The organism is Bacillus sp. TH19, assembly GCF_016651075.1.
GTDB lineage: Bacteria > Bacillota > Bacilli > Bacillales > Bacillaceae_G > Bacillus_A > Bacillus_A mycoides.
In genome coordinates, this window is sequence record NZ_JAEKEO010000007.1 from 468529 (window position 1) to 526199 (window position 57671).

The 57671-nt window shown below is 38.0% G+C and carries 60 protein-coding genes, 1 tRNA gene and 3 pseudogenes (2 of these 64 only partly in view); 50 read left to right on the forward strand and 14 right to left on the reverse strand.

The genetic code is table 11. From position 1 onward, the window contains the following. A protein-coding gene (locus JFU54_RS06010) for a VOC family protein (RefSeq protein WP_307838306.1) crosses the window boundary here: on the reverse strand, positions 1-169 show its start. The gene continues 200 nt to the left of window position 1, outside the view; only the first 169 of its 369 coding nucleotides appear in the window; it begins with the start codon at positions 167-169; its stop codon lies off the left edge, out of view. Between JFU54_RS06010 and JFU54_RS29685 the strand changes: the two are divergent. From JFU54_RS29685 to JFU54_RS06055, 10 genes and pseudogenes are all read left to right on the forward strand, one after another. Beyond that, positions 129-233 (forward strand): annotated as a pseudogene (locus tag JFU54_RS29685) (helix-turn-helix transcriptional regulator); the annotation flags it as partial. The gene JFU54_RS06010 and the pseudogene JFU54_RS29685 overlap by 41 nt on opposite strands. A gap of 254 nt (positions 234-487) precedes the next feature. Next, positions 488-2995 (forward strand): preprotein translocase subunit SecA, encoded by a 2508-nt coding sequence (gene secA / locus JFU54_RS06015; protein WP_201063968.1) that lies wholly within the window; start codon positions 488-490, stop codon positions 2993-2995. A gap of 143 nt (positions 2996-3138) precedes the next feature. Beyond that, positions 3139-4237 (forward strand): peptide chain release factor 2 gene (gene prfB, locus JFU54_RS06020; protein ID WP_100248371.1). Its coding sequence is split into 2 segments (ribosomal slippage): positions 3139-3210 and positions 3212-4237, totalling 1098 coding nucleotides; the frame shifts between segments, so codons are not numbered across the junction. A 456-nt stretch (positions 4238-4693) separates the two neighbouring features. Beyond that, positions 4694-5017 (forward strand): cytochrome c551, encoded by a 324-nt coding sequence (gene cccB / locus JFU54_RS06025; protein WP_002016129.1) that lies wholly within the window; start codon positions 4694-4696, stop codon positions 5015-5017. Between the two features lie 323 nt (positions 5018-5340). After that, the gene (gene ftsE / locus JFU54_RS06030) at positions 5341-6027 is read left to right on the forward strand and encodes a cell division ATP-binding protein FtsE (protein ID WP_003192357.1); all 687 of its coding nucleotides are present in this window, start codon (positions 5341-5343) and stop codon (positions 6025-6027) included. Continuing rightward, positions 6017-6910, forward strand: a complete 894-nt coding sequence (ftsX, locus tag JFU54_RS06035) for a permease-like cell division protein FtsX (RefSeq protein WP_002089596.1) — start codon at positions 6017-6019, stop codon at positions 6908-6910. The genes ftsE and ftsX overlap by 11 nt, the downstream gene beginning before the upstream one ends. 118 nt (positions 6911-7028) lie before the next feature. Continuing rightward, positions 7029-8465, forward strand: coding sequence for a S41 family peptidase (locus tag JFU54_RS06040; protein ID WP_012261984.1), 1437 nt, complete (start codon positions 7029-7031; stop codon positions 8463-8465). Positions 8466-8560: 95 nt separating this feature from the next. Then, positions 8561-9745, forward strand: a complete 1185-nt coding sequence (locus tag JFU54_RS06045; protein WP_172798714.1) for a PDZ domain-containing protein — start codon at positions 8561-8563, stop codon at positions 9743-9745. A 128-nt stretch (positions 9746-9873) separates the two neighbouring features. After that, positions 9874-11589 carry an ABC transporter ATP-binding protein gene (locus JFU54_RS06050; protein WP_201063970.1) on the forward strand — a complete coding sequence of 572 codons (1716 nt, stop codon included), beginning with the start codon at positions 9874-9876 and terminating at the stop codon, positions 11587-11589. 65 nt (positions 11590-11654) lie between these two features. After that, positions 11655-11966 (forward strand): heavy metal-binding domain-containing protein, encoded by a 312-nt coding sequence (locus tag JFU54_RS06055; RefSeq protein ID WP_002068307.1) that lies wholly within the window; start codon positions 11655-11657, stop codon positions 11964-11966. 133 nt (positions 11967-12099) lie between these two features. On the opposite strand, the gene abc-f is transcribed toward JFU54_RS06055, so the two are convergent. From abc-f to JFU54_RS06075, 4 genes are all read right to left on the reverse strand, one after another. Then, positions 12100-13734 (reverse strand): ribosomal protection-like ABC-F family protein, encoded by a 1635-nt coding sequence (abc-f, locus tag JFU54_RS06060; RefSeq protein WP_201063977.1) that lies wholly within the window; start codon positions 13732-13734, stop codon positions 12100-12102. Positions 13735-13998: 264 nt separating this feature from the next. Further along, the gene (locus JFU54_RS06065; RefSeq protein ID WP_002016115.1) at positions 13999-14544 is read right to left on the reverse strand and encodes a flavodoxin family protein; all 546 of its coding nucleotides are present in this window, start codon (positions 14542-14544) and stop codon (positions 13999-14001) included. Positions 14545-14548: 4 nt separating this feature from the next. Then, positions 14549-14917: a MerR family transcriptional regulator gene (locus tag JFU54_RS06070; protein WP_002016114.1), complete on the reverse strand. Its 369-nt coding sequence runs from the start codon at positions 14915-14917 to the stop codon at positions 14549-14551. Positions 14918-14968: 51 nt separating this feature from the next. Next, the gene (locus JFU54_RS06075) at positions 14969-15862 is read right to left on the reverse strand and encodes a LysR family transcriptional regulator (protein WP_044439365.1); all 894 of its coding nucleotides are present in this window, start codon (positions 15860-15862) and stop codon (positions 14969-14971) included. A gap of 152 nt (positions 15863-16014) precedes the next feature. Here JFU54_RS06075 and JFU54_RS06080 point away from each other — a divergent pair, with 152 nt between their 5' ends. The 24 genes and pseudogenes from JFU54_RS06080 to JFU54_RS06195 all read left to right on the forward strand — a co-directional run bounded on the left by JFU54_RS06080 (position 16015) and on the right by JFU54_RS06195 (position 36868). After that, positions 16015-17037, forward strand: a complete 1023-nt coding sequence (locus JFU54_RS06080) for a YeiH family protein (RefSeq protein ID WP_201063979.1) — start codon at positions 16015-16017, stop codon at positions 17035-17037. A gap of 124 nt (positions 17038-17161) precedes the next feature. Then, the gene (locus JFU54_RS06085; protein ID WP_002016109.1) at positions 17162-17359 is read left to right on the forward strand and encodes a helix-turn-helix transcriptional regulator; all 198 of its coding nucleotides are present in this window, start codon (positions 17162-17164) and stop codon (positions 17357-17359) included. Between the two features lie 11 nt (positions 17360-17370). Next, positions 17371-17761, forward strand: a pseudogene (locus JFU54_RS06090) (hypothetical protein). A 17-nt stretch (positions 17762-17778) separates the two neighbouring features. After that, positions 17779-18000 carry a hypothetical protein gene (locus JFU54_RS06095; protein WP_201063983.1) on the forward strand — a complete coding sequence of 74 codons (222 nt, stop codon included), beginning with the start codon at positions 17779-17781 and terminating at the stop codon, positions 17998-18000. 68 nt (positions 18001-18068) lie between these two features. Then, positions 18069-18389, forward strand: coding sequence for an ATPase (locus JFU54_RS06100; protein WP_234816578.1), 321 nt, complete (start codon positions 18069-18071; stop codon positions 18387-18389). A gap of 16 nt (positions 18390-18405) precedes the next feature. Further along, complete coding sequence (locus tag JFU54_RS06105) at positions 18406-18633, forward strand: hypothetical protein (protein ID WP_002034710.1); 228 nt, start codon at positions 18406-18408, stop codon at positions 18631-18633. 100 nt (positions 18634-18733) lie between these two features. Further along, entirely contained in the window at positions 18734-19495 is a 762-nt protein-coding gene (locus JFU54_RS06110) for a MerR family transcriptional regulator (RefSeq protein WP_012261977.1), read from the forward strand. Then, entirely contained in the window at positions 19492-20112 is a 621-nt protein-coding gene (locus JFU54_RS06115) for a hypothetical protein (RefSeq protein ID WP_016102252.1), read from the forward strand. Before JFU54_RS06110 ends, JFU54_RS06115 begins: the two co-directional genes overlap by 4 nt. Positions 20113-20159: 47 nt before the next feature. Further along, positions 20160-20591, forward strand: a complete 432-nt coding sequence (locus JFU54_RS06120) for a DUF4362 domain-containing protein (protein WP_080448042.1) — start codon at positions 20160-20162, stop codon at positions 20589-20591. Between the two features lie 151 nt (positions 20592-20742). Then, entirely contained in the window at positions 20743-22719 is a 1977-nt protein-coding gene (gene uvrB, locus JFU54_RS06125; RefSeq protein WP_002016097.1) for an excinuclease ABC subunit B, read from the forward strand. Between the two features lie 5 nt (positions 22720-22724). Continuing rightward, entirely contained in the window at positions 22725-25595 is a 2871-nt protein-coding gene (uvrA, locus tag JFU54_RS06130) for an excinuclease ABC subunit UvrA (protein WP_002016096.1), read from the forward strand. 186 nt (positions 25596-25781) lie between these two features. Then, positions 25782-26162 (forward strand): phage holin family protein, encoded by a 381-nt coding sequence (locus tag JFU54_RS06135; RefSeq protein WP_002089574.1) that lies wholly within the window; start codon positions 25782-25784, stop codon positions 26160-26162. A gap of 156 nt (positions 26163-26318) precedes the next feature. Continuing rightward, positions 26319-27248, forward strand: a complete 930-nt coding sequence (hprK, locus tag JFU54_RS06140) for an HPr(Ser) kinase/phosphatase (RefSeq protein WP_002016091.1) — start codon at positions 26319-26321, stop codon at positions 27246-27248. Between the two features lie 24 nt (positions 27249-27272). Further along, positions 27273-28085 carry a prolipoprotein diacylglyceryl transferase gene (gene lgt, locus JFU54_RS06145; protein ID WP_002034719.1) on the forward strand — a complete coding sequence of 271 codons (813 nt, stop codon included), beginning with the start codon at positions 27273-27275 and terminating at the stop codon, positions 28083-28085. Positions 28086-28151: 66 nt separating this feature from the next. Next, positions 28152-28799: a pyrophosphatase PpaX gene (gene ppaX, locus JFU54_RS06150; protein ID WP_201063984.1), complete on the forward strand. Its 648-nt coding sequence runs from the start codon at positions 28152-28154 to the stop codon at positions 28797-28799. A 53-nt stretch (positions 28800-28852) separates the two neighbouring features. Further along, entirely contained in the window at positions 28853-29359 is a 507-nt protein-coding gene (locus JFU54_RS06155; RefSeq protein WP_002139159.1) for an acyltransferase, read from the forward strand. 145 nt (positions 29360-29504) lie between these two features. Next, the gene (locus tag JFU54_RS06160) at positions 29505-31016 is read left to right on the forward strand and encodes a tetratricopeptide repeat protein (protein WP_002143728.1); all 1512 of its coding nucleotides are present in this window, start codon (positions 29505-29507) and stop codon (positions 31014-31016) included. An 84-nt stretch (positions 31017-31100) separates the two neighbouring features. Next, the gene (gene trxB / locus JFU54_RS06165; RefSeq protein ID WP_201063985.1) at positions 31101-32057 is read left to right on the forward strand and encodes a thioredoxin-disulfide reductase; all 957 of its coding nucleotides are present in this window, start codon (positions 31101-31103) and stop codon (positions 32055-32057) included. A 160-nt stretch (positions 32058-32217) separates the two neighbouring features. Continuing rightward, positions 32218-33024 (forward strand): DUF368 domain-containing protein, encoded by an 807-nt coding sequence (locus JFU54_RS06170; RefSeq protein WP_002034722.1) that lies wholly within the window; start codon positions 32218-32220, stop codon positions 33022-33024. 215 nt (positions 33025-33239) lie between these two features. Continuing rightward, positions 33240-33698: an NUDIX hydrolase gene (locus tag JFU54_RS06175; RefSeq protein WP_002124062.1), complete on the forward strand. Its 459-nt coding sequence runs from the start codon at positions 33240-33242 to the stop codon at positions 33696-33698. 20 nt (positions 33699-33718) lie between these two features. Beyond that, positions 33719-34600 carry an RNase adapter RapZ gene (rapZ, locus tag JFU54_RS06180; RefSeq protein WP_002016084.1) on the forward strand — a complete coding sequence of 294 codons (882 nt, stop codon included), beginning with the start codon at positions 33719-33721 and terminating at the stop codon, positions 34598-34600. A 3-nt stretch (positions 34601-34603) separates the two neighbouring features. Then, entirely contained in the window at positions 34604-35557 is a 954-nt protein-coding gene (locus tag JFU54_RS06185) for a gluconeogenesis factor YvcK family protein (RefSeq protein ID WP_201063986.1), read from the forward strand. 88 nt (positions 35558-35645) lie between these two features. Then, positions 35646-36596 carry a DNA-binding protein WhiA gene (whiA, locus tag JFU54_RS06190; protein ID WP_201063989.1) on the forward strand — a complete coding sequence of 317 codons (951 nt, stop codon included), beginning with the start codon at positions 35646-35648 and terminating at the stop codon, positions 36594-36596. Between the two features lie 23 nt (positions 36597-36619). Beyond that, on the forward strand, positions 36620-36868 hold the full coding sequence (locus JFU54_RS06195; RefSeq protein WP_002016081.1) for an HPr family phosphocarrier protein: 249 nt from the start codon (positions 36620-36622) through the stop codon (positions 36866-36868). Positions 36869-37515: 647 nt separating this feature from the next. On the opposite strand, the gene clpP is transcribed toward JFU54_RS06195, so the two are convergent. From clpP to JFU54_RS06235, 8 genes are all read right to left on the reverse strand, one after another. Continuing rightward, positions 37516-38097: an ATP-dependent Clp endopeptidase proteolytic subunit ClpP gene (gene clpP, locus JFU54_RS06200; RefSeq protein ID WP_001049163.1), complete on the reverse strand. Its 582-nt coding sequence runs from the start codon at positions 38095-38097 to the stop codon at positions 37516-37518. Positions 38098-38337: 240 nt separating this feature from the next. After that, the gene (locus JFU54_RS06205; RefSeq protein ID WP_201063991.1) at positions 38338-39207 is read right to left on the reverse strand and encodes a DUF421 domain-containing protein; all 870 of its coding nucleotides are present in this window, start codon (positions 39205-39207) and stop codon (positions 38338-38340) included. Positions 39208-39227: 20 nt separating this feature from the next. Continuing rightward, entirely contained in the window at positions 39228-39434 is a 207-nt protein-coding gene (locus tag JFU54_RS06210) for a DUF1657 domain-containing protein (protein ID WP_002034728.1), read from the reverse strand. 9 nt (positions 39435-39443) lie between these two features. Continuing rightward, on the reverse strand, positions 39444-39794 hold the full coding sequence (gene spoVAE / locus JFU54_RS06215; protein WP_000575919.1) for a stage V sporulation protein AE: 351 nt from the start codon (positions 39792-39794) through the stop codon (positions 39444-39446). Continuing rightward, a complete protein-coding gene (gene spoVAD, locus JFU54_RS06220; protein WP_000938981.1) occupies positions 39791-40807 on the reverse strand; it encodes a stage V sporulation protein AD in 1017 nt (338 codons plus the stop codon). The genes spoVAE and spoVAD overlap by 4 nt, the downstream gene beginning before the upstream one ends. After that, a complete protein-coding gene (gene spoVAC, locus JFU54_RS06225; RefSeq protein ID WP_002034730.1) occupies positions 40808-41284 on the reverse strand; it encodes a stage V sporulation protein AC in 477 nt (158 codons plus the stop codon). Positions 41285-41312: 28 nt separating this feature from the next. Continuing rightward, entirely contained in the window at positions 41313-41801 is a 489-nt protein-coding gene (locus tag JFU54_RS06230) for a YhcN/YlaJ family sporulation lipoprotein (RefSeq protein ID WP_201063993.1), read from the reverse strand. 106 nt (positions 41802-41907) lie between these two features. Continuing rightward, positions 41908-42114 carry a DUF1657 domain-containing protein gene (locus tag JFU54_RS06235; protein ID WP_000216167.1) on the reverse strand — a complete coding sequence of 69 codons (207 nt, stop codon included), beginning with the start codon at positions 42112-42114 and terminating at the stop codon, positions 41908-41910. 912 nt (positions 42115-43026) lie between these two features. On the opposite strand from JFU54_RS06235, the gene JFU54_RS06240 reads away from it, so the two are divergent. From JFU54_RS06240 to eno, 11 genes are all read left to right on the forward strand, one after another. Beyond that, positions 43027-43227 carry a hypothetical protein gene (locus JFU54_RS06240; RefSeq protein ID WP_002129884.1) on the forward strand — a complete coding sequence of 67 codons (201 nt, stop codon included), beginning with the start codon at positions 43027-43029 and terminating at the stop codon, positions 43225-43227. Positions 43228-43512: 285 nt separating this feature from the next. After that, positions 43513-43588, forward strand: a tRNA-Arg gene (locus tag JFU54_RS06245). Between the two features lie 400 nt (positions 43589-43988). Continuing rightward, the gene (locus JFU54_RS06250) at positions 43989-44255 is read left to right on the forward strand and encodes a hypothetical protein (RefSeq protein WP_002143723.1); all 267 of its coding nucleotides are present in this window, start codon (positions 43989-43991) and stop codon (positions 44253-44255) included. Positions 44256-44765: 510 nt separating this feature from the next. Continuing rightward, complete coding sequence (rpoN, locus tag JFU54_RS06255) at positions 44766-46073, forward strand: RNA polymerase factor sigma-54 (RefSeq protein ID WP_002016074.1); 1308 nt, start codon at positions 44766-44768, stop codon at positions 46071-46073. Positions 46074-46082: 9 nt separating this feature from the next. Then, positions 46083-46328 carry a glutaredoxin family protein gene (locus JFU54_RS06260; RefSeq protein WP_002144911.1) on the forward strand — a complete coding sequence of 82 codons (246 nt, stop codon included), beginning with the start codon at positions 46083-46085 and terminating at the stop codon, positions 46326-46328. Between the two features lie 135 nt (positions 46329-46463). After that, complete coding sequence (gene cggR, locus JFU54_RS06265; RefSeq protein ID WP_061673724.1) at positions 46464-47492, forward strand: gapA transcriptional regulator CggR; 1029 nt, start codon at positions 46464-46466, stop codon at positions 47490-47492. 26 nt (positions 47493-47518) lie between these two features. Further along, the gene (gap, locus tag JFU54_RS06270; RefSeq protein ID WP_002016071.1) at positions 47519-48523 is read left to right on the forward strand and encodes a type I glyceraldehyde-3-phosphate dehydrogenase; all 1005 of its coding nucleotides are present in this window, start codon (positions 47519-47521) and stop codon (positions 48521-48523) included. A 139-nt stretch (positions 48524-48662) separates the two neighbouring features. Next, positions 48663-49847: a phosphoglycerate kinase gene (locus JFU54_RS06275; RefSeq protein ID WP_002016070.1), complete on the forward strand. Its 1185-nt coding sequence runs from the start codon at positions 48663-48665 to the stop codon at positions 49845-49847. A gap of 32 nt (positions 49848-49879) precedes the next feature. Further along, entirely contained in the window at positions 49880-50635 is a 756-nt protein-coding gene (gene tpiA, locus JFU54_RS06280) for a triose-phosphate isomerase (RefSeq protein WP_201063995.1), read from the forward strand. Beyond that, positions 50632-52161, forward strand: a complete 1530-nt coding sequence (gene gpmI / locus JFU54_RS06285) for a 2,3-bisphosphoglycerate-independent phosphoglycerate mutase (RefSeq protein WP_002129880.1) — start codon at positions 50632-50634, stop codon at positions 52159-52161. Before tpiA ends, gpmI begins: the two co-directional genes overlap by 4 nt. Positions 52162-52191: 30 nt before the next feature. Beyond that, a complete protein-coding gene (eno, locus tag JFU54_RS06290) occupies positions 52192-53487 on the forward strand; it encodes a phosphopyruvate hydratase (protein WP_002034740.1) in 1296 nt (431 codons plus the stop codon). Positions 53488-53537: 50 nt separating this feature from the next. Here eno and JFU54_RS06295 read toward each other — a convergent pair. After that, positions 53538-54487 (reverse strand): annotated as a pseudogene (locus JFU54_RS06295) (nucleoside hydrolase). Between the two features lie 286 nt (positions 54488-54773). Here JFU54_RS06295 and JFU54_RS06300 point away from each other — a divergent pair. The 5 genes from JFU54_RS06300 to rnr form a co-directional block, all read left to right on the forward strand. Then, positions 54774-55151: a CidA/LrgA family holin-like protein gene (locus tag JFU54_RS06300; RefSeq protein WP_201063997.1), complete on the forward strand. Its 378-nt coding sequence runs from the start codon at positions 54774-54776 to the stop codon at positions 55149-55151. Next, positions 55148-55840, forward strand: coding sequence for an LrgB family protein (locus JFU54_RS06305; RefSeq protein ID WP_002129877.1), 693 nt, complete (start codon positions 55148-55150; stop codon positions 55838-55840). The genes JFU54_RS06300 and JFU54_RS06305 overlap by 4 nt, the downstream gene beginning before the upstream one ends. A gap of 94 nt (positions 55841-55934) precedes the next feature. Continuing rightward, a complete protein-coding gene (gene secG / locus JFU54_RS06310; protein WP_002016062.1) occupies positions 55935-56168 on the forward strand; it encodes a preprotein translocase subunit SecG in 234 nt (77 codons plus the stop codon). Between the two features lie 161 nt (positions 56169-56329). Then, positions 56330-57070, forward strand: coding sequence for an alpha/beta hydrolase (locus JFU54_RS06315; RefSeq protein WP_162836430.1), 741 nt, complete (start codon positions 56330-56332; stop codon positions 57068-57070). 221 nt (positions 57071-57291) lie between these two features. Then, on the forward strand, positions 57292-57671 hold the start of the coding sequence (rnr, locus tag JFU54_RS06320) for a ribonuclease R (protein ID WP_374100959.1). Its footprint extends 2059 nt past the window's final position; 380 of the gene's 2439 nt are visible here — the first part of the coding sequence; its start codon is at positions 57292-57294; its stop codon lies off the right edge, out of view.

A 57671-nucleotide genomic window follows, 5' to 3' on the forward strand; every position in this document is an offset into this window, starting at 1 on the left:
GCCAAGGGCGTGTGGAATCCACTGCCTGTTCTGCAATCATAATTTTATTAGTGCCAATTTGTAAAACGGAATGGGTAATATAATGTTCTTGGCTTTCTTTATACGTGAAATTCGGATCTATTTCTTTCATTTCATATCTAGCTAGTTTTGGTAAAACTATAAAAATAATTGAGCCATCTTCTTTAAAAGAGAACTTGAAAGAATACTACTTAGATTTAATACAAAATTTGTAACGAAGAGATAGTAGTTTGTTGGAAGAAATAAAATAAAATAAAAACTTTTTCTGAATCTACGGCTCGACATTTGGACGATTGTTGTCATAGTTATAAGACAAGTGTTACAATTATCATTAGGTTTATACATTTTAGCTTTTTAAATTAGGAGAAAAATTGGCATAACATAAATTTGATTTTTATAACGACTGATTGTAAAGAGAAAAAGAAAGCAATCGGAAGTTTTATTTTAATAAAAGAGGAGCGTATTTCCTATGATCGGTATTTTAAAAAAGGTATTTGATGTCAACCAACGCCAAATTAAACGTATGCAGAAGACAGTGGAGCAAATTGATGCATTAGAATCATCTATTAAGCCGCTAACTGATGAACAATTAAAAGGAAAGACGATTGAATTTAAAGAACGTCTAACAAAAGGTGAGACAGTAGATGATCTACTTCCTGAAGCTTTTGCGGTTGTTCGTGAAGCAGCGAATCGTGTTCTTGGAATGCGTCCATATGGCGTACAGCTAATGGGTGGTATCGCCTTACATGAAGGAAATATCTCTGAGATGAAAACAGGTGAAGGTAAAACGTTAACATCTACTTTACCTGTATATTTAAACGCATTAACAGGAAAAGGTGTTCACGTTGTTACAGTCAATGAATATTTAGCGCAACGTGATGCGAGCGAAATGGGACAACTTCATGAGTTCCTTGGCCTAACTGTAGGGATTAACTTAAATAGTATGTCACGTGAAGAGAAACAAGCTGCTTATGCTGCTGATATTACGTATAGCACAAATAACGAGCTTGGATTCGATTACTTACGTGACAACATGGTGTTATATAGAGAGCAGTGCGTTCAGCGTCCACTTAATTTTGCTATCATCGATGAAGTCGATTCTATTTTAGTCGATGAAGCACGTACGCCGCTTATTATTTCGGGACAAGCTCAAAAATCAGCAGAGCTATACATGTTTGCAAATGCATTCGTTCGTACATTAGAAAATGAAAAAGAATATTCATTTGATGTGAAAACGAAAAATGTAATGTTAACAGAAGATGGTATTACGAAAGCTGAGAAAGCTTTCCATATCGATAACTTATTCGATTTAAAACATGTAGCACTTCTTCACCATATTAATCAGGCGCTTCGTGCACACGTTGTTATGCACCTTGATACAGATTATGTTGTACAAGAAGGCGAAATCGTAATCGTAGACCAATTCACTGGTCGTCTTATGAAAGGTCGTCGTTATAGCGAAGGTTTACATCAAGCTATTGAAGCAAAAGAAGGCGTAGAAATTCAAAATGAAAGTATGACGCTTGCAACAATTACGTTCCAAAACTACTTCCGTATGTACGAAAAATTATCTGGTATGACTGGTACAGCGAAAACGGAAGAAGAAGAATTCCGTAGTATTTACAATATGAATGTTATCGTAATTCCAACGAATAAAGATATTATTCGTGATGATCGTGCTGATTTAATCTTCAAATCAATGGAAGGTAAATTCAATGCAGTTGTTGAGGATATTGTAACTCGTCATAAGCAAGGGCAACCTATTCTTGTTGGTACAGTTGCAATTGAAACGTCAGAGCTTATTTCAAAAATGTTAACACGTAAAGGTGTACGTCATAATATCTTAAATGCAAAAAACCATGCGCGTGAAGCAGATATCATTGCAGAAGCTGGTATGAAAGGCGCTGTAACAATTGCGACGAATATGGCTGGTCGTGGTACGGATATTAAGTTAGGCGAGGATATTAGAAACGTCGGTCTAGCAGTTATCGGTACAGAGCGTCACGAAAGCCGTCGTATTGATAATCAGTTACGTGGTCGTTCTGGTCGTCAAGGGGACCCTGGTGTAACACAGTTCTACTTATCAATGGAAGATGAACTAATGCGCCGCTTTGGTTCTGACAATATGAAAGCGATGATGGATCGTCTTGGTATGGATGATTCACAGCCAATCGAAAGTAAAATGGTTTCTCGTGCTGTAGAATCTGCACAAAAACGTGTGGAAGGAAATAACTATGATGCACGTAAGCAGCTATTGCAATACGACGATGTACTTCGTCAACAACGTGAAGTAATTTATAAACAGCGTCAAGAAGTAATGGATTCAGAGAACTTACGCAGTATTATTGAAGGTATGATGAAATCTACGATAGAACGTGCTGTTGCACTTCATACGCAAGAAGAAATCGAAGAAGATTGGAGCATTAAAGGTCTTGTCGATTACTTAAATACAAACCTTCTTGAAGAAGGAGATGTAAAAGAAGAAGAGTTACGTCGCCTTGCTCCAGAAGAAATGAGCGAATCAATTATCGCGAAATTATTAGAGCGTTATAACGAAAGAGAGAAGCTTCTACCTGAAGAGCAGACGCGTGAATTCGAAAAGGTTGTTGTATTCCGTGTTGTAGATACGAAATGGACAGATCATATCGATGCAATGGATCACCTTCGTGAAGGTATTCATTTACGTGCTTACGGACAAATCGATCCACTTCGTGAATACCAAATGGAAGGATTCGCAATGTTCGAGTCGATGATCGCTTCTATTGAAGAGGAAATCTCTCGTTACATTATGAAAGCTGAAATTGAGCAAAACTTAGAGCGTCAAGAAGTTGTTCAAGGTGAAGCTGTTCATCCATCAAGCGATGGCGAGGACGCGAAGAAAAAACCGGTTGTAAAAGGTGACCAAATGGGACGCAACGATTTATGTAAATGCGGTAGTGGCAAGAAATATAAAAACTGTTGTGGCATTGGGCAGTAATAGGGAACTGTAGTTCAGGCTGCTTTGCAAACTTTTACATCAAAAATGTATAATGAAAAGGTTTAAACTCTCTCCGTAATAAGTGGAGAGAGTTTCCCTTGTTTTCATATGAAAGTAACAGCAATTACATAGAGGTGAAGGAAATGGAATTAGTAGAAATTAGGCAAGAATTAGAAAAAATGGCTAAGAGATTAGCGGCTTTTAGGGGGTCTCTTTGACCTTCCTACTAAGGAAAAACAAATTGCAGAATTAGAAGAAACGATGATGGGCGCAGGATTTTGGGATGACCAACAAGGCGCACAAGCTGTAATTAATGAAGCGAATGCGCTGAAAGATATGGTTGGAAGGTTCCGTCAGTTAGATGAGACGTTCGAAAACTTAGAAATGACGCATGACTTACTTAAAGAAGAGTATGATGAAGATTTACATGAGGAACTAGAATCAGAAGTGAAAACTTTAATTCAAGAAATGAATGAGTACGAGCTGCAGTTACTATTAAGCGATCCTTATGATAAAAATAACGCTATTTTAGAATTACACCCAGGTGCAGGTGGAACAGAGTCACAAGACTGGGGTTCTATGTTATTACGTATGTACACGCGCTGGGCTGAAAAACGTAGGTTTAAAGTAGAGACGGTTGACTACTTACCGGGCGATGAAGCTGGTATTAAGAGTGTTACATTATTAATTAAAGGTCATAACGCTTACGGTTACTTAAAAGCGGAGAAAGGTGTACATCGTCTTGTACGTATTTCACCGTTCGATTCTTCAGGTCGTCGTCATACATCGTTCGTATCTTGTGAAGTTGTACCTGAATTCAATGATGAAGTTGAAATTGAAGTGCGTACAGAAGATTTGAAAATAGATACGTATCGTGCAAGTGGTGCAGGTGGACAGCACGTTAATACGACAGATTCAGCAGTTCGTATAACTCATCTACCGACAAACACGGTTGTAACATGTCAGTCAGAGCGTTCTCAAATTAAAAACCGTGAGCATGCGATGAAAATGCTAAAAGCGAAATTATATCAAAAGAAATTAGAAGAACAACAAGCACAATTAGATGAGATTCGCGGAGAGCAAAAAGAAATTGGATGGGGAAGCCAAATCCGTTCTTACGTATTCCACCCGTATTCTCTTGTGAAAGACCATCGTACAAATACAGAAGTTGGTAACGTACAAGCAGTTATGGATGGAGAAATTAATCCGTTTATTGATGCGTATTTACGTTCTCGTATTTAATAAGAGAAAAAGCCAACAGAATTGTTGGCACATGCTGAGGTCCAAGAGGATATAAAGAGGCTTATCTTATTTATATTGATGAAATAAAGAGGAAGAGAAGTTGGAAACGACAACTTCTCTTTTTGATGAGATTATATGTAGAATACAATGCCGTATATTGTTTTGTAAAAGGTAGAGAATAGTAAAACAAAGTGGTAATAGAGTAGGACTTTATATAGAATTTCTCAGTTTTGATTGGAGAAAAAGGCTCTTTATAGAACTTTCTAAGGTGTTCACAGAATTGAAACAATTTATGAAAGCTTATTTTATTAGGCTTCTCACTATATTTGTGAAAAATATGAAATACACCTTAGTTTTTCTATATAAAGATAATGCTTATAATGAATATTGAATGTGTTATGAAAACTATTGCCTAGTTATGAATGAAAAGAATATCAACAATGGGGAGCGATAGAAGTGAAAAAGAAATTGTTGGCTATTACGCTGGGGACGTCAGTCGTTTTTGCTTTAGGAGCATGTGGAAATAAAGAAGAGAGTAAACCATCAAAACAATCTGCAAGCACAGATAGCGCAGAGCAAATTTACCAAAAAAGTTGTATAGGTTGTCACGCTAAAGATTTATCAGGAGCAACTGGACCAGATTTACGAAAAGTAGGACAGAAATATGATGCAGCAGAGATTGAAAAGATTATTGAAAAAGGCCGCGGTTCAATGTCACCAGGAATTATTCAAGGTGAAGATGCGAAAAAAGTAGCTGAATGGTTAGCGGAGCATAAATAAGAAACGTAATTAATAAACGAGCTGATTGTATAACTTGACCGAAAAGTGCTTCGAGTTAAGTAATTACATGAGCTCGTTTACCTTTTATTAGGATGTAACATAACTGTAACAAAATTGTATCTGAATTGGAAACCGATTGATGTTACAATGGGGTTTGTAGAATTTTGATGAAATATATTACATAGAGTAGCGTTGCTAATAAAAAGCATGTATGGAAGCTACCTTCAACAAGAATGGTCGAATGAAAATAAAGGTTTTTCTTTTATTTTCAAATGTACAGAAAAGTATTTCTAAAAAAATCATTAAGTATTGGGTGATAAATAATGATAAAAATGACGAATGTTTATAAGGAGTACCCAAATGGTATGAAAGCCATTGCTGGTCTCACAGTTAACATTAAACAAGGTGAATTCGTATACGTAGTTGGACCGAGTGGAGCCGGAAAATCTACATTTATTAAAATGATGTATCGTGAAGAGAAGCCATCTACAGGATCAATTAATGTAAATGGACTTGTAATTGAAACATTAGCAGAAAGAGATGTTCCATATTTCCGTCGTCAATTAGGCGTAATTTTCCAAGATTTTAAATTGCTACCTAAATTAACGGTATATGAGAATGTTGCGTTTGCTTTAGAAGTAATTGAAGAAGAGAAGGAAGCGATTCGTGAGCGCGTTACAGAAGTGTTAGGTCTTGTTGGTCTTGAAGAGCGTGCTGATGCACTTCCAAATGAGCTTTCGGGCGGAGAGCAACAACGTGTGGCGATTGCAAGAGCGATTGTAAATAAGCCAAAGGTTGTAATTGCCGATGAGCCAACAGGTAACTTAGATATTGAAACAGCTCTTGATATTATGAAGATTTTTAAACGTATTAATGAGCGTGGTACAACGATTGTTATGGCGACACATAACGCAGATATCGTAAATACAATTCGTCATCGTGTAATTGCAATTGAAGGCGGAAAAATTGTTCGAGACGAGATTGAGGGAGGATACGGATATGAAGGCTAAAACCCTTAGTCGACATTTGCGAGAAGGTGTGAAAAATCTATCCCGTAACGGATGGATGACATTTGCTTCTGTAAGTGCAGTAACAGTTACATTATTACTTGTAGGTGTCTTTTTGACAGCGATTATGAATATGAACCATTTTGCGACGAAAGTAGAGCAAGATGTAGAAATTCGTGTGCATGTTGATCCAGCAGCAAAAGAAGCTGATCAAAAGAAATTAGAAGAAGATATGAGTAAAATTGCGAAAGTAGATTCTATTAAATATTCTTCTAAAGAAGAAGAGCTGAAACGTTTAATTAAAAGCTTAGGCGATAGTGGAAAAACGTTCGAGTTATTTGAGCAAGATAACCCACTGAAAAACGTATTTGTTGTAAAGGCGAAAGAACCAACAGATACGGCAACAATTGCGAAAAAGATTGAGAAAATGCAGTTTGTAAGTAATGTTCAATACGGTAAAGGTCAAGTTGAAAAATTATTTGATACTGTAAAAACTGGTCGTAACATCGGGATTGCGTTAATTGCGGGTCTTCTATTCACAGCGATGTTCTTAATCTCTAACACAATTAAAATTACAATTTATGCTCGTAGTACTGAGATTGAAATTATGAAACTTGTTGGTGCAACAAACTGGTTTATTCGTTGGCCGTTCTTGTTAGAGGGATTATTCCTAGGAGTATTAGGATCAATTATTCCAATTGGCCTAATTTTAGTTATGTATAATTCGTTGCAAGGTGTGTTTAATGAAAAACTTGGCGGAACAATTTTCGAGCTTCTACCATACAACCCATTCGTATTCCAATTAGCTGGTTTATTAATGTTAATCGGTGCATTAATCGGTATGTGGGGAAGTGTAATGTCAATTCGTCGCTTCTTAAAAGTATAAAAAGTTGCAAACATAATTCGTACAAGCTTATCATATAGTAGAAATAGGTAAAGGCATCACACATCGTGTGATGCCTTTTGCTACACCACCTGTGTGTTCTGGAAAGGGGAATTCCGCATTGAAACGTAGAGTTGCAATTATTGGAATGGTTGTTGCATTTTTAATTGGTGCTGGCGGGATGTTTGGTGGTATGTACTGGTTTGGGATAAACCCAGCGTATGTAACGCAAACAGTATCGAATGGTAATGCTGGCACAGCGCAAGGGAATTTGGTAAAGATTAATGAGGCGTATGCACTAATTGATTCACGTTATGTGGAAGACGTGAAAGACGACAAATTAGTCGAAGGTGCGATACAGGGAATGTTGTCTACGCTGAAGGACCCTTATTCCACGTATATGGATAAAGAAACGGCAAAACAGTTTAGTCAGTCATTAGATCCTGAACTTGAAGGGATTGGAGCTGAAGTGAACAAGACGGACGGTAAGCTTATTATCGTATCGCCAATTAAAGGTTCACCAGCAGAAAAGATAGGAATTAAACCGAATGACCAAATTTTATCTGTAGATGGAAATAGTGTGAAAGATTTATCACGTGAAGAAGCAGTATTAAAAATTCGTGGTAAAAAAGGAACGACTGTTGCAATTGAAATTAAGCGCGCAGGAGTGGCTGATCCGATAGAATTTAAAATTAAGCGTGAAAAGATTCCGATTTTCACTGTATTTAGTTCCGTAAAGCAAGATAGCGGAAAAGATATCGGTTATATGCAAATTACTTCTTTCGCTGAAAATACTGCGAAAGAATTTAAGGATCAGTTAAAAGAGCTAGAGAAGAAAAACATAAAAGGCTTAGTTATTGACGTGCGTGGTAATCCTGGCGGTTATTTAAATAGTGTAGAAGATATACTAGGAGACATCATGACAGATAAAAAGCCAATGCTACAAGTAGAACAGCGAAATGGTGAGAAGAAGAAATTCTCTACGGAACTGAAAGAGAGAAAGTCATATCCAATTTCAGTATTAATTGATAATGGAAGTGCTTCTGCTTCAGAGATTTTAGCTGGTGCGCTAAAAGAAGGAGAAGGATACGATTTAATTGGTGAAAAAACGTTTGGTAAAGGTACTGTTCAACAGGCTGTTCCATTTAAAGATGGCAGCAACATTAAATTAACAATGTTTAAATGGTTAACACCAGATGGCAATTGGATTCATAAAAAAGGAATCGCGCCAACTGTAGAAGTGAAGCAACCAGATTATTATCATGCGACACCAATTCAAATTGAAAAGACACTTTCATACAATTCAAATGATGTACAAGTAAAACACGCGCAAGAAATGCTTAAGAGCCTAGGATATGTACCAGGACGTGAAGATGGATACTTTAGCAAAGAGACAGAATCAGCACTAAAAGCATTCCAAAATGCGAATGAGATGGAAGCGACAGGGCAACTTGATAAAAAGACAGCTGAAGCGATTCAAACTAAAATCATTGAAAAAATCCGTTCTGGAGAAAATGATTTACAATTACAGACGGCATTGAAATTAATAGCGAAATAAGAAAGAATACAGGCACTTTGATGCCTGTATTTTTTTATGTGTTAAATATGATAAGATAAAAAGAAAGAATGATATAAATGGTGGTGAATGAATTCGTGGAGGCATGGCTTTTTGAAATACTACGAGCGGTTGGACGTTTTTTCTTACACCCTGCTGTCTATGTATTTTTAATTAGTAGTATCTTCGTTGGATACTTACGTATATTACGAGAACGAAAAGATTTTTCTTTTAAAGTATATGATATTTGGTTTGAACTACGAACAACTCTATTTGCAGGTATTGGGTACGGATTAATCGTATCTATTATTACGATTGGGCTTGGGCTTGTTGTTTCAAAAGCGAGTTTATGGGCAATTTTACTTTGGACGTTATTATTCGGATTAACTGCTATGTATCGATATTTATCTGTAGCTTATACTTTCGGAATCGCGATTGCACTCGTGTTGTTATCGTCTAAGATGCCAGTTTCCTTCTTACAGCTTGGAGAAGGTGAAGAGGGTACGATTGTATCCCTTGCTATTTTACTAGGCGTTATGCTCGTTGTAGAGGGTTTATTAATCTCTAAAAATGCAGTTCGTTATTCTACACCAAAAATTAACAAAGGTAAGCGTGGGCTACGAATTGGACTACATGAATCCAATCGTTTATGGCTTGTACCAGTATTTATTCTTATACCAGGAGACGCGGTGACAGGATTTATTTCTTGGTGGCCTGTCGTTTCAATAGGTTCGACTACATACTCTTTATTCCTCGTTCCATTTTTAATTGGATTTATGAGAAAGGTTAGAAGTTATGAGCCGACGGAAGCTTTATTATTTACAGGAAGACGCGTCTATGGTTTAGCGGGGCTCGTACTCGTTTTAGGTATCGCAAGTTACTGGTGGCACGTACTTGCAATTATCGCGATGGGAGTCGCAATGCTTGGACGCTTTACAATCTCGATGCAAGAGAAAATTGCAGACGAGAAAAGACCAGCATACTTTGCCGCACGTAATGATGGACTTGTTGTGTTAGATACAATTCCTAATACAATTGGGGCAGAGATGAATTTAAAGCCTGGAGAAGTTATTACGAAAGTAAATGGAATCATTCCAAGAAGTACCGAAGAGTTTTATGACGCGCTTCAAACGAAGACGACAGGAGCGTTTTGTAAATTAGAAGTAGTAGATACAAATGGTGAGCTTCGTCTTGCTCAAACGGCATTATACGCCGGGGGACATCATGAATTAGGTGTTGTATTTGTTCAGCAAGAGCACGAGTGGGATTCGGAAGCTATATAAAATAAAATGGAAACCTTCATCAAATATAGATGAAGGTTTTTTTAGTTTCATAGACGGATAACTTGAATAATTATTTGATAATGGTTATCATTTAGAGAGTCTTTTAATTTGGAAAAGGGAGGAAAGATATGCTACGTAAATTTTTTTCTTACTATAAACCGTACAAAGGTTTATTCGTACTCGATTTTTCCTGTGCAGTTATCGCAGGTTTACTCGAACTTGGTTTCCCGCTTATCGTAAATCAATTTATTGATAAGTTATTACCAGGACAAAATTGGACGCTTATTTTATGGGCTTGTTTCGGCTTGTTCGTAGTTTATGTGTTAAATGCAGGTTTGCAATATGTCGTTACATATTGGGGACATATGCTTGGGGTTAACATTGAAACAGATATGAGGCAGAAATTATTTGATCACATTCAAAAGCTATCATTCAGATTTTTTGATAATAATAAAACAGGTCATTTAATTTCACGTCTTACAAACGATTTAATGGAAATTGGGGAAATTGCTCACCATGGACCAGAAGATTTATTCATTGCCATTATGACTTTAGTTGGAGCATTTTCATTTATGATGATGATTAACTGGAAGTTAGCACTTCTAACATTCTTCGTAATCCCGTTCTTATTATGGTTGGCACTTTACTTCAATAAAAAAATGACAGGTACGTTTAGACGTTTATTCTCAGACGTTGCTGATTTCAATGCATGTATCGAGAACAATGTAGGTGGTATCCGCGTTGTACAAGCATTCGGAAATGAAAAGTTTGAGAAAGAGCAATTTGCTGTAAATAATGCTCGTTTCCGTACAACAAAATTAATGGCGTATAAAATTATGGCGTTAAATTCATCGATTAGTTATATGCTGATGCGTCTTGTAACACTCTTTGTATTAATATGTGGTACATGGTTTGTTCTGCAAGGTGAATTAACGTACGGTGGATTTATTGGATTCGTTTTATTAACGAATATTTTCTTCCGCCCAATTGAAAAAATTAATGCGGTTATTGAAAGTTATCCGAAAGGAATCGCTGGTTTTAAAAGATATGTAGAACTTCTGGAAACAGAGCCGGATATTGTAGATTCTAAAGATGCAATAGAAGTTAAACATGTACACGGCGATATTCAATACAATAACATCACGTTCGGATATGAAAATAAAGAGCCGATTTTAAACGATATTAGTTTGAAAATACATGCAGGTGAAACAGTTGCTTTCGTTGGACCATCAGGGGCAGGGAAAACAACACTATGTAGTTTATTACCTCGTTTTTATGAACAATCATCTGGATCAATTCAAATTGATGGCATTGACACCAAAGAGATGACGTTATCGTCACTTCGTAAGCAAATCGGAATTGTACAGCAAGATGTTTTCTTATTCTCAGGAACAATTCGTGAAAATATCGCTTACGGAAACTTAAAAGCTTCAGAATCTGAAATTTGGCAGGCGGTAAAACGTGCTCAGCTAGAGGACTTAATTTACTCGCAATCAGACGGTTTAGATACAGTTATTGGTGAGCGTGGTGTGAAACTTTCAGGAGGACAAAAGCAGCGCTTAGCAATTGCCCGTATGTTCTTGAAGAACCCGCCAATTTTAATTTTAGATGAAGCAACTTCTGCGCTAGATACAGAGACAGAACTTGCTATCCAAAAATCACTTGCAGAACTATCTGTTGGCCGTACAACATTAGTTATCGCTCACAGGCTTGCAACTATTAAAAATGCAGATCGCATCGTCGTTGTAAATAAAGACGGTATTGCAGAACAAGGTTCACATGAGGAACTAATCAAACGAGGCGAGGGTTACAGCCGATTGTATGAGGCGCAGTTTAGTTCGTAAATATAATTTCTGCTGAATTAGTGCACCATAAGTAAGTGGAAATCTTATATGGGAGGCTATAAAGCATGATTGTAACAACAACTTCTACAATTCAAGGGAAAGAAATTATTGAGTATATCGATATCGTTAATGGCGAAGCAATCATGGGTGCGAATATCGTGCGTGACCTTTTCGCTTCTGTCCGTGACGTTGTCGGTGGTCGCGCAGGCGCCTACGAAAGTAAATTAAAAGAAGCGCGCGACATTGCAATGGAAGAGATGAAAACTCTCGCAAGACAAAAAAATGCGAACGCGATTGTTGGTATCGACGTCGACTACGAAGTCGTTCGCGAAGGGATGCTAATGGTTGCGGTGAGCGGGACTGCTGTTCGTATATAAAGTGAAAAGCCGTGCTGGTGCACGGCTTTTTGTTGTTATTGTGTTTAACATGATAGGTAGGGTGATATTCTATGTCGAAGCCTCGATATTTCTTGGGAAATCTGGAAGGTCCCGTCGATATATGGGGAAGACGTTAGAGCGCTTCTTTACACTGCCGAATTCGAACTAATAATTTTTCGTATTCTTGTTCTAGAAATGCGATGTCATCATGCTGATTTGGGATAGAAATCCGGCTGATGATTTCAGTTAATTTTGTTTGTAACCTCAATAATTCTTGTTCAGTAACGTTTACAGAAGCTTCGGTTGTTCTTTTTGTGTATTGCTCGTAATTGCCGTGGAATATTCTTGGCTCTCTCTCATCTACTTGTAGAATATGGTCTGCAACAGAACGAATGAAGGCACGGTCATGGCTAATGAAAAGTATTGTACCAGGATACTCCTGTAACATGCTTTCTAATTCTTCTTGCGTTGCCAAGTCTAAATAGTTTGTCGGTTCGTCGAGCAGAAGCATATTATAGTTTCCTAAAAATACTTTTGCGAGTGCAACCTTCATGCGTTCTCCACCACTTAAGATGTGCACAGGTTTATGAACATCTTCACGGCGGAATAGGAGCCTTGCAAGTATTGTTCGAACGAACGATTCTGTATAGTTTGTTTCTTCTAGAACGTTTTCTAAAATTGTTCTATCTGTTTTTAAAATAGATAATGTTTGTTCAAAGTATCCAATTTTACAACTTTTCGAAAGCTGAATGCCACGCTCGTTCGCGAGAAGCATTTTGAAAAAAGTTGTTTTTCCGCTTCCGTTTTCCCCTAAAATAGCAAGTTTTGCCCCAGGGACAATTGTTCCATTCATATTTTTAAATAGTGTGCGATCCCCTATTTTCTTCGTTGTTTTATTAAACTGAACAACTGCTTTACTATGAATTGGTGTGTGGTATTGTACGTCAAACTGAGCTTGAGAAAAGTCCTTCGGTTTTTCTTTCTGTTCCAACTTTTCAAGGCGTGTTTCTAGTGCTTTCGCTACTTTGCTAACATTTTCTTGCCCATGAGCCCCGCTGCACTTATAAAGTTTAGATTCAGATGAACTGAACCGTGTTGGGATTTTTGTCATGCTAGAAGCACGTTGCTTTCTTTGTGAAATTGACTGTTCTAACCGATTTTTTTCTTGTATATATTGATCATATTCTGCTTGCTTTTGTATTCGCTCACGTTCTTTTTGCTTTCGATAGTTTGAATAATTACCTTTATATTCTTGAATAGTACCGTCTTCAACTTCGATGATTTTTGTACATATGGCATCTAAAATATCACGATCATGCGATATTAAAACAAGTGCACCTTTATAAGATAAAAGTGCCTTTTCTAATTGCTCTGTACCGAACATATCTAAGTGACTTGTTGGCTCATCAGCAAATAGAATGCCTGCATCTTGTTCGAGGGCATGGGCGATCTTTAGGCGCATTCGTTCACCGCCACTCATTGAATTTGCGACGTTTGAAATATTCCATTTGCCCTTAGCGAGGGAAGAAGCGGTTTCCGGTATCCCCTCGCTAAGCTGTGGAATGATGGCGATAGAACTATGATGAGTTACTGTGCCTTTGTCAGCTTCTATTTCTTTACTTAATATTTGTAATAACGTAGATTTTCCAGCTCCGTTGACTCCGACAATCCCTATACGATCGTTTGCTTGAATTTCTAGTGATGGTAACGTAAATATGGTGCGATCACCAAAGCTCTTTTCGATATTACGTGCGATTAAAATAGTCATAAAAAAACCTCCCTAGTTTCACTAGAGAGGATAAATGTCGCCCTTCAATGTAAAAATCGTACATAAATAAACGATTTTTTACATGATCGTATCGAAAGGAAGTATCGACAAATGGACAGACTAATCCTCTGCTAGTTTTCATCATTTTTGTTCACTATTTGTGATGGATGAAATAAATAAGAGAATTAGAACTTCATTGGTCAAAGTACCTTCCTTTCATAATATTATTTTTATTGTATGCGCATACAAATGGATTTGTCAAACTTATTTCTGTGTGCTATTTTTGAATTTATTATTATACAATTGTGCTTTTGCCAGCGCCTCAGCATCGTTCTTGATTTCATCTAGTCCATTCGCATCCCCAATAATATACCCTTCAAATGATGAACCAACAAAATCAAAGATATATTGAAACTGGGCGATAAGCGGCAATGCTTTCAGTTTTGGACTGTCTCCGCCAACGATGACAACGTACATTTTTTTGCCTTTCATTTTTTCTTTGAAATGAAGAGATTTATTACGCAAGCTTTGTGACCAGCGATCAACGAAGTTCTTCATATGGCCGCTCATTCCGTACCAGTATAGCGGTGTAGCGAAGATAATCGTGTCGTGCTCTAGCATGCGTTTGGTTAACTGCTCGTAGTCATCATTTACAGGTTGAAATCCTTCTACATCATGGCGCTGATCTATGATTGGGTGGACGATATGATCACGCAAGTAAATTTGTTCTGTTTCAATCCCATCAATCACCATATGTGTTAAAGCTTCCGTATTTCCGTTTTGTCTTGAACTGCCATGTATAACAAACATGTAATCATCCCTTTTCTTTTGCTTGTTTTAGGAGTGAAACGTGTTTTTGCAAATTCGTTTGAATGTTGGAAAGTAATGTGATTTGCTTCGTTACCTCATCAAGTTTGTCTTCGTAAAGTGCAAGGATACTACTACACGGATTTTCGTAAAGATGTGGCTCGATTTCAAGGCAACGTAGCATTCGTTCTGTTTCTTCTAAATTTAAGCCGATTTGCAAGTACATTTGAATCAGCTCTACTTTTTCGATTGCACTTTCATCAAAATCACGGTAGCCATTTGCTAGGCGTTTCGAAGGGAGTAATCCCTTTTCTTCATAATGTCTTAGTGCCCTTTCGCTAACCCCAGTTTCTTTTGATAACTCTCCAATTCGCAATGCGTTTCACTCCTTTTACATGTATTGTAAACCTTCACACTAATGTGAAGGTCAACTCTGTTTTTTCGCAAAAGAATCTACGTGTTTTAAAAAGACTTGAATAGCTTTAGACGGGATAAAATATTTGCCGCGCACGATGGAGAATGGACGGATTAGCTCTTCGTTCGGAACAGGGATGTGGAATATTTCTTGTGCTAATAGTTCTTTTCGAACAGTCCAATCTGAAAGGATAGCGATGCCAAGACCGGCTGCAACGGCTTCTTTCACGCTTTGAATACTGCTAAATGTAAAGAAGCGCTTCATTTTTAAATGATGTTGGTGTATAAAGCGATCGCTATAGGCACGTGTGCCAGAGCCGCTCTCCCTTAATACCCAGACTTGATCTTGCAATGTATTTTCGTTAATTCCCTCGATATGGAGCAATGGGTGGTTTGGCGGGACGACGAGTTTCATTTCATCTTGCATAAAAGTTTCAACATCTACGTCAGCGTATACGACTTGGCCTTCCACTAAGCCGATATCAATTTGATTAGAGCGGAGGCTTTGCAAAACTTCTTCCGTATTGGAGATAAATGTATGAACTTCGACGTGTGCATTTTCATTGGCAAAGCGCGCAAGTATTTTTGGAAGTAAGTATTCGCCAATTGTAAAGCTAGCGCCGATGCGAAGTGTCCCTGTTACGACGTTATGCAGCGCATTAATTTCCTGTTTTGCATCTTCATAAAGTGAGAGCATCTGCTTTGCGTGTATGTATAATATGTTTCCAGCTTCCGTAACTTGGACGTGCTTTGGGGAGCGCTGTATAAGTGTAGTCCCAAATTCATTTTCCAAGTTGCGAATGTGCATACTAACGCCAGGTTGTGAAAGGTTTAATAGTTCCGCAGCACGCGAAAAATGTTTTTGTTCAACGACAGTAACAAAGATCTTTAAAATGTCGACGTTCATTTGTTAGGCCCCTTTATTTTTGCTTTTATTTTATCATAAGTATTTCTGATGATAGGGATTCAATATTGATATTAAACTTATTATTAAAACTCTCTTATAATGTAACTAGAAAGAACATGCATGTTCCAATACGATTATTGGGGTGGTACAAAGTGGAACAAACACTTGTTATACAAAAGAAGAAGGGCTTTGGATTTTCGCAAGGTATTGGGATTACGTTATTAATCGCCATTGCCGCGAAATATTTAGCAGAGCTTCCATTTTTAAATATTATGGGACAATTAGTAATCGCTATTCTAATCGGGATGGTTTGGCGCGCCGCAATCGGGATTCCTCAAGAAGCGATAGTGGGAACGAACTTTGCGAGTAAGAAGTTGCTTCGCTTTGGGATCATTTTACTTGGAATGCGGTTAAATCTTGTAGATATTGCGAAGGCAGGGCCGAAAGTATTGGTCATCGCAGCGGTTGTTATTACATTTACAATTTTCGTTGTATATGGACTAACGAAAGTATTTAAAGTAGAACAGAAACTTGGAATTTTAACAGCATGTGGGACGGCAATTTGCGGTGCGGCAGCGGTCGTGGCAATTGCACCGCAAGTGAAAGCGAAAGATGAAGAAACAGCAGTCGGGGCAGCAATTATTGCAATTTTAGGTACAATATTTACACTTATTTATACGCTATTATACCCAGTGCTTGGCTTCTCACCCTACGGTTACGGGGTGTTCTCAGGGGCGACGCTGCACGAAATCGCTCACGTTATCGCGGCTGCAGCGCCAGGAGGTAGCACGGCTGTAGACATCGCGGTTATTGTGAAGTTAACGCGCGTAGCGATGCTTGTGCCAGTAGCGATTTTAATTGGATTATGGTTTGGTAAGAGCGAGGAAAGCAAGGAAAGAAGATCGTGGCGCGACCTTCCGATTCCTTGGTTCATCTTCGGATTTTTAGCAATGAGTGCGGTGCATTCGCTTGGGATTATCCCAGAAGTTATTGCCGGATACATTGTAGTAATTGCGTACATGCTTATCGCAATGGCGATGGCAGGGCTAGGTTTAAATGTAGAGTTTAAAACGTTCCGCAAATTAGGAAGCAGAGCATTTGTGGCAGGGTTGATTGGCTCGGTTTGCTTATCTGTTCTTGGGTATGTTCTTGTGTATGCGTTAGGATTTATGTAGCAAAAAAAGAGGCATCTTATAGATGTCTCTTTTTTTTACCTTTTTTTGTAAAGATATCTTTACTTGGATTTGGAAAATATTTATAATTAAAGTAAAGATATCTTTACTTTCGAAGGTGGAGCCTATGGGTGTGAAAAATAAAATTAAGGAATTACGAAAACAACATCATATAACGCAAATTGAAATGGCAAAGGCGATGCAAGTGACGCGGCAGACAATCGTGGCGATTGAGAACCACCACTATAACCCAAGTCTAGAGTTATCCCTAAAAATCGCCAAATATTTTGGAATGAAGGTAGAGGAAATATTTACGCTGGAGTAAGGGGAGAGAAAATGAACGATACTAAAAAGTTGTATATGCGCTACGGTCTTAGGATTATGTGGAGGGGACGTTTTAGTTCGTATTATGGACCCATCCATACCGATGTTATCGCTTATAGTTAGTAACATTTTAGCAATTGTATTTCTGATATTGTATATGAATTACAAAAAGCGGAAGTACAAAAAAGAAGAACTTCCAGATATAGATGAGCGGGTAAATGAAAATATAAAAAAGTATGTAAATGTCTCATTTATATTCGCATTTCTTTTGCTTATTGTTTATATTGTTGCAAGCAAAGCGATAGGGCGAATTACTATACCGATTCCAGAAATATTCATTGTATGTAGTTTCTTATTTGCTGGTAGTCTCATCATAGGAGTAATGGCGGGAAAACGAGCATAACGATAGGAGGAATGAAAATGCAAGATGAATTTGAGAGATTTCAATCGGATAAAGCGTTTAAATATTTAGGGTTGTTTTTAACAATGAGTTTAGCGGTATGGAGTTTGTATAATTTAATTATTTATGGAAATGCGGGCATGCCGTTTGTTTTATTTGTATTAGGACAGTTTGTTTATTTCTTTGTGAACTATTGGCCGAAATGGAAATATAGAAATCAAAAAGAGGCTGATCATGTATGAGTAAGTAAGATATTATACGGTTCATAGGAAGTTTGTTTTTAGCGGGTCTTGTTTTAAATGTGAGTTTAATGATTTTAAGTATTACGTGGGGAACGATCTTCATATCGAATGTAGCACTAGTCATTTTATATGGCATTTCGGAATATAGAGAACAGAAGCGTTTGAAAGAAGAGAGAGTACCGTCAATTGATGAGCGAGTTGTGAACAATATGAAGTCATATTTTACGATTTGTATTACAAGCTGCGTTTTTTTGTTCATTATGTATCTTTGTGTAAATAAGTATTTAGATAGGCAAGTAGTACATGTAAATGAGTTATTATATATTGCTATTTTTGGTTTATTAATAAGTATGGCATCGACGAGTGTGTTAGCAACAAGGAATAGATAGAAAAAGGGGAACTGGGATGGGATTACCGGTATTATGTGTCGCTACGGCTATTTTTGCTTTGTTTTGGGGAATACAAAACTTCTCTCGTAATCCAGTGCCAAGTGTATGTATTATGATTGGTGCTGTAGGTTTATCATACTATTTATTAATTTTAGCGCATTATCATAAAACAGCAACAAGTGTTGTTGTAGGGGCAATTATTTTATTTTGTGGGCGTGCTATACAAAAGGGGTTATTTCCATAAAAGCTGTTTATACAAAAGGTATAAATAGCTTTTTGTATTTTTTTTACAAACTACTTGAAAGTTACGTTACGTCACCTTTTATAATGAAGGAGAAGAGGTGATGGAGTTGATTTCAATTCAAGAACTAACGAGGGAAACAGGGGTTACAGTAAGGACGTTACGTTATTATGATCAAATTGATTTATTAAAGCCGAGTGGGAAAACTGATGGAGGACATCGGTTATATAGCGAGAGAGATGTTGTTCGTTTGCAGCAAATTTTATTTTTAAAAGAAATGGGTTTTTCATTAAAAGAGGCTGCGAATATGTTAGTAAAAGGTGAGCTTAACTTAAAGGATTCTCTTGAAAAACAACTTCGGTTTGTACAGGAAGAACAAAAGAAATTCAATCGAATGGAGCGTGTTTTACAAGCTGTTGTTTATTCGGTAGATGTGGAAGGAGAACTTGATTGGAAAGTTATGTTTGAACTTATTCAGCTTTCGAAACAGTCGTCTCGTATACGTGAAATATTTCAAAATGAAGTATTTTCAAAGGGAGAACAAAAGTTGCTTCATAATTTGCCGAACATGAGTGAAGAAGACCCGAATGTTTTAGAATGGGTAAATTTATTAAAGCAACTACGTAACTTTATGAAAGACGGTAAGGAAGCATCATGTGATGAGGTACAAGGCGCAACAAAGAAATTAATGCAGAAGTGTTTAGAGATGGCAAATGGTGATGAAGCATTTTTAGATAAATTGTGGGAAGTAAGAAAGTCAAAAGAAGATTCACAGAAAATGAGTATGTATCCAATTGAAGAAGAGCTTCTATTATATATGGATGAGGCTTTTCGTATATATGACGAAAGGGAGAGGGATAAATGAGTATACTTGCAGAATATCGTTGGTATTTTTTAATTGGGGCAGAGATTGTATTTTGGTTATCAGCTATCGGATTCTTTTTACTAAGGTATGGATTTCGCTTGAAAAAGGCAAGTTTTATTATGGGGATTGTGCTACTTGTAAATGAAGTGTTTATTTTAACTTTAGGAGTAGTAGACTACTATCAAACAGGGAAGTTCTCTAATTTTCAAATCATTACGGTAATCATTTTATTATATGCAGTTTTTTATGGGAAAAAGGATTTGAAGAAATTAGATATATATGTACAAAAATTAGTTGCGAAGTGGCGGAATGAACCGGCGCCTATTATCGAAGAACCACTTGAAGTAACAGGGATGGCGCATGCGAAGCAGGAAATAAAAAATTGGATTTTACATCTTATTTTGTTTATTGCTGTTCATATATTCTTTTTCTTCATGTATGGGCTTATTCCAGTAGAACAGTGGGGGAATTGGTTAGAGTCAGGAATCGTTTTAAATAAAGCAGCAAGCCGTGTAAGCCAAGTATGGGCTATTATTCTTTTAGCGGATACTGCGATTTCATTTTCATATGTTATTTTTCCGAAGAAGGAGAAAGGAAATAAGAAGCTACTTTCATAGAGGAAAGTAGCTTTTTTCTAGTATACCAATAGTTTGTATAGGAGAGGATAACGATAGGAAAAAGAACAGGTTTTATATGCTTATTTCTCTTTAGTTTAGTAGCATGTTCACAACCTAACAGTGCAATTGATAAGAAGAATGATGTCGTTGCAAAGGGGGCGGAAATTTCTAATCTAGATAAATTCGAGAAGTTCGTTTGGAATGTGGAACAAGGGGAAGTTGATAAAATAAGAATTGTACAGTATACACATGAAGGTGACCCGATTTTTCAAACGTTAGAGCATAGTGAGAAAGATATACTTTATGTGTTAGATAATAGACAAGATCAATTTGCTGGTGACCATAAAGGGTTACATAAAGATAGTTGTAAAAGGATTGTTAAAGAGCAACGTGAATCAGAAACGGTATATAGGTTAATAGATTGTACGAATGAAAATGGGCGCAATGGATATGACTTATTATATGTACTTAAAAAATAGAGTTAGTAGAGGAAGGAAGTATTTATTCCTTCCTTTTTCTATATATAACTTGTCGAAAACTTTACCGAATATCTGTTCGTTTTTTTAGGTTTTTTATGGGCATTCGTGGTAAAATAATAATACAGATTTTTATGAGGAGGTCGGTTTTTAGTTGGAACATCCATTTGAAATTATCTCAGAGTATTCCCCGCAAGGTGATCAGCCGGGAGCGATAGAGAAGCTTGTAGAGGGAATTAATAGTGGAAAGAAAAAGCAAGTGTTGCTTGGAGCGACAGGAACGGGTAAGACATTTACGATTTCAAATGTCATTAAAGAAGTGCAGAAGCCAACACTTGTAATGGCTCATAATAAAACGTTAGCAGGACAGTTATATAGTGAGCTGAAAGATTTCTTTCCTAACAATTCTGTGGAGTATTTTGTTAGTTATTACGATTATTATCAGCCGGAAGCGTACGTACCACATACGGATACGTTTATTGAAAAAGATGCGCAAATTAACGATGAAATTGATAAATTACGCCACTCGGCAACGTCTTCTTTATTTGAAAGAGATGATGTTATTATCGTTGCGAGTGTTTCGTGCATATACGGTTTAGGTTCTCCGGAAGAATACCGCGAGTTAGTTGTTTCGCTTCGAGTTGGTATGGAAAAGGACCGCAATCAATTGCTTCGTGAACTTGTTGATGTACAGTATGGACGTAATGATATTGATTTTAAGCGTGGTACATTCCGTGTGCGCGGAGATGTAGTTGAAATCTTCCCCGCATCACTTGATGAGCATTGTATTCGAATTGAATTTTTTGGGGATGAAATAGATCGTATTCGAGAAGTAAATGCATTAACGGGTGAAGTATTAGCAGAACGTGATCATGTAGCAATCTTCCCGGCATCTCACTTCGTTACACGTGAAGAAAAGCTGAAGGTCGCTATTGAAAATATTGAAAAAGAATTAGAAGAGCGTTTAAAAGAATTAAATGATAACGGTAAGTTGTTAGAGGCGCAGCGCATAGAACAGCGAACGCGTTATGATTTAGAAATGATGCGCGAGATGGGCTTTTGTTCAGGGATTGAAAACTATTCCCGTCATTTAACACTTCGTCCAGCAGGCTCAACGCCGTATACGCTTTTAGATTATTTTCCAGAGGATTTCTTAATCGTTATGGATGAGTCGCACGTATCGGTTCCGCAAGTAAGAGCGATGTATAACGGGGACCAAGCACGTAAGCAAGTGCTTGTTGATCATGGATTCCGTCTGCCATCAGCTTTAGATAATAGACCGCTCACGTTTGATGAGTTTGAAGAGAAAACGAATCAAGTTATTTACGTTTCGGCAACGCCAGGACCGTACGAGTTAGAGCAGTCACCGAAAGCAATAGAACAAATTATTCGTCCAACAGGGCTTTTAGATCCACCAATTGATATACGACCAATTGAAGGACAAATAGATGATTTATTAGGAGAAATCCATGACCGGATTGCGAAAAATGAACGTGTATTAATTACGACTTTAACGAAGAAAATGTCAGAGGATTTAACGGACTATTTAAAAGATGTAGGAATTAAGGTGAATTATCTTCACTCTGAAATTAAAACATTAGAGCGTATTGAAATTATCCGTGATCTTCGCCTTGGTAAGTTTGATGTACTTGTCGGTATTAACTTATTACGAGAAGGATTAGATATTCCAGAAGTATCACTTGTAGCTATTTTAGATGCTGATAAGGAAGGGTTCCTACGTTCAGAGCGTTCATTAATTCAAACAATTGGTCGTGCGGCGCGTAATGCAAACGGCCGCGTTATTATGTACGCAGATCGCATAACGAGATCAATGGGAATTGCAATTGAAGAAACACAGCGTCGTCGTAGTATACAAGAAGCTTACAATGAAAAGCATGGTATTACGCCGAAAACGATTCAAAAAGGAGTACGTGACGTTATTCGTGCGACAACAGCAGCTGAGGATACGGAAATATATGAAGCAACACCAGCTAAGAAGATGACGAAAAAAGAACGTGAAAATACAATTGCGAAGATGGAAGCAGAGATGAAAGAAGCAGCAAAGGCATTAGATTTCGAGCGTGCAGCTGAATTAAGAGATTTACTATTAGAATTAAAAGCGGAAGGGTGAAAAGAGTGAGTAAAGATTTTATTGTTGTAAAAGGTGCTAGAGCGCATAATTTAAAAAATATTGACGTAACCATTCCGAGAAATCAGCTTGTTGTTGTGACGGGATTGTCTGGTTCGGGGAAATCATCGTTAGCATTCGATACGATTTATGCAGAAGGACAGCGTAGATACGTGGAATCTTTATCTGCGTATGCGCGCCAGTTTTTAGGGCAAATGGATAAGCCGGATGTGGATATGATTGAAGGTTTATCTCCAGCGATTTCAATTGATCAAAAAACGACGAGTCGTAATCCTCGTTCAACGGTTGGAACGGTAACGGAGATTTATGATTATTTACGTTTATTATTCGCACGAATTGGTACGCCGATTTGTCCGAATCATGGAATTGAAATTACATCACAAACAGTGGAACAGATGGTAGACCGTGTTCTTGAATATCCTGAACGTACGAAGTTGCAAGTGCTAGCGCCTATCGTGTCAGGGCGTAAAGGTGCGCATGCGAAAGTATTAGAAGATATTAAGAAGCAAGGTTATGTTCGTGTGCGCGTTGATGGAGAGATGCTGGATGTATCGGAAGAGATTACTTTAGAAAAAAATAAGAAGCATTCAATTGAAGTTGTTATTGACCGTATTGTTGTGAAAGAAGGAATTGCAAGCCGACTTGCAGATTCACTAGAAAGTGCTTTAAAGCTTGGCGGGGGCCGAGTTTTAATCGATGTAATGGGAGAGGAAGAACTTCTATTTAGTGAACATCATGCTTGTCCACATTGTGGTTTTTCAATCGGAGAATTAGAGCCGCGTATGTTCTCGTTTAATAGTCCGTTCGGCGCGTGTCCTTCTTGTGATGGACTTGGATCGAAGTTAGAGGTAGATTTAGAACTTGTTATTCCGAACTGGGATGTATCATTAAATGAACATGCGATTGCTCCTTGGGAACCGACAAGTTCACAATATTACCCGCAATTATTAAAATCTGTGTGTAATCATTACGGCATCGATATGGATATGCCGGTGAAAGATATACCGAAGGATTTATTTGATAAAGTGCTGTACGGAAGCGGGGAAGAGAAGCTTTATTTCCGCTATGTGAATGAATTTGGTCAAGTAAAGGAAAATGAGATTTTATTTGAAGGTGTTATTCCGAATATTGAGCGTCGTTATCGTGAGACGAGTTCTGATTATATTCGTGAGCAAATGGAGAAATATATGGCAGAGCAAGCTTGTCCGAAGTGTAAAGGTGGACGCTTAAAGCCTGAGAGTTTAGCTGTTTTCGTTGGTGATAAAACGATTGCCGATGTAACGAAATATTCTGTTCAAGAAGTACAGGAGTTCTTCTCAACTGTTGAGTTAACGGAGAAACAACAAAAAATTGCTCATTTAATTTTAAGAGAAATTCAGGAACGTGTTGGGTTCTTAGTGAACGTCGGTTTAGATTATTTAACGTTAAGTCGTGCCGCAGGAACTTTATCAGGTGGTGAGGCGCAGCGTATTCGTTTAGCGACACAAATTGGTTCTCGCCTTACTGGCGTACTTTACATTCTTGATGAGCCTTCTATCGGTTTGCATCAGCGTGATAATGATCGTCTTATTCGTACATTGCAGGAAATGCGTGATTTAGGAAATACGTTAATTGTTGTTGAGCATGATGAAGATACGATGATGGCTGCTGATTATTTACTTGATATCGGACCTGGTGCAGGTATTCATGGTGGTCAAGTTGTATCAGCAGGTACACCAGCTGAAGTTATGCAAGACGAGAATTCATTAACTGGGAAATATTTAAGCGGTAAAGAGTTTATTCCGGTACCACTTGAAAGACGTAAAGGTGACGGACGTAAAGTGGAGATTGTCGGTGCGAAAGAAAATAACTTAAAGAATGCGAAAATGTCATTCCCCCTAGGAACATTTGTAGCAGTAACAGGCGTATCGGGCTCTGGAAAAAGTACGATAATTAATGAAGTACTATACAAATCATTAGCTCAAAAGCTATATAAAGCGAAAGCAAAGCCAGGGGCTCATAAAGAAATTAAAGGTCTTGAGCAGTTAGATAAAGTTATTGATATTGATCAATCACCAATCGGGCGTACACCACGTTCAAATCCGGCGACATACACTGGCGTATTTGATGATATTCGTGATGTATTTGCGCACACGAATGAAGCGAAAGTACGTGGGTATCAAAAAGGACGTTTCAGCTTTAACGTAAAAGGCGGCCGTTGTGAAGCGTGCCGCGGTGATGGAATTATTAAAATCGAAATGCATTTCTTACCAGACGTGTATGTTCCATGTGAAGTTTGTCACGGTAAACGTTACAACCGTGAAACGTTAGAAGTGAAATATAAAGATAAGAATATTTCTGAAGTGTTAGGGATGACAATTGAAGATGGGGTAGAGTTCTTTGCTAATATCCCGAAAATTAAGCGTAAACTTCAAACACTTGTAGATGTAGGGCTTGGTTATATGAAATTAGGACAACCAGCTACGACGTTATCAGGTGGTGAGGCGCAGCGTGTGAAATTAGCTTCTGAATTACATCGTCGTTCTACAGGGCGTACGTTATACATTTTAGATGAGCCAACGACTGGCTTACATGCACATGATATTGCACGCCTTCTAGAAGTGTTGCAACGTCTTGTTGAGAGTGGTGAGACGGTACTTGTAATTGAGCATAATTTAGATGTTATTAAAACAGCTGATTATATTATTGACCTTGGACCAGAAGGCGGAGACAAAGGCGGACAAATCGTTGCTTCCGGAACGCCAGAGCAAGTAGTGAAAGAAGAGCGCTCTTATACAGGTAAGTATTTAAAAGAGATTTTAGATCGTGATAAAGCAAGAATGAAAGAGAAAATAAAAGAAGTAGAGTTATCACAATAAGTTGTTAATAAAAACCGAGTGGGAATTGCACTCGGTTTTTATTTCACTAAGGAAAACTGGTAAGGTTGTTAGTAGGTATACAAGCATGAAGGGTAGAATAAGTTGATATAAGTGTATGTATGTTACTTGCGTTTACTATCTATTAGCGTATGATGAAATATATATGTTAAAAGGATGTGTAAGGAAATGAGATGGATTGTATCACTTCTTGTAAATAGCGTTGTGTTAATCGCTGTATCTGGACTTTTAAAAGGGGTTGCACCAGACGCATTTTACATAGCCAATATACAAACTGCAATTATTGCGAGTATTATATTGGCGATTTTAAACGTATTTGTAAAGCCGCTTTTAATTTTAATTACGCTACCGATTACTCTTGTAACTTTCGGTTTCTTCTTAATTGTTATTAATGCGATTACGTTAAAGATGACGGATTCGTTATTAGGGGACGCCTTTAATATATCTGGATTTGGTGTAGCGATTGTTGCGGCAATTTGTATTTCTATTTTTAATATGATAATTGAAAAAGTAATTGTTGAACCATTACATGAAAAAAAGAGAAAATGACAAAAAGAAAAACATTTCATGATTCATATGAAATGTTTTTTTCTATTTATTAGAAACCGAGTTTCTTGTTTCCAGAAAAAAATGGTACAATATCCGATAGAATGGAATTTTACATCAAATGAGACTGAACCCGCAGCGGAGTGGAGGTTTATACATATGCCGAAAGTAAGGACAAAAGATTTAATTGAACAATTTCAATTGGAGTTAGTAAGTGGTGAAGAAGGGATTCATCGTCCGATTGATACGAGTGATTTATCGCGACCTGGAATTGAAATGGCAGGATTTTTTACATATTATCCAGCTGATCGCGTGCAGCTTCTTGGAAAAACGGAGCTTACGTTCTTTGATACGTTAACGACAGAGCAAAAGCAAGAGAGAATGAAAGCGCTTTGTACTGAGGAGACGCCTTGTATTATTGTAACTCGTAATCAAGATGTACCGGATGAGTTATTACAAGCATCACGTGAATCAGGCGTGCCTTTATTACGTTCTGCTCAAACGACAACGAGATTATCAAGTCGTTTAACAAACTATTTAGAAGGTAAGTTAGCACCAACAACAGCTGTTCATGGTGTGTTAGTAGATATTTATGGTGTTGGTGTTTTAATTACAGGTCAAAGTGGTGTCGGGAAAAGTGAGACAGCGCTTGAACTTGTAAAGCGTGGTCACCGCCTTGTTGCGGATGATAGCGTAGAAATTCGTCAAGAAGATGAAGATACATTAGTAGGGAGCTCACCTGATTTAATTGAGCACTTATTAGAAATTCGTGGTCTAGGTATCATTAACGTAATGACGTTATTCGGTGCAGGGGCAGTACGAAATTATAAACGTATTACACTTGTTATTAATCTTGAAATTTGGGATCAAAAGAAAAATTATGATCGCTTAGGTCTTGATGAAGAGAAGATGAAGATTATTGATACAGAACTTACGAAGATTACACTTCCAGTTCGTCCTGGTCGAAACTTGGCTGTTATTATTGAAGTAGCAGCGATGAACTTCAGATTAAAACGTATGGGAGTCAATGCGGCACAACAGTTCTCTGAACGATTAATGAGTGCGATTGAGTTAGGAAATCAAGAGTAGACTCTGGAGAGGGAGGTCATATATATGCTGTTAGGTTCTGTACCACAGCTTGACCGTATAGCAGTCCAACTTGGGCCGTTCCCTGTTTATTGGTATGGGGTTATTATCGGTACAGGTGTGCTATTAGGTCTTTGGCTAGCAACTCGCGAGGGAGAAAGGCTTGGTATTCACAAAGATACATTTATCGACCTTGTATTAATCGCAGTACCAATTGCCATTCTTTTTGCGAGAATGTATTATGTCATTTTTGAATGGGAATATTATTCGCAAAATCCGAGTCAAATTATTAATATTCGTCAAGGTGGTTTGGCGATTCATGGTGGTTTAATCGGGGCTGTTATTACAGGAATCCTTTTTGCGAAACGACGCGGGCTTTCATTCTGGAAGTTAGCGGATATTGCTGCGCCGAGTATTTTACTAGGACAAGCAATTGGCCGATGGGGAAACTTTATGAACCAAGAGGCACATGGTGATGAAGTAACGAGACAGTTTTTAGAAGGTCTTCATTTACCAGATTTCATTATTAATCAAATGTACATTGATGGTGTGTATTATCACCCAACGTTTTTATATGAATCATTATGGAACTTTGCAGGTGTTATTTTACTACTCGCGTTACGAAAAGTGAATTTACGCCGTGGTGAATTATTCTTCACATATTTAATTTGGTATTCAGTGGGACGCTTCTTCGTAGAAGGTTTGCGTACAGATAGTTTAATGTTAGGACCACTTCGTATTGCACAAGTAATGTCTATTGGAATTGTTGTTATTTCTATCATTTTCATTATTGTGAGACGAAAAATGGGGCAAGCTGATAAAAGATATTTAGAAAATTAGAGAAAAGTAGCATCTTATATAAGATGCTGCTTCTTTCATATTCAGGTAATGAAAGGATTAAGGACGATGAAAATAAATACAGTGTTATTTGATTTAGATGGAACGTTAATTAATACAAATGAACTTATTATCTCTTCTTTTTTATATACGTTAAATCACTATTATTCTAATCAGTATAAGCGTGAAGATGTATTGCCATTTATCGGTCCATCTTTGCATGATACTTTTAGTAAGATTGATGCAAGTAAGGTTGAAGAGATGATTACATGTTATCGTCAATTTAATCATGAGCATCATGATGAATTAGTGGAAGAGTATGAAACTGTATATGAAACAGTTCAAGAATTGAAGAAGCAAGGTTATAAGATCGGCATCGTTACAACGAAAGCGAGACAGACGGTTGAAATGGGATTAAAGCTTTCGAAACTTGATCAGTTTTTTGATGTTGTCGTGACGATTGATGATGTGGAACATGTGAAACCACATCCAGAACCACTTCAAAAAGCATTGAAATTATTAGATGCAAAGCCAGAAGAAACCCTGATGGTTGGTGATAATCATCATGATATCGTCGGTGGACAAAATGCAGGTACGAAAACAGTAGCGGTTTCATGGACATTGAAAGGTAGAGCGTATTTAGAAGCGTATAAACCAGATTATGTGCTAGATAAAATGAGTGATTTACTACCGATTTTGTCCCGCATTAACGGGTAGTAAGATTCCTGCCGGTTAAAGTGTCACTTTATATAAGTAGAGGAGAGAGTTCAGTGCGACGGACAACGCGCTATCCTGTTTCAGGAGAAAATTCATTGTGGAATGTGTATAAAACAGTTTCTTTTTGGAAGGTAATGAAAAACTTTATTATCATCCAAATCGCACGTTACACGCCATTTTTATCCGTAAAGAATTGGTTATATCGCACGTTTTTACGGATGGAAGTAGGAAAGAAAACGTCGTTTGCACTTATGGTAATGCCAGATATTATGTTTCCAGAAAAGATTACTGTGGGAGACAATTCAATTATCGGCTATAATACAACGCTTTTAGCGCATGAATATTTAATTCGTGAGTATCGACTCGGAGAAATCGTCATAGGGAATGAAGTTATGATTGGAGCGAATACGACAATTTTACCAGGTGTGACAATTGGAGATGGAGCTATCGTTTCTGCAGGCACACTTGTCCATAAAGATGTACCAGGCGGCGCTTTCGTAGGCGGAAATCCGATGCGTATTATTTATACGAAAGAGGAAATGGCCACTAGAGAAGGTTGATGTTAAAAATGTAACATTTCCCTTCTCTTTTTATGAATAAAAAGGAAATAATTGATTATAATATACTGTTTTGTTTTTTACGGAATCGTTTATACTTATAGATAGAAGAATGTGTGAACGAAGAAAACAAAAAACTGGAGGATATATGGGGAAAAATCAAAGAATATATAAGGAGAACGGACAAGTTATCTCTTTTAATCAGTTAGCGGACTTCTTTTATAAAAAAGGGATGAGGGCTTATAAAGGGCAAAAATTGCAAGATGCAATTAAATATTTTCGAAGAGCAGCACAAAGCGAGAAGGAGCCGTTTATTTTATGCCAACTAGCAATAGCATTATCTGAATCTGGTGAATATCAAGAGTCGAATCAGATATTTCTAAAGCTTGTTAGATCCAATCCTGAACTTGAGCAATGCTATTATTTTATTTCAAATAATTATGCATATATGGGCTTGTTTCAACAGGCGAAGAAGTATGCAGAGCGATATTTAGAAGTTGCGGAAGAGAAGGAATTTGTAGAAGATACATTAGAATTGCTTGAGATTATGGAAGAAGATGCAATGGGTGCGGAAGAGATTGAGGATGAAGATGAGCTAATTGTTATGCAAGAAGAAGCGAACCGCTACATTCGTAACGGACAATTAGAAGAGGCGATTGCTACACTAGAAGTTGTTACGAAAGAATATCCAGAATTTTGGTCAGGACATAATAATTTAGCGATTGCACATTTTCAATCAGGTAATGTAGATCAAGCGCTTAAGTTAACAGAAATGATTTTAGAGAAAAATCCTGGTAATATGCATGCGCTTTGTAATACGCTTATTTTTCTATATTCAATTGGAGAGCATAAGCAAGTAGAGTCATTAGCGGGGCAGTTAGTTTCGGTATATCCAATTTCATTTGAGCATCGTTTGAAACTTGGAACAACGCTTGCAACAATTGGTCATTTTGAACCTGCATATAAATGGTTCAAAGTATTAAAGCGTCAAGGGTACGAAGGAGACGTCAGTTTTTATTACTGGTTTGCATACTCTGCGTATATGGTGAAGGAACAGCAAGTAGCTGAAAAAATGTGGCAACATGTTGTAGAATTGCATCCTGATAAAAAAGGAAAAGAACCGTGGAATGCACTGAATTTAGCAGATGAGGGACAAAATCTTTTATTTGAAGAGTTACGAAAATCATTTCAGCAAAGTACGACGCTAGAAGAGAAAATGCTAGCTTTATATTTAATGAATGAATTGTCAACACCAGAGAAGGTTGGATTCTTCTTTGATGTAACGCAAGCGAAAAATGGTGTTCCAATCGTATCGCAACTTGCAAAATATTTCTTTTTACTTAATAGTCATAAAAGCATCCCAGCTGATTTACAGCAATTTGAAAAGTGCGTACGAATCGCGGATGCATTATACAATTATACGAAAAAAGACGATGAATTAATCGAAGAGTGTTTAAATTTTTGGTTTTGCACGTTCATACGTTTATATACATCTGGAGCGACTTTTACAAATGTGTACGGTTGGTCAGCGGCAATTGAATACATTGTGCGCGGCGAACAAAGAAATAAGATGACACAGGCAGAGCTTGGTGATGTATATAATGTATCTGTAGCGACTGTACGAAAGTATGTGCAGGCTGTTAAGCGCACGCACACGTAGGGTAGGCAAATCATTGGGAAAAAAATGATGCTAACAGTATAATGAGGGTAACTTAATGTGTATGAATGAATGGGAGTGAATAGTGTGTCAGAAGAAAAAATTTATGATGTCATTATTATTGGTGCAGGACCAGCTGGTATGACAGCTGCGGTATATACATCTCGTGCGAATTTAAGCACACTGATGCTTGAGCGTGGTATTCCAGGTGGACAAATGGCAAATACAGAAGATGTAGAGAACTATCCAGGTTATGAGTCTATTTTAGGACCAGACTTATCAAATAAAATGTTTGAGCATGCGAAGAAATTTGGTGCTGAATATGCATACGGTGATGTGAAAGCAATCACCGATGGTAAAGAGTACAAAACAATTATTGCTGGTAAAAAAGAATATAAAGCACGTGCAATTATCGTTTCAAGCGGTGCAGAGTATAAAAAAATTGGTGTACCAGGTGAAACAGAACTTGGCGGCCGCGGTGTATCATATTGTGCAGTATGTGATGGTGCATTCTTTAAAGGGAAAGAACTTGTTGTTATTGGCGGCGGAGATTCTGCTGTTGAAGAGGGTGTGTTCTTAACACGCTTCGCATCAAAAGTAACGATCGTTCACCGTCGTGACACTCTTCGTGCACAGAAAATTTTACAAGATCGTGCTTTCCAAAATGAGAAAGTAGATTTCATTTGGAATCACACTATAAAAGAAATTAACGATGCAAATGGTAAAGTAGGAAGCGTAACACTTGTAGATGTAAACAGCGGAGAAGAACAAGAAGTTAAAACTGACGGCGTTTTCATATACATCGGTATGTTACCATTATCAAAACCGTTTGTTGAGCTAGGTATTACAAATGAAAATGGTTATGTTGAAACGAACGAGCGTATGGAAACGAAAGTTCCTGGTATTTTCGCAGCTGGTGATGTTCGTGAAAAAATGCTTCGTCAAATTGTAACGGCAACAGGCGATGGTAGTATTGCAGCGCAGAGTGCACAGCATTATATAGAAGAGTTAGTAGAGGAACTAAAGACTGTAACAGAAAAATAAGGTTATTTTTCCTTTTGAGAAGAAAGCTACCGATAGGTGGCTTTCTTTTTTTGTCCAAATGTCAAACTATTGTCAAAAACAATTAAGAATATAATGATTCTTATTGTTATACTAGAATTTACGGGAAAAATTACTATAAGAAATGAGGAATTTATTCAGTATGGAATGGCGTAATATATATCGTGGATTTTGTATGGGCGTTAGTGATTTAATTCCTGGTGTGAGCGGCGGAACAATCGCTGTTGTGTTGGGAATTTATGAACAATTGCTCGCAGCAATTAGCGGATTCTTTAGTCGTGAATGGAAAAAACATTTAGCATTTTTAATCCCACTTGCAGCTGGTGTAGCGGCAGCTTTTCTAACGTTAAGTCACGTTATTAAATATTTATTAGCAAATCATTATGAACCGACTCAATTTTTCTTTCTCGGTTTAATTATTAGTATATTACCGATGTTAATGAGAGAAGCTGATGCAAAGGCAACGTTTAAAGGTAGTCATATTGTCTTATTAATAATTGCAGCAATTCTTGTTGCAATAACAGCATTCTTTAAACCAGATAAGGCAGCTGATCCGATTACGACGTTAACAATTTTAAATGCAATTGGTTTATTTTTCGCAGGATGGATGGCTAGTATGGCTATGCTTCTTCCTGGAATTAGTGGATCGTTTATTTTATTAATTATTGGTGTGTATCCAACAGCAATTAACGCTTTAACAACACTCAATTTACCGTTAATCGTGGTTATCGGTGCCGGCGTGATGGCCGGATTTGTTGTAAGTAGTAAAGGAATTAGTTATTTGTTAGATCGTTATAAAAGTATGACATTTGCGGCAATTATTGGGCTCGTTATCGGGTCGATTGTCATTGTATTCCCTGGCATTCCGACTGGTGGAATTTCAATTGTAAGTTCAATTATTACTTTTATTTTAGGATTTGCGGTTGTTACTTATTTCGGTAAGAAATAAGTGTTTTAATCCCCTTAACGATAAAAATCGTTAAGGGGATTTTTATGTGCTATTCATGGGAAGTAAGGTATTTTGATTGCTTGTTACAGAAAGAATTTTTACAATTGCTTAGCGAAAGGGGACTGGCACCTTCGTTGTAGCAAACTGTTTTTGATAGTATAATGAAATGAGTATGCAGTGAGAAATTTTGCTGCAAGTAGCTGAGGTGAAGAAACATGCAAAGAGTGACAAACTGTGTGTTAATTAGAGATAATGAAGTACTCTTACTCCAAAAACCTCGCCGGAATTGGTGGGTTGCACCGGGCGGGAAAATGGAGCGTGGTGAGACAGTAAGAGATACCGTTGTTCGCGAGTATCGTGAAGAAACAGGTATTTATTTAAAGAATCCAGCATTAAAAGGGGTCTTCACTTTTGTCATCCAAGAAGGTGATAAAGTTGTTTCTGAATGGATGATGTTCTCCTTTTTAGCAACAGATTTTGCAGGAGAAAACAAATTAGAGAGCGAAGAAGGCATCATTGGTTGGCATACATTTGATAAAATTGATGATTTAGCAATGGCACCAGGAGATTATCACATTATTGATTATTTAATTAAAGGGAATGGTATAATCTACGGTACATTTGTATATACCCCAGATTTTGAGTTGCTTTCATATCGATTAGATCCGAGTTAAACCTGCAAGGAGAGGATACGATGACAGAGAATAATGATATAAAAATGGTAATTATTACAGGGATGTCTGGAGCTGGAAAGACGGTAGCGTTACAAAGTTTCGAAGATTTAGGATATTTTTGTGTAGATAATTTACCACCGATGTTATTGCCGAAGTTTATTGAACTTATGGCAGATTCAAAAGGTAAAATGAATAAAGTGGCACTCGGTATTGATTTACGTGGCCGAGAGTTTTTTGAATATTTATGGGGAGCGCTTGATGATTTATCAGAACGTACATGGATTATTCCTCATATTTTATTTTTAGATGCGAAAGATAGCACACTTGTAACTCGTTATAAAGAAACGAGACGTTCACATCCACTTGCGCCAACTGGCTTGCCGTTAAAGGGAATTGAAGCTGAGCGTGGTCTCTTAACTGATATGAAGGCACGAGCGAATATTGTGCTTGATACATCTGATTTGAAACCGAAAGAATTACGAGAAAAAATTGTTCACTTATTCTCAACAGAAACTGAGCAAGCATTTCGTGTAAATGTTATGTCATTTGGATTTAAGTACGGAATTCCAATTGATGCTGATTTAGTATTTGATGTTCGTTTTTTACCAAATCCATATTATATTCCACATATGAAGCCATTAACAGGACTGGATGAAGAAGTTTCGTCGTATGTGTTGAAATTTAATGAAACACATAAGTTTTTAGAGAAATTGACGGATCTTATCACTTTCATGCTGCCTCATTATAAAAGAGAAGGTAAGAGTCAACTTGTAATTGCGATTGGATGTACAGGTGGGCAACATCGTTCTGTTACGCTTACAGAGTACCTTGGGAAACATTTGAAACCAGAGTATAGCGTTCATGTATCTCATCGTGATGTGGAGAAGAGAAAGGGCCATTAAGGGATGAAAAAAGAGAGAAAACCTAAAATTGTTATCATGGGAGGTGGAACTGGACTTTCTGTTTTATTAAGGGGATTAAAACAATATCCTGTTGATATTACAGCAGTTGTAACAGTAGCCGACGATGGAGGCAGTTCAGGTAGACTACGTGATGAGCTAGAAATTCCACCTCCAGGTGATATTCGTAACGTACTTGTTGCGTTATCGGATGTAGAACCATTAGTGGAGGCTTTATTTCAGCACCGTTTTACAACTGGAGACGGACTGAAAGGGCATGCGTTAGGAAATTTACTATTGGCAGGTATGACTTCGATTACAGGAGACTTTTACCACGCGATTACGGAAACGAGTAAAGTATTAAATGTCAGAGGACGTGTATTACCAGCAGCGAATCAAAGTGCGGTACTTCATGCAGAATTAGAAGATGGAGAAGTTGTAACAGGTGAATCAAAGATTCCTCATTTCGGGAAGAAGATTAATCGTGTCTTTTTAACTCCAGAAGATGTAGAACCGTTATGTGAAACGTTGACGGAAATTAAACGAGCTGATTTGCTTGTTTTCGGTCCAGGAAGTCTGTACACAAGTATATTACCGAATTTAGTCGTTAACAAAATTGGAGACGCTGTTCTTGCTGCAAAAGCGAAGAAGGTATATGTATGTAATGTTATGACGCAAGCGGGCGAAACGAAGGGTTATACTGCATTTGATCATGTGCAGGCGTTACATGATCATTTAGGTAAACCATTTATCGACACTGCGATTGTAAATAATCGTGATATTCCTCGTGAATTACGTAAGTTATATGAGGAAGAGATGTCGGAACCAGTTGCACTGGATACAAATCGTTTTGCTGAACATAATATCGAAATCATTCAAGATCGATTAGCGAAATATGATGATCGTGTTGTAAGACATGATACATTAAAGTTAGCTTCTATTTTATATTCATTGTTATAAATGTGCGTTGCCTCATTTGAGGTAACGCTCCTCATTCATATAGGACAAGATTTTTGTTCCAAAGTAATAGTATAAGGAGGTGTTGACTGTGTCATTTGCATCAGAAACAAAGAAAGAGTTGACCAACCTTGAAATGAAGGAATGCTGCGAGAAATCAGAATTATCGGCGTTGCTTCGAATGAACGGATCGCTTTCTTTTTCAAACCGTCGCCTATCTATCGATATTCAAACGGAAAATGCAGCAATTGCAAGAAGGATTTATACGCTTTTGAAAAAAGGATATGATGTGACGGTAGAATTACTTGTTCGTAAAAAAATGCGATTGAAGAAAAATAATGTATATATCGTGCGGCTTGTTGAGAAGTCTCGTGAAATATTAGCAGATCTTCACATTGTTCGAGATGACTTTTCGTTTATTCGAAATATATCGCAGGAATTAATCGAGAAGAAATGTTGTAAACGATCGTATTTACGCGGTGCATTTTTAGCAGGTGGTTCAGTAAATAACCCAGAAACATCATCTTATCATTTAGAGATCTTTTCGTTATATAAGGAACATAATGATTCTATATGTGAACTGATGAACGGATTTGATTTAAATAGTAAGACGTTGGAAAGAAGAAAAGGGTACATTACGTATTTGAAAGAAGCTGAAAAAATTACAGAGTTTTTAAATATTATAGGTGCTCATAATGCACTTTTAAGATTTGAAGATATTCGAATTGTTCGCGATATGCGTAATTCAGTAAATCGTTTAGTTAACTGCGAAACAGCTAATTTAAATAAAACAATTGGTGCAGCGCTAAGGCAAATTGAGAACATCCGCTATATTGATGAGACGGTTGGGCTTGATATTTTGCCAGATAAATTAAGAGAAATTGCACAGTTACGAAGAGATTATCAAGATGTAACATTGAAAGAGTTAGGTGAGATGGTATCCGGGGGGAAAATTAGTAAATCGGGTATTAATCATCGTTTGCGTAAAATCGATGAAATTGCAGAGAAATTACGCGCGGGGGAAACAGGAGCAAAAAAATAAAAGGTTAAAGGGGAAATGGAGCTGTGGTTCAAAAACTGGTTAAAGTGGCATTAAAAAACGGCTTACAAGCACGTCCGGCTGCGTTGTTTGTACAAGAGGCAAATCGCTTTCATGCGGATATCTTCATCGAGAAAGATGGAAAGACAGTGAATGCAAAGAGCATAATGGGGATTATGAGCTTAGCAATCGGAACTGGTAGCATGATTACAATCACAACAGAAGGTTCAGATGCAGAAGAGGCTTTGGAAGCATTAACTGCATATGTACAATAAAGGGTTATCGCGAATGTGCGATAGCTTTTTTTATTTTTCTGTTTGTGGGGTGTGTGGTTGGTGTGGTAACGAATGATCGGTGGGTATATAGCTGGTTCGCGCTTGTCGGGAATGGTCGGTAAGTCGATAAGTTGTGTCGAAACGCCGATATAATTTGAGTTGTGGTCGATAAAATTGAAAAATCACCGATATATTGGATTAGATACTAGGTGGGGTATGTGATACCCTTGTACATAATAAAAAAAGCGCCCTGTAATAGGGCGCTTCCGCTTTTAAGTATATCCAGCTCCAGTGGCTAGAATCTTCGGTCGTTTCGCTTTTACATTCGAGGCAAAAAGCGCCTCGGATGTAAAAGCTCCAACGCCCTGCGATTCTGAACGAGCCGCTTCCGCTTTAAATTCTATCCAGCTCCAGCGGCTAGAATCTCCGGTCGTTTCGCCCCTTCATTCGAGGCAAAAAGCGCCTCGGAATCAGGGGCTCCAACGCCCTGCGATTCTGAACGAGCCACTTCCGCTTTTAGATGTATCCAGCTCCGGCGGCTAGAACAGTCGGTCGTTTCACCCCTTCATTCGAGGCAAAAGGCGCCTCGGAATCAGGGGTTCCAACTTCCTCCTGTTCTAAACGAGCCGCCTCCGCTTTTAAGTGTCTTAACGATTTGTAAAGATCTTATCGATTAAGCCGTATTCTAGAGCTCTTTCTGCTGTCATGAAGTTGTCGCGGTCTGTGTCGCGTTGTAGAACTTCAAGTGGTTGACCTGTGCGGTCAGCAAGAATTTGGTTTAATTTTTCACGTAAGAATAGGATACGTTTTGCAGCGATTTCGATTTCAGTCGCTTGACCTTGTGCTCCGCCAAGTGGTTGGTGAATCATAACTTCACTGTTTGGAAGTGCGTAACGTTTTCCTTTTTCACCTGCTGCAAGTAAGAATGCACCCATAGATGCAGCCATACCGATACAGATTGTTGATACTTGTGGTTTAATAAACTGCATTGTATCGTAAATTGCCATACCAGCTGTGATAGAACCACCAGGGCTGTTGATGTAAATGTGAATATCTTTTTCTGGATCTTGAGATTCCAAGAATAAAAGCTGGGAAACGATTGAGTTTGCTACGTTGTCATCAATTGCGCTACCAAGCATAATGATGCGATCCTTTAATAGTCGAGAGTAAATATCGTAAGCGCGTTCTCCACGATTTGTTTGTTCAATTACTGTAGGAATTAAATTCATCTGTTATTTCCTCCTTTAAAAGCTTTCTTAGTCTTATAATACAATTATGGTCAATGAAGGTCAAACGAAACCACTTTAAATCAAAAAATATGTAGTTGTATCATGATTTATTCGCTATGTTTTTAAAATCCCCTGCTTATGTATCTTCAACATCATAACCGAATTACATAAATTTAAACGTGATTAATGGTGTGGGAAAGGCAAAAGAACGCCTTTTGTATAGAAGCGTTCTTTCATTTTTTATTCTTTTAACAGATAGGTTACTTTATTTAAGATTTTCTCGATTTGTTTTGCGTTTTTACTATACATATCACTCGCTGATTTTGATTTCGTTTCTAAAGAGAATAATTCAAGATCAGCATTGCATTTCTTTAAGGATGCCAATAGTAAAGGCTTGTTTTGAGGAGAAGGCATTTGGAGTTTATCATTATAGATGTCGATAGTAAGTTGTCCGTATGAATCAACTTGACCAAGAAAGACATTTTCAATGGCAACACCGAGTTTTTCTAGCTCAGCATGTAACCAAGCGCGATTATGCCCGCTAGCAGAAAGAGGTTCATCTAGTACATTTCCATCCATAATAACAGTTTGCGGTTCTTTTTCGTTTGGCACTTTTAAGCTGATATCTTTTGCTGTAAGTGGTTGGCGATCTTTCTTTAATAATACATTTAATTCACCGCTCGGTTCTAGTACAGCAAATTCAACATCAGCTACGCTGAACGCATTTTTTCCTCTGAGAAGCTCAAGTAATTCATCACTTGTATACTTTTCTTTCTTTAAATTATCTTCAAGTATTTTGCCATCTTTTATTAATACGGTAGATTTTCCTTCAAAAAAATCTCGAGCTGTTTTGTTCTTTAAAGAGAGGATTCCAGTGAAAAAAGGTACCACAGCGAAAATGAGTATCGCAAAGACGCCGTGGAAAAATTTTGAATCAAGCCCTGTAGATACTTGGGCAGCGATGTCACCGATTGTCATTCCGGCTATGTATTCAAAAAAGGAGAGCTGAGAGATTTGTCTTTTTCCTAACCATTTCGTAATAGCGAATAAAATAATTAATATGAATACAGAGCGAAGAATGACAAGTGTCCATTCCGGCAGGTGAGACATAGTCATTTCCTCCAGTCTACTTAAAACCCTTTATATTGAGGTTCTTCACGTTCTAATACTGAAACTCTATTCTGTAAATCGGTGATGATGCTGTCCATTTCTAACATACATTCATGAAATACACGTTTTGATTCCGCGTCCTGTGAATTTAGTGAAAGGGAGCTTAAACTTGCTTGAGCGCCCCTTACACTGGCAAGGCAGGTTTTAACGCTAGCGATAACTGTCATACGAACACCTTATCCTTTCGGTTTGAATAGCAATGCTCCAATGAAGCCGAAAATAATGGCAGCTGATACACCAGCACTCGTTACTTTAAACATGCCGGTAATAACGCCGACGATGCCATGTTTGGCTGCTTCCTCCATCGCGCCATGAACGAGGGCATTACCGAAACTTGTAATAGGTACAGTTGCCCCAGCGCCTGCAAAGTCGATTAATGGTTCATACAGATTGAATCCATCTAATATAGCTCCAGCAACAACGAGTGTTGCCATCGTATGAGCGGGGGTTAGTTTGCCGACATCAAACATAAGCTGTCCGATTACGCATATGAGTCCACCAATGACGAAAGCCCAGAAAAAAATCATTGCGTTGCACCTCCAAATTCAATCGAAACAGCGTGAGCGATACACGGAATCGTTTCTTCTTGTTGGAATGTAAGTGGAGATAGTAAAGCGCCTGTCGCAACGACAAGTATTTTCTTGAATTCTCCTCTTTTCATTCGGTTTAATAAATGTCCGTATACGACTGTTGCTGAACAGCCTGGACCACTTCCACCAGCTATGACAGGTTGACCTTCTCTATAAATGATGATTCCGCAATCTTGAAATTGCTCGCTCTTTACCTTTGTTCCATGTTTATGTAGTAGGTCGTAAGCGATTTCGCGACCGACATGTCCAAGGTCGCCTGTTACGATTAAGTCGTAATAAGAGGCGTCAATTTGTCGTTCGCGTAAATGAGCTTCAATCGTATCGACAGCAGCTGGGGCCATCGCACCACCCATATTAAAAGGATCTGTTAGTCCCATATCAATAACTCGTCCAATGGTGGCCGATGTTACTTGTGGACCATATCCAGTGTCGCTTAAAATAGCCGCGCCTGCACCGGTCACTGTCCACTGAGCCGTAGGAGGTTTTTGACCACCATATTCAGTTGGATAGCGGAATTGTTTTTCTACCGCAGCGTTATGACTTGATGCCCCAGTTAATAAATACTTTGCACCTTTTGCATTTACGATACTTGCGCCGAGTGCTAAGCCTTCCATAGAGGTAGAACAGGCGCCGAATAAACCGAGATAAGGTGTTCCGAGTGTGCGGCATGCAAAGCTAGTTGGAGTTATTTGGTTAATTAAATCCCCTGCGAGTACGAATTGAATATCGTCTTTACGGAGCTTTGCCTTTTCGGTAGCGCGGCTACAAGCTTCTTCAAATAAAATTTTATGCGCCTTTTCGTAAGAATCTTGTCCGAGCCATAAATCTTCATGCAGGGTATCGAAGTCTTCAGGAATTTTTCCATTTGCCTCAAATGGGCCACCGACTACACCTGTTGAGATGATAACTGGTTTGTTTTCGAATACCCATGTTCGGTGTCCTTGTAACATTTACAGCCCTCCCCATTGAAAGAGAATCGTTTTAATAAGAGCGATGACGAAAGCGGAAAATACGCCAAATAAGATGACCGATCCTGCTAGTTTAAACATGTTACCACCAACGCCGAGAACGAATCCTTCTGTACGGTGTTCAATACATGCGGCAATAACAGAGTTACCAAATCCAGTAACGGGAACGGCGGTACCAGCACCAGCAAATTGCCCAAGGCGATCGTAGACGCCAAATCCCGTCAGTAGCATGGAGATAAAAATAAGAGTTGCAACGGTAGGGTTCCCGGCAGATCTTTCAGTGAAATCAAAGTACGTAATATAAAAGGTGGAAATCAGTTGGCCTATTAGACAAATTAATCCCCCGACGAAAAAAGCTTTTATACAATTTTTTAAAACGGGGCGCTTCGGCTCGCGCTGTTGTTCGAATTTTTTATATTCTTGTTGTACAGGTGTTAAATTTTTATCTTTACTAGACATTTGAATCCTTCCTTCTCTTTTAGAAAGCTTAAATATTAGATCCCATTTCTGATTGAATGAGTTTTAACTGTTCTTTAATGCCATCCTTACTCACTTTCTTTTTCTTAATTTTGTTTTCAAGTTCTTCTATGAGCATAAAGATCTTTTTGTCTGTACTTACACGAATATCGAAAGTAGGGTTTTCATTACTTAGCTTCTTTTTTAATTTACTTCTTAAAGGCTTTAAACCAAATCTTTCGTGATGTTCAGGTTTAACGGCTATGTAAAGATCTAAATTTGTATTAACTGCGGTAGCTTCTGTAATTCCCTCTATAGTGAGAGCCTTCTTCTTAGCTTCTTGCGATATAGATTGATTAAAGGATTCTGTACTCATTTTTGTTAACTTAGGGCCCTTGTCTTCTTTCGTTCGTTTAGCTTCTTCTTTCTTTACCTTTTTATCTAACGGGCTATTATCACATCCGGTAAGTGAACCGAATAGGAGCATAAATAACGCGGTTATGATTCCGAGTTTTCGCATTATAATCATTCCATTTCTATTGCATTATGTAATTTGAGAAAAAAGGATGATTGCATATCACCCTTTTTCTCAAATTGTGTACCATTAGATACAATGGCACTTTTGGTTATTGCTGTGTGTATTGTGGTTCTTCTTGCTGGACTTCTTCAACACGTGGGTTTAAAGAATCAATAATTGTTTGTGTTTGCTGCGCAGCTGTTTGGAAAAGTTGCTTTGCTTGTTGGTTATCCGTATCAAGAGCGAATCCCTCTAAGCTAGCTTGTGCACTTTTTAATCCAGAAACAGTTTGCTTTAGTTTTGTAATTACAGTCATTGAATGAAGCCCCCTTTGGAATATCAATTCAAAGATTATAATTTGTGAGTTGGGGTGAATTTATGATTGGAAAATTTAGGTTTTTGAAGTTGAAGCTTTGATTCAAGCGTCAATGAATTCTTTGTTATAGTGGCGCTTTATAAGATGGAAGAGGATGATATGTAATTCATGATGTAGGTATGTTACCTGTTGAAGATTAAAAAGTAACTGAAAATTACATGAGGTTAAATTTCTGGTTATTCACAAAAAACATATCGATAAAATATATATATTTCTATTATTGTAGTTATTTTTAATTTGAAATAAAATTTTCTTGTATAGTAAAAAAAAGGATGTGTTCAGTTTTAAAAAAATAATATCTTCATTATCTTATTCGTTCAATCGAAGTCATTCACGAAAGAAGAACGTTATTAAATCAACGTTTCTTTTAATGCATAAAACATTTACGAATTGTTTTGTTCATCGAAAGTCTTGCGAATTCTTTTAAATCAACGTTTAGAAGAGAAAGTCGAAAGTAACAAAAGTCATTTATGTTGTATTCGTCATTCATCAAAATGAATACGCTATTCACCACAAGCCAACCCAAACGAAAATTTTCCGAACCCTCCAAGCCACCCCGCTGAGCCGTCGCAGGAGTCCCTTAGAGATAGTATTTGTGATTTTTGAATCAGGGGGGTGATCTCTCGCGAAGTCCTGACACAGCCCAGCGAATTGTCTTTTACCCAATTCTCGCCGAGTTTCTACTATCAAAGAAAATAACGTTTCTAATGCGATTGCGCAGCCGTTATCGGAACTTACCCCCGACAGTGTGTTAAAATTAATCGAAGCGGAAAACGAGGATCTCCAATTGACTGGACGTGTAATCGGTTGGACAGTTTAAGAGGGTTGTATAAAAAGGGAGATGGCGCAAAGATGGTGAGATCAAAAGAGAATGATTTAACGGAGAAATTGGCAGAAGGTCACCGAGAATATGGTGACGGCAACTTTACAGTACAGAACATCGGTGATGAAACTAACCCGAATTGGACTGTCGTAAAAAATGTGAGGAAGGGATCGGCAGGCATTCGTGAAGGGGAAGATATATTTAGTCTGCGATCAAAATATATAAAATAGTGCGGAGATGGGCGGGCATCACTTCGCCTGTCTTTTTTTTATAGACTATATGCGTTCTATTTCGATTTAAGTAGATTAAGGGGGAACGAAAGAAGGAAAACTGCGCGCTAAAGCTAGTGTAGAAGAGGTTTTTATGCTTGCGTATTAGGTTAGCGTCAGGATATAATATCCATATGTAAAGAAGCGAACGTCTACGTGTTGGTGTTCGTATCCTACGTTTAACTTTCGGTAAGAACAAGTCGGAAGAAGACGGAGGCAAACCGTTGATATTATCGTAATAATCATGCGCCCATAGCTCAGTCGGATAGAGCGGTGGTTTCCGGTACCACGTCTGCCGGGGGTTCGAATCCCTCTGGGCGCGTTATGTATTGTTGTTGTGATGTGTTCTATTTAAAAGTATTGAGTAAATAGCACATAATAGCGTGAAGAACGTGTTGAAAATTAATAGTAAATCTAAAGAAACCCCTTGTATGTGATTAGAAATAATCGTGTATAGGGGGTTTTTCGTTATGAAAAGAATTAAAGAGTGAAATGCAATTCAAATCAGAACAGATTTTAGCACTAAAAGAAATTGTAACGAGATATATTGCACAAGCGTATTGTTAAGTTGCTGAACGAAGATATGACACGTAAGATAGTAGTGATTCACAAAGCAATAGGGACAGGCTAGCCGTCTTTGCCAGTAAGCTGAAGTTTAATAAAAGTGATCATCTTTCGTTGGCATTATCGGACTTTCTTGACCGTTATGAAGGAGAAGAAGAATGAAAAAAGGTTCTCGCAAGCTATTTGAAATAAAATCGTTTCTTACATGTATTGAAGAAGAGGAGTGCGGAGAAAAGGTCTATTATGTAACGATGGAACATCACAACAGTAGTGTGACTCGTCACAAGATAACGAAAGATGATGCATTCGAAATGTTAGTTGCGTATGCAAAAGGAATACCTGAAATCATGGAGGTCTTCATGGAAGATGAAAATTTCAATGAAGTTTATAAGATAACGGCATCGCTAGGTATTTATTGCAGTTAAGTAAAAAGTACATGTCATAAATGTTGTTCACTTGTAAGAATAGACCCTGGAAAAATAACTCAGAGGTAATCCAAGTCACAATTCGAAAATTACACAAAGCAGATAAACAAGAAAGTATCTTTATAGCAAATCGCAACGCTGTGAATTTGGTGCGTGTGGTACTCGTAGAGGATACGAACGGAATTAATCTATCAAATGAAAATGCGACAATGGTGAAGAAACGTGTAATATTCGATATGTACTCGCCATTGTAAAAAAGGTCTGAACTTACAAGTATAAGTTCAGACCTTTTTTTATTATCACTTGTTATATCTGATAATAAGATTTACTATTAGTATGTGGTAATAACTTTTATGCGTTATTATTTTCTTTCAATATTATTCAAATTTAGGTTGTAAGATGTAAATCTCATTAATACATATAAATTAATAATATTTTGGAATGGGTGTCTGCGATAGGATTCTCCTTTTACCAAACTTATTGTACAATAGAAACAAGGGGGAGATTAGTTTGAAGGCAAGTCTTTTACAAGAACAAAGCTTACGTTTGGCAATGACACAAGAGTTAAGGCAAGCGATTACAATGCTCCAGTATAATGTACAAGAATTATCGGAGTTTTTGTATGAGCAATCGTTAGAGAATCCCCTTATTGAGTTAGGTGGTTTTGAGAGGGAGAAGAAAAAGAGCTCTAACACAAGTAAAAGTACCCGCAAACAAGTCGAGAATCAAATGGAAATCTACAGTGTGGATTCTACAACGATTCAGCAACATTTATTAAATCAACTACAGTATTATAAAATAGATGAAGAAGAGCGAAAAGCAGCTTCTTTCATTATTATGAACATGGATGGAAATGGCTATTTACAAGAAACTAATGAAGAGTTATCAGAGCTTCTTTCTGCGCCAATTGATGTAGTGGACTGTTCCGTGGAGCTTGTTCAATCGTTAGAGCCAGCAGGGGTAGGTGCGCGTAATATTCAGGAATGTCTATCAATCCAATTGAAGCGCTTACAAAGAAGAAATGGGTTAGCGGAAGAAATTATAGATGATCATTTTAATTATTTCGTTAAGAAAGATTGGCGAAAGCTCGTTCAAGTGTTGAAGTGTACCAACGAGGAATTACAGGATGCGGTGAACTGTATTACATCATTGCAGCCGAAACCAGGTCTTGCATTTTCTTCTGATAAACCACTTTATATCGTGCCTGATATGGCGGTAAAAAAAGATGGCGATCATCTCGTTTTACAGATGAATGAGAGAAATATGCCAAGAATTGAAATTCACTCTGAGTATAGTGCGTTACTAAATAATAGTGAAAGTGAAGTGGCTTCTTACGTATCGGAGAAGTATCAGCATGTGCAATGGATTATGCGCAGTTTGAAACAGAGAAAACAAACACTCTTACAAGTGATGAATATTATTATGGAAAAACAGCATGATTTCTTCTGGGGAGGTCCAGAGTATTTAAAACCACTTGCTTTAAAAGAGGTGGCGGAAGAGTTAGGTGTGCATGAGTCTACAATTAGTCGTGCAACGCGTAATAAATATGTACAAACGCCGCACGGTTTATTTGAGATGAAATCGTTCTTTAGTAATTCTATTTCTACGACGGAAGATGAGGCGGTTTCTACAAAGCGTGTGAAACAATTCATTCAAACGCTTGTTGGAGCAGAAAATAAGAAAAAGCCACTTTCGGATCAAAAGATTTCAAAATTATTAGAAGAAGAGCATGAAATCGTTATTTCTCGCAGAACGGTTGCGAAATATAGAGAACAAATGCATATTCCTGCTTCGTCTCTAAGAAAAACAATTGGATAGGTGAAGAAGATGAAGGTTGTACTATATACAAAAAAAGATTGTGGTCTTTGCGTGAAGGCCAAACAAATTTTAAAGGAAGTACAATGTGAATATTCTTTTCAAATTGAGGAAATAGATATATATGAAGATAATGACCTTTTAGAGAAATACCATCTAATGATTCCTGTTGTAGAAATAGGCGGAAGACAAGTAGAATATGGTAACATTCACAAAGGTGTCATAATAAACTATATAAACAATGCAGTTAAGAGTTGAATAAGTTTCTGTCTCCTGTTACAATAATACACGTAGCAGGGATTATTTTTTTAACCTAAGTGGGACGGAAAATGTCACTACGGGACATAAAGTGACCACGAAAGGAAATGAACCGATGCAGTGAGGAGAAAAGATATGCGCTCATGGATTCAGAACACAAAAAAATTATTACCTGATCTGCTACCTGTTATGCAAACGAGAATGCAAGTGCTTCAGTACATTAGGCTTATGCAGCCGATTGGAAGAAGAAACTTATCTGCAAGTCTCGGTATGACAGAACGAGTATTGCGAAGTGAAGTTCAAGTTTTGAAAGAACAAAACTTAGTTCACGTCGCTTCTTCTGGAATGACTTTGACAGAAGAAGGAACAGCTTTAGTTCTTGCTTTGGAAGACTTTATGAAAGAAATTTCCGGGTTAAAGGTTTTAGAAAAACAACTTAAGGAAACATTAGACTTGGATGAAGTTTTCGTTGTCCCTGGTGATAGTGATGAATCACCTTGGGTCAAACTGGAGATGGGCCGTGCTTGTGTGACTTGTATAAAAGACCGTCTGACAGTGAATAATATCGTTGCTGTGGCTGGAGGAAGTACGCTAGCTGCTGCTGCGGACATGATGCAACTTGATTGCAAAGATTTACATATGCTATTTGTCCCAGCACGTGGTGGAATTGGAGAAGGTGTCGAGTTAGAAGCCAATACCATTTGCGCCAAAATGGCACAAAATACGATGAGTAATTATCGCTTATTGTATGTTCCAGATCACGTTAGTAGCGAAGCATATGCGTCTATTGTAACAGAGCCCTCCGTGAAAGAAGTTCTTGAGTTGATTCGATCTTCCAATATCGTCATTCATGGAATTGGTGATGCGTTAACAATGGCACGTCGCAGAAATACTTCAGAAGCAGATTGGTTAAAGATTCAGGCAAGCGAAGCAGTTGGCGAAGCTTTCGGTTACTACTTTAATGAACAAGGAAATGTTGTTCATAAAGTAAGAACAGTTGGTATGCAACTTGAAGATTTACAACATGTATCTCACGTTGTCGCAGTCGCTGGAGGTTCTTCAAAAGCAAAAGCAATACAGGCTGTAATAAAGCAAGGGCACACTTCAATTCTAATTACAGATGAAGGTGCAGCAAAACAATTAACAAAGGGTATTACCCTTTAATATAATCCCCCAAGGAGGAAATTTAAATGACTAAAATTGGTATTAATGGATTTGGACGTATCGGACGTAACGTATTCCGCGCAGCTCTTAACAACTCTGAGGTAGAAGTAGTAGCAATCAACGACTTAACAGATGCTAAAACATTAGCTCACCTTTTAAAATATGATACAGTTCACGGAACTTTAAATGCAGAAGTATCTGCTAACGAAAACAGCATCGTTGTTAACGGTAAAGAAATTAAAGTTATCGCTGAGCGTGACCCAGCTCAATTACCATGGAGCGACTACGGAGTAGAAGTAGTAGTAGAATCTACTGGCCGTTTCACTAAAAAATCAGACGCTGAGAAACACTTAGGTGGATCAGTTAAGAAAGTTATCATCTCAGCTCCAGCTTCTGACGAAGATATCACTGTAGTTATGGGTGTTAACCACGAACAATACGATGCAGCTAACCACAACGTAGTATCTAATGCTTCTTGTACTACAAACTGTCTAGCTCCATTCGCTAAAGTATTAAACGAAAAATTCGGCGTAAAACGCGGAATGATGACAACAATTCACTCTTACACTAACGACCAACAAATCTTAGACTTACCACATAAAGATTTACGTCGTGCTCGTGCAGCAGCTGAAAACATGATCCCAACATCTACTGGTGCTGCTAAAGCTGTAGCATTAGTATTACCAGAACTTAAAGGTAAATTAAACGGCGGCGCTGTACGTGTTCCAACTGCTAACGTTTCTCTTGTTGACTTAGTTGTTGAACTTGACAAAGAAGTAACAGTTGAAGATGTAAACGCAGCATTCAAAGCAGCTTCTGAAGGCGAATTAAAAGGTATCCTTGGATACAGCGAAGAGCCATTAGTATCTATCGACTATAACGGATGTACAGCTTCTTCTACAATCGATGCATTATCTACAATGGTAATGGAAGGTAACATGGTTAAAGTACTTTCTTGGTACGATAACGAAACTGGTTACTCTAACCGCGTAGTAGACCTAGCTGCATACATGACTTCTAAAGGTCTTTAATTCTTAAGTATATAAGCAATCAATGACAAAACGAGGGAGAGGGTTTGTTCCCTCTCTCTCTTCTTTCGTTTTAGAAGCAAATGTGTTAAGCTTTTGAATGGGTTTTGTCAATCCTAACTAGTAGTCGGAGGGAAATCCAATGAACAAAAAATCAATTCGTGACGTAGATTTAAAAGGTAAGCGTGTATTTTGCCGCGTTGATTTCAACGTACCTATGAAAGAAGGCAAAATTACAGATGAAACTCGTATCCGTGCAGCTCTTCCTACAATTCAATATTTAATAGAGCAAGGTGCGAAAGTAATTTTAGCAAGTCATTTAGGCCGTCCAAAAGGTCAAGCAGTAGAAGAATTGCGTCTTACTCCAGTAGCAGCACGTTTAGGCGAGCTTCTTGGTAAAGATGTTAAAAAAGCGGACGAAGCATTCGGACCAGTTGCACAAGAAATGGTTGCAGCAATGAACGAAGGCGACGTATTAGTTCTTGAAAACGTACGTTTCTATGCGGGCGAAGAAAAGAACGATGCAGAACTTGCGAAAGAATTTGCAGCTCTTGCTGATATCTTCGTAAACGATGCATTCGGTGCAGCTCACCGTGCTCACGCTTCTACAGCAGGAATCGCAGACTACCTACCAGCAGTATCTGGTTTATTAATGGAAAAAGAGTTAGATGTATTAGGTAAAGCACTTTCTAACCCAGAACGTCCATTCACAGCTATCATCGGTGGTGCGAAAGTAAAAGATAAAATCGGTGTAATTCGTCATCTATTAGACAAAGTAGATAACTTAATCATCGGTGGCGGACTTGCTTACACATTCGTTAAAGCATTAGGTCATGAAATTGGTCTATCTCTATGTGAAAACGACAAAATTGAACTAGCTAAAGAATTTATGCAACTTGCAAAAGAAAAAGGCGTAAACTTCTATATGCCAGTTGATGTTGTAATCACAGAGGAATTCTCTGAAACTGCAACAACTCAAATCGTTGGTATCGACTCTATCCCTTCTACATGGGAAGGCGTGGACATCGGTCCTAAAACACGTGAAATTTATGCAGATGTAATTAAAAACTCTAAGCTTGTTGTATGGAATGGACCAATGGGTGTATTCGAAATGACTCCATTCGCAGAAGGTACAAAAGCAGTAGGGCAAGCATTAGCAGATGCAGAAGATACATACTCTGTTATCGGCGGTGGTGACTCTGCAGCAGCTGTTGAAAAATTCGGTATGGCTGATAAAATGAGCCACATTTCTACTGGCGGCGGTGCGTCATTAGAATTCATGGAAGGTAAAGAACTTCCAGGTGTAGTTTGTCTTAACGACAAATAAGTAGCAGCCAAAGAAAAAGGACGGTGCAAAGCATGCGTAAACCAATTATCGCAGGTAACTGGAAAATGAATAAAACTCTATCTGAAGCAGTTAGCTTCGTAGAGGAAGTTAAAGGTCAAATCCCAGCAGCTTCAGCTGTTGATGCAGTAGTTTGTTCGCCAGCTCTATTCTTAGAGCGCTTAGTAGAAAAGGCTGAAGGAACTGACTTACAAGTAGGTGCACAAAACATGCACTTCGAAAAAAATGGTGCATTCACTGGCGAAATTAGCCCAGTAGCACTTAGCGACTTAAAAGTAGGCTACGTAGTACTTGGCCACTCTGAGCGTCGTGAAATGTTTGCTGAAACAGACGAGTCAGTAAATAAAAAGACTCTTGCAGCATTTGAACATGGTTTAACACCAATCGTTTGTTGTGGTGAGACTTTAGAAGAGCGCGAAAGCGGAAAAACATTTGATCTAGTAGCAGGTCAAGTAACAAAAGCACTTGCAGGTTTAACAGAAGAGCAAGTTAAAGTAACTGTTATCGCTTATGAGCCAATCTGGGCTATCGGTACAGGTAAATCTTCTTCTTCTGCAGATGCAAATGAAGTATGTGCGCACATCCGTAAAGTTGTTGCAGAAGCTGTTTCTCCAGAAGCTGCAGAAGCTGTTCGTATTCAATACGGCGGTAGCGTAAAACCAGAAAACATTAAAGAGTATATGGCACAATCTGACATCGACGGCGCTTTAGTTGGCGGTGCTAGCTTAGAGCCTGCTTCGTTCTTAGGTCTTCTGGGGGCGGTAAAATGAGAAAGCCAACAGCTTTAATCATTCTTGATGGTTTCGGACTACGTGAAGAAACTTACGGGAATGCTGTAGCACAAGCTAAGAAACCTAATTTTGATGGTTACTGGAACAAATTCCCTCACACAACGCTTACAGCTTCTGGTGAGGAAGTAGGTCTTCCAGCAGGTCAAATGGGTAACTCAGAGGTTGGTCACTTAAATATCGGTGCGGGCCGCATCGTATATCAAAGCTTAACACGCGTAAACGTTGCAATTCGTGAAGGTGAGTTCGATCAGAACGAAACTTTCCAAAATGCAATTAAAAGCGTGAAAGAAAAAGGTACTGCTCTTCATTTATTCGGTTTACTTTCTGATGGTGGTGTGCACAGTCACATGAACCATATGTTTGCTCTTCTTCGCTTAGCAGCAAAAGAAGGCGTGGAGAAAGTATATATCCATGCATTCTTAGATGGCCGCGATGTTGGACCACAAACAGCAAAAGGTTATATCGATGCAACAAATGAAGTAATTAAAGAAACAGGAGTAGGACAATTCGCGACTATCTCTGGTCGTTATTACTCCATGGACCGTGACAAGCGCTGGGATCGCGTAGAAAAATGTTACCGTGCTATGGTGAATGGTGAAGGCCCTACTTATAAATCAGCAGAAGAGTGTGTAGAAGACTCTTATGCAAATGGTATTCATGATGAATTCGTATTGCCGTCTGTAATTGTTAACGAAGATGACACGCCAGTTGCAACAATCAATAATGATGATGCAGTTATCTTCTATAACTTCCGTCCAGACCGTGCAATTCAAATTGCTCGTGTATTTACAAACGAAGACTTCCGTGAGTTCGATCGTGGTGAAAAAGTACCTCACATTCCTGAATTCGTTTGTATGACACATTTCAGTGAAACTGTAGATGGTTACGTGGCATTCAAGCCAATGAACCTTGATAACACATTAGGTGAAGTTGTTGCGCAAGCGGGATTAAAGCAACTTCGCATCGCGGAAACTGAAAAGTATCCGCACGTTACATTCTTCTTTAGCGGTGGTCGTGAGGCTGAATTCCCAGGAGAAGAGCGTATTTTAATTAACTCACCGAAGGTTGCAACGTATGACTTGAAACCTGAAATGAGCATTTATGAAGTGACGGACGCTTTAGTAAATGACATTGAAAATGATAAACATGATGTTATCATTCTTAACTTTGCAAACTGTGATATGGTTGGCCATTCTGGGATGATGGAACCAACAATTAAAGCAGTAGAAGCAACTGACGAATGTTTAGGAAAAGTTGTAGAAGCGATTCTTGCAAAAGATGGTGTAGCACTTATTACTGCTGACCATGGTAATGCCGATCAGGAGTTAACTGCTGAAGGTGGACCAATGACAGCTCATACAACTAACCCGGTTCCTTTCATCGTTACAAAAAATGATGTAGAGCTTCGTGAAGGTGGTATTTTAGGAGATATCGCCCCAACAATGCTTACACTTTTAAATGTGGAACAACCGAAAGAAATGACAGGTAAAACAATTATTAAATAATTTGCTTATATAAAAAGGAGAGAATTTATTATGTCAACAATTATTGATGTTTATGCTCGCGAAGTCCTTGACTCTCGTGGTAACCCAACTGTAGAAGTAGAAGTTTACACAGAAAGCGGCGCATTCGGACGCGCTATCGTACCAAGTGGTGCATCTACTGGTGAGCACGAAGCAGTAGAATTACGTGACGGTGACAAATCTCGTTACCTTGGTAAAGGTGTTCTTAACGCAGTAAACAACGTTAACGAAGCAATCGCTCCAGAAATCGTTGGTTTCGACGTAACTGACCAAGCTGGTATCGACCGTGCTATGATCGAATTAGATGGCACTCCAAACAAAGGTAAACTAGGTGCTAACGCTATCCTTGGTGTATCTATGGCAGTAGCTCACGCAGCAGCTGACTTCGTAGGTCTTCCATTATACCGTTACCTTGGTGGATTCAATGCAAAACAATTACCAACTCCAATGATGAACATCATCAACGGTGGTTCTCACGCTGATAACAACGTTGACTTCCAAGAGTTCATGATCTTACCAGTTGGTGCTCCAACATTCAAAGAATCAATCCGTATGGGTGCTGAAGTATTCCATGCACTTAAAGCTGTATTACATGACAAAGGTCTTAACACTGCAGTAGGTGACGAAGGTGGATTCGCTCCAAACCTTGGTTCTAACCGTGAAGCATTAGAAGTAATCATTGAAGCTATCGAAAAAGCTGGTTACAAAGCTGGCGAGAACGTATTCTTAGGAATGGACGTTGCTTCTTCTGAGTTCTACAACAAAGAAACTGGTAAATATGACCTTGCAGGCGAAGGCCGTACTGGCTTAACTTCTGCAGAAATGGTTGATTTCTACGAAGAGCTTTGCAAAGACTTCCCAATCATCTCTATTGAAGATGGTTTAGACGAAAACGACTGGGATGGTCACAAATTATTAACTGAGCGTATCGGTGATAAAGTACAATTAGTTGGTGACGATTTATTCGTAACTAACACTCAAAAACTTGCTGAAGGTATCGAAAAAGGTATCTCTAACTCAATCTTAATTAAAGTTAACCAAATCGGTACTTTAACTGAGACTTTCGAAGCAATCGAAATGGCTAAACGTGCTGGTTACACAGCAGTTGTATCTCACCGTTCTGGTGAAACTGAAGATGCTACAATCGCTGACATCGCAGTTGCAACTAACGCTGGCCAAATCAAAACTGGTTCTATGAGCCGTACTGACCGTATTGCTAAGTACAACCAATTATTACGTATCGAAGACGAGCTAGGCGAAATCGCTGTTTACGCTGGTTTACAATCTTTCTACAATATCAAACGATAATTGTAGAAAATAACGACAGACCGTGAGAAATCACGGTCTGTTTTTTTTTGCTAAAATTGTTCGTCTGTCATAAGTGACATGAAGTATTTAAAGAAGAGATTATAATCAAAATCGATAGCAATTTGCTGCGAGGGCCGATTGGTGAATGGGTTTGATCCTACTAAAGAGCGGAAATCACCGATGCTTGCTCCTTGAGCGTAAGATTCGGTCATGACGGTAATTGGTGATTTGTAGTAGGTAAACATAGAATTATCAAGTAAAGCTAATATCGGTATCGTGTCATGAAAAGGGCAGCCTTTTAATTGTGGTAAAATTTTTTCGTAATATCCATAGTAGTAATGATCGAATAGAGGTTTGACGAGAGAAGCCTTTCCTTTCGCCTCAATATATTCAGCCATATCAGGTGTAACGATGGAATACTGAGTTACATTTAACGGATATATGTACATGTTGGATGCAGATTGTAATACAATGTTAGCCGCGATTGGATCGCCATAAAAATTCGCTTCTGATACGGGAGTTACATTACCTGGGTGCAGAAAGGAACCACCCATTACATAATAAGATTTAATTTGCTGCATTAAGTTTTTACATAAAATAAATAAAGCAGCTAGGGAAGTGAGTCGCCCTAAACTTACAATGATTAGTTCGTCTTTATACTGCTCGATAAGAGGGATAACTTCAAAAAAATTCTCCATTTCTCCGTTTTGTAACTTTTCATTTTGGATGATTGGCCCTAACCCTTCTTTACCGTGAATATTAGTAAAAAAAGCGGGTGGACCTCCATTGAGAGGACGGTCTGAACCACCAAATATTTTCATATCTCTATTTCTTGATTTTCGTTTAAGAAAATGAGCATTTTGTACGGCCATTTCTTTTGGAACATTGCCGTAATCAGCGACAATCCCAACAATTTCAATTTCATCGATAAAGAATGCGAGGAGGAGGGCTATCGCATCGTCGATTCCAGGATCACAAAAATGAGAATTTTTTTAGACATACGTTCACCACCTATCTTTATATATATATGTGTGCTAGAGAGAAGGCAGAATAAAAATGGAGTGAAGGATTTTGTTTTATTAAAATAATAACCAGCAAAATTCAGAAAATATAAACTTTATATATTAGGTCAAGGTTTTTGACGTAAATTACATTAGGAAACGCAGTCATATCAAGGGTGTAAGCGTATAATATAGTGGGTTTTCGTTGTCGATTTGATAAATTGCAGGTTTTTACAATTTATACTATGATAAGGATATTAACAGAAGATCGTATAAACATGAGGGATGATGAACATGAAACTTACAAAGATTCTTGTCCAAATTGCTGCTCTTTATGTATTTTATATGGTTGGAAATTGGGTGCAAGAAATATTGAATCTTCCGATTCCAGGAAGTTTGATTGGGATGTTCCTCCTACTTGTTTTGCTTAGCCTAAAAGTACTTCCAGTGAAATGGTTTGATTTAGGAGCAGAAACACTCGTTGCTATTATGCCGTTTTTATTAATTCCGCCAACGCTTGGCTTAATGAATTACGGTGCTTTTTTTATGAGTAAAGGAATTTCCCTTTTCATTACAGTTGTAGCGAGTACGTTTTTAATTATTATTGTCGCAGGACATACAGGACAATATCTTGCGAATAGAAAGGAAAAAGAGACACAATGAGCCAAATATTAATCGGAATCGGTTGGGTTCTTTTTACGGTGCTATTATATCAATTATCTAAAAAAATCTACAAATTATTTCCAACACCATTTACCATTCCAATGCTTGTTGCAACAGGATTAATGGCTTTCTTATTTATAATGCTTGATATACCATATCAAAATTATATGGAAAGTGGTGGTGGCTGGATTGCGAAGCTATTAGGACCAGGTGTTGTAGCATTTGCAATCCCGCTTTATAAACAACGTCATGTTCTGCAAAAATATGTTGTACCAATTGCTGGTGGTGTATTAGTAGGTACAACAGTTGCTATTGCAAGTGATTTTGCTATCGCCACACTTATGGGAACAGATAAAAGCTTAATTTTATCTTCTTTACCAAAATCAGTGACAATGCCAGTTGCGATGAGTGTATCTGAACAAGTTGGTGGTGTCCCGTCCTTAACAGCAGCATTCGTCGTTATCGCAGGGATTACTGGAACGATTTCAGGACCAATTTTATTAAAATGGAGCCGTGTTACAAACTCAGTTGGTAAAGGAATTGGCTTTGGATGTGCGTCTCATATTATGGGTGTTATGAGAGCGATGAAAAATAATGAGCATGAAGGTGTTATTGGATCGGTAACAATGACATTAACAGCAATTTTGACATGCTTGCTTGGACCGTTATTCGCAATGATGTTCATGTAATAGAAGAAAAGCGAGAGCGATTCTATAGCTCTCGCTTTTCTATAGGATTTATGCTACATTTAAAATAACTGAATCTTTGTAGGAGGTACGCCAAGTGCATACGTTATTATCAGTTTTACTTATTATTGTATCGATTTTAATGATTGTTATGGTACTTATGCAGTCTAGTAATAGCTCAGGCCTTTCAGGCGCTATTTCAGGTGGTGCAGAGCAATTGTTTGGTAAGCAAAAAGCACGTGGAATTGAAGCGGTATTAAACCGTGTTACAGTTGTCTTAGCTGTACTATTCTTCGTACTAACAATTGGTGTTACGTACTTAAATTTATAAAATTAAAAGAAGAAGCGTTAGCGGATTATGCTAATGGTTCTTCTTTTTTTGATTTGTTATTCAAAAAAAGTTTCTAATTAGATTATAGAATTATAAATATGGTACACTAAGAATAGAAAGAATACGACTAGATTACAGAAGAGAAAGAGGAGAAGTACATGATGAAATTAGCATCTCCGAAACCATTTACATTTGAAGGTGGAGACCGCGCTGTTTTATTATTACATGGATTCACAGGGAACTCAGCTGACGTACGCATGCTAGGGCGTTTCTTAGAGAAGAAAGGCTATACTTGTCATGCACCAATTTATAAAGGACACGGCGTACCACCAGAAGAGCTTGTTCATACAGGCCCTGAAGACTGGTGGAAAGATGTAATGAATGCCTACCAGCATTTAAAAGATCAAGGTTACGAGAAAATAGCTGCGGTTGGATTATCATTAGGCGGAGTATTCTCATTAAAACTTGCTTATACATTACCGATTTTAGGTGTTGTACCAATGTGTGCACCGATGTACATTAAAAGTGAAGAAATTATGTACCAAGGTATATTGGCATATGCCCGCGAATATAAAAAGCGTGAGCAAAAATCACCAGAACGAATTGAGCAGGAAATGTTTGAATTTAAACAGACACCAATGAATACATTAAAAGCATTACAGGAGTTGATTCGTGACGTACGCAATAATGTTGATATGATTTATGCTCCAACATTCGTTGTACAAGCACGTCATGATGAGATGATTAATACAGATAGTGCTAACATTATTTATAACGGTGTAGAATCTACGTTAAAAGACATTAAATGGTATGAAGACTCTACGCATGTCATTACACTTGATAAAGAACGTGATGTGCTACATGAGGATGTATATAACTTCTTGGAGCAACTAGATTGGTAAGGTCTAGTTGCCTCTTTTTTTCATAAGGGAATTTTTATCCCGCTATTTGTAGGCTAATAATCAGTGGGGACGGACAAAAACCACTGGTTAAAGTTACACTTTATGAAAGCTGTAAAAAATCATTGGGAGATGATTAAAGTTTCACTTTATACATCCCCCATCTTTCGGATACACTAAATAATATAAGGGTTTAAAGGAGGTATTTCTGCTTGGAAGAAATCATGCAAGAACATATTGATAAGTTGTTATTATTTATGAGGGAAGAAGCGTATAAACCGTTAACGATACAAGAATTAGAATCGGCATTTGGAATCGAAGGCTCTGAGGGCTTTAAAGATTTCGTAAAGGCACTTGTAATGATGGAAGAGAAGGGGCTTGTTATCCGCACACGTAGTAACCGCTACGGTCTTCCAGAAAAAATGAATTTAGTACGCGGTAAATTAATTGGGCACGCACGTGGTTTTGCGTTCGTCGTTCCAGAAGAGAAGAAAACAGGAGATGATGATCTTTTCATCCCGCCGACAGAATTAAATGGTGCACTTCATGGTGATACAGTATTAGCACGTGTTAGCGCACAATCAAGTGGATCACGCCAAGAAGG

Bases quoted from the DNA above. Each gene is read 5' to 3' on its own strand.
- secA (WP_201063968.1), top strand. From the start codon at position 488: ATGATCGGTATTTTAAAAAAGGTATTTGATGTCAACCAACGCCAAATT.
- JFU54_RS06210 (WP_002034728.1), bottom strand. From the start codon at position 39,434: ATGACAGTTATCGCTAGCGTTAAAACCTGCCTTGCCAGTGTAAGGGGC.
- JFU54_RS06115 (WP_016102252.1), top strand. From the start codon at position 19,492: ATGAGTATACTTGCAGAATATCGTTGGTATTTTTTAATTGGGGCAGAG.
- JFU54_RS06160 (WP_002143728.1), top strand. From the start codon at position 29,505: ATGGGGAAAAATCAAAGAATATATAAGGAGAACGGACAAGTTATCTCT.
- JFU54_RS06175 (WP_002124062.1), top strand. From the start codon at position 33,240: ATGCAAAGAGTGACAAACTGTGTGTTAATTAGAGATAATGAAGTACTC.
- ftsE (WP_003192357.1), top strand. From the start codon at position 5,341: ATGATAAAAATGACGAATGTTTATAAGGAGTACCCAAATGGTATGAAA.
- JFU54_RS06315 (WP_162836430.1), top strand. From the start codon at position 56,330: ATGAAATTAGCATCTCCGAAACCATTTACATTTGAAGGTGGAGACCGC.
- JFU54_RS06075 (WP_044439365.1), bottom strand. From the start codon at position 15,862: ATGAACGTCGACATTTTAAAGATCTTTGTTACTGTCGTTGAACAAAAA.
- hprK (WP_002016091.1), top strand. From the start codon at position 26,319: ATGCCGAAAGTAAGGACAAAAGATTTAATTGAACAATTTCAATTGGAG.
- JFU54_RS06275 (WP_002016070.1), top strand. From the start codon at position 48,663: ATGAACAAAAAATCAATTCGTGACGTAGATTTAAAAGGTAAGCGTGTA.
- JFU54_RS06085 (WP_002016109.1), top strand. From the start codon at position 17,162: ATGGGTGTGAAAAATAAAATTAAGGAATTACGAAAACAACATCATATA.
- JFU54_RS06230 (WP_201063993.1), bottom strand. From the start codon at position 41,801: ATGCGAAAACTCGGAATCATAACCGCGTTATTTATGCTCCTATTCGGT.
- JFU54_RS06095 (WP_201063983.1), top strand. From the start codon at position 17,779: ATGCAAGATGAATTTGAGAGATTTCAATCGGATAAAGCGTTTAAATAT.
- spoVAC (WP_002034730.1), bottom strand. From the start codon at position 41,284: ATGTCTAGTAAAGATAAAAATTTAACACCTGTACAACAAGAATATAAA.
- JFU54_RS06170 (WP_002034722.1), top strand. From the start codon at position 32,218: ATGGAATGGCGTAATATATATCGTGGATTTTGTATGGGCGTTAGTGAT.
- JFU54_RS06205 (WP_201063991.1), bottom strand. From the start codon at position 39,207: ATGTCTCACCTGCCGGAATGGACACTTGTCATTCTTCGCTCTGTATTC.
- spoVAD (WP_000938981.1), bottom strand. From the start codon at position 40,807: ATGTTACAAGGACACCGAACATGGGTATTCGAAAACAAACCAGTTATC.
- abc-f (WP_201063977.1), bottom strand. From the start codon at position 13,734: ATGACTATTTTAATCGCACGTAATATCGAAAAGAGCTTTGGTGATCGC.
- tpiA (WP_201063995.1), top strand. From the start codon at position 49,880: ATGCGTAAACCAATTATCGCAGGTAACTGGAAAATGAATAAAACTCTA.
- JFU54_RS06185 (WP_201063986.1), top strand. From the start codon at position 34,604: ATGAAAAAAGAGAGAAAACCTAAAATTGTTATCATGGGAGGTGGAACT.
- rapZ (WP_002016084.1), top strand. From the start codon at position 33,719: ATGACAGAGAATAATGATATAAAAATGGTAATTATTACAGGGATGTCT.
- JFU54_RS06110 (WP_012261977.1), top strand. From the start codon at position 18,734: ATGGAGTTGATTTCAATTCAAGAACTAACGAGGGAAACAGGGGTTACA.
- JFU54_RS06055 (WP_002068307.1), top strand. From the start codon at position 11,655: ATGATTGTAACAACAACTTCTACAATTCAAGGGAAAGAAATTATTGAG.
- JFU54_RS06300 (WP_201063997.1), top strand. From the start codon at position 54,774: ATGATGAACATGAAACTTACAAAGATTCTTGTCCAAATTGCTGCTCTT.
- JFU54_RS06100 (WP_234816578.1), top strand. From the start codon at position 18,069: ATGATTTTAAGTATTACGTGGGGAACGATCTTCATATCGAATGTAGCA.
- JFU54_RS06240 (WP_002129884.1), top strand. From the start codon at position 43,027: ATGGTGAGATCAAAAGAGAATGATTTAACGGAGAAATTGGCAGAAGGT.
- JFU54_RS06050 (WP_201063970.1), top strand. From the start codon at position 9,874: ATGCTACGTAAATTTTTTTCTTACTATAAACCGTACAAAGGTTTATTC.
- eno (WP_002034740.1), top strand. From the start codon at position 52,192: ATGTCAACAATTATTGATGTTTATGCTCGCGAAGTCCTTGACTCTCGT.
- JFU54_RS06105 (WP_002034710.1), top strand. From the start codon at position 18,406: ATGGGATTACCGGTATTATGTGTCGCTACGGCTATTTTTGCTTTGTTT.
- gap (WP_002016071.1), top strand. From the start codon at position 47,519: ATGACTAAAATTGGTATTAATGGATTTGGACGTATCGGACGTAACGTA.
- JFU54_RS06260 (WP_002144911.1), top strand. From the start codon at position 46,083: ATGAAGGTTGTACTATATACAAAAAAAGATTGTGGTCTTTGCGTGAAG.
- JFU54_RS06305 (WP_002129877.1), top strand. From the start codon at position 55,148: ATGAGCCAAATATTAATCGGAATCGGTTGGGTTCTTTTTACGGTGCTA.
- JFU54_RS06250 (WP_002143723.1), top strand. From the start codon at position 43,989: ATGAAAAAAGGTTCTCGCAAGCTATTTGAAATAAAATCGTTTCTTACA.
- spoVAE (WP_000575919.1), bottom strand. From the start codon at position 39,794: ATGATTTTTTTCTGGGCTTTCGTCATTGGTGGACTCATATGCGTAATC.
- clpP (WP_001049163.1), bottom strand. From the start codon at position 38,097: ATGAATTTAATTCCTACAGTAATTGAACAAACAAATCGTGGAGAACGC.
- cggR (WP_061673724.1), top strand. From the start codon at position 46,464: ATGCGCTCATGGATTCAGAACACAAAAAAATTATTACCTGATCTGCTA.
- JFU54_RS06235 (WP_000216167.1), bottom strand. From the start codon at position 42,114: ATGACTGTAATTACAAAACTAAAGCAAACTGTTTCTGGATTAAAAAGT.
- lgt (WP_002034719.1), top strand. From the start codon at position 27,273: ATGCTGTTAGGTTCTGTACCACAGCTTGACCGTATAGCAGTCCAACTT.
- ppaX (WP_201063984.1), top strand. From the start codon at position 28,152: ATGAAAATAAATACAGTGTTATTTGATTTAGATGGAACGTTAATTAAT.
- JFU54_RS06065 (WP_002016115.1), bottom strand. From the start codon at position 14,544: ATGTTTGTTATACATGGCAGTTCAAGACAAAACGGAAATACGGAAGCT.
- JFU54_RS06135 (WP_002089574.1), top strand. From the start codon at position 25,782: ATGAGATGGATTGTATCACTTCTTGTAAATAGCGTTGTGTTAATCGCT.
- ftsX (WP_002089596.1), top strand. From the start codon at position 6,017: ATGAAGGCTAAAACCCTTAGTCGACATTTGCGAGAAGGTGTGAAAAAT.
- gpmI (WP_002129880.1), top strand. From the start codon at position 50,632: ATGAGAAAGCCAACAGCTTTAATCATTCTTGATGGTTTCGGACTACGT.